The 54762-nt window shown below is 71.4% G+C and carries 51 protein-coding genes and 4 pseudogenes (1 of these 55 only partly in view); 28 read left to right on the top strand and 27 right to left on the bottom strand.

Annotated elements, in window-relative coordinates; translation table 11 throughout:
- The 4 genes from ACIRR8_RS31030 to ACIRR8_RS31015 form a co-directional block, all read right to left on the bottom strand.
- On the bottom strand, positions 1 to 256 hold the start of the coding sequence (locus ACIRR8_RS31030) for a radical SAM protein (protein ID WP_404071092.1). Its footprint begins 947 nt before the window's first position; only the first 256 of its 1203 coding nucleotides appear in the window; it begins with the start codon at positions 254 to 256; its stop codon lies beyond the left edge, outside the window.
- A 74-nt stretch (positions 257 to 330) separates the two neighbouring features.
- Positions 331 to 1284, bottom strand: a complete 954-nt coding sequence (locus tag ACIRR8_RS31025) for a DUF6895 family protein (RefSeq protein WP_404071090.1) — start codon at positions 1282 to 1284, stop codon at positions 331 to 333.
- Positions 1259 to 2461 carry a glycosyltransferase gene (locus ACIRR8_RS31020; RefSeq protein ID WP_404071089.1) on the bottom strand — a complete coding sequence of 401 codons (1203 nt, stop codon included), beginning with the start codon at positions 2459 to 2461 and terminating at the stop codon, positions 1259 to 1261. Before ACIRR8_RS31020 ends, ACIRR8_RS31025 begins: the two co-directional genes overlap by 26 nt.
- A 286-nt stretch (positions 2462 to 2747) precedes the next feature.
- The gene (locus ACIRR8_RS31015; RefSeq protein WP_404071087.1) at positions 2748 to 2870 is read right to left on the bottom strand and encodes a hypothetical protein; all 123 of its coding nucleotides are present in this window, start codon (positions 2868 to 2870) and stop codon (positions 2748 to 2750) included.
- Between the two features lie 230 nt (positions 2871 to 3100).
- On the opposite strand from ACIRR8_RS31015, the gene ACIRR8_RS31010 reads away from it, so the two are divergent.
- Positions 3101 to 3583: an ATP-binding protein gene (locus ACIRR8_RS31010; protein WP_404071085.1), complete on the top strand. Its 483-nt coding sequence runs from the start codon at positions 3101 to 3103 to the stop codon at positions 3581 to 3583.
- Between the two features lie 115 nt (positions 3584 to 3698).
- Here the strand turns inward: ACIRR8_RS31010 and ACIRR8_RS31005 are convergent, their stop codons facing one another.
- Entirely contained in the window at positions 3699 to 4559 is an 861-nt protein-coding gene (locus ACIRR8_RS31005) for a SigB/SigF/SigG family RNA polymerase sigma factor (protein WP_404071083.1), read from the bottom strand.
- A 188-nt stretch (positions 4560 to 4747) separates the two neighbouring features.
- Between ACIRR8_RS31005 and ACIRR8_RS31000 the strand changes: the two genes are divergently transcribed.
- The 4 genes from ACIRR8_RS31000 (at position 4748) to ACIRR8_RS30985 (ending at position 6922) form a co-directional block, all read left to right on the top strand.
- Complete coding sequence (locus tag ACIRR8_RS31000; protein ID WP_404071082.1) at positions 4748 to 5797, top strand: YihY/virulence factor BrkB family protein; 1050 nt, start codon at positions 4748 to 4750, stop codon at positions 5795 to 5797.
- 161 nt (positions 5798 to 5958) lie between these two features.
- Positions 5959 to 6129: a hypothetical protein gene (locus tag ACIRR8_RS30995; RefSeq protein WP_404071080.1), complete on the top strand. Its 171-nt coding sequence runs from the start codon at positions 5959 to 5961 to the stop codon at positions 6127 to 6129.
- Complete coding sequence (locus tag ACIRR8_RS30990) at positions 6126 to 6659, top strand: DUF3618 domain-containing protein (RefSeq protein ID WP_404071078.1); 534 nt, start codon at positions 6126 to 6128, stop codon at positions 6657 to 6659. The genes ACIRR8_RS30995 and ACIRR8_RS30990 overlap by 4 nt, the downstream gene beginning before the upstream one ends.
- A complete protein-coding gene (locus tag ACIRR8_RS30985) occupies positions 6656 to 6922 on the top strand; it encodes a DUF4235 domain-containing protein (protein WP_404071076.1) in 267 nt (88 codons plus the stop codon). The genes ACIRR8_RS30990 and ACIRR8_RS30985 overlap by 4 nt, the downstream gene beginning before the upstream one ends.
- Before the next feature lie 58 nt (positions 6923 to 6980).
- Here ACIRR8_RS30985 and ACIRR8_RS30980 read toward each other — a convergent pair whose 3' ends face one another.
- On the bottom strand, positions 6981 to 7649 hold the full coding sequence (locus ACIRR8_RS30980) for a DUF6518 family protein (RefSeq protein ID WP_404071074.1): 669 nt from the start codon (positions 7647 to 7649) through the stop codon (positions 6981 to 6983).
- A gap of 148 nt (positions 7650 to 7797) precedes the next feature.
- On the opposite strand from ACIRR8_RS30980, the gene ACIRR8_RS30975 reads away from it, so the two are divergent.
- Together ACIRR8_RS30975 and ACIRR8_RS30970 are read left to right on the top strand one after the other, a co-directional pair.
- Positions 7798 to 8301 carry a GNAT family N-acetyltransferase gene (locus ACIRR8_RS30975; protein ID WP_404071072.1) on the top strand — a complete coding sequence of 168 codons (504 nt, stop codon included), beginning with the start codon at positions 7798 to 7800 and terminating at the stop codon, positions 8299 to 8301.
- A gap of 98 nt (positions 8302 to 8399) precedes the next feature.
- Complete coding sequence (locus ACIRR8_RS30970) at positions 8400 to 9512, top strand: FAD-dependent oxidoreductase (protein WP_404071070.1); 1113 nt, start codon at positions 8400 to 8402, stop codon at positions 9510 to 9512.
- 118 nt (positions 9513 to 9630) lie between these two features.
- Here the strand turns inward: ACIRR8_RS30970 and ACIRR8_RS30965 are convergent, their stop codons facing one another.
- The 3 genes from ACIRR8_RS30965 to ACIRR8_RS30955 form a co-directional block, all read right to left on the bottom strand.
- Entirely contained in the window at positions 9631 to 9798 is a 168-nt protein-coding gene (locus ACIRR8_RS30965) for a hypothetical protein (RefSeq protein ID WP_404071068.1), read from the bottom strand.
- A 3-nt stretch (positions 9799 to 9801) separates the two neighbouring features.
- Positions 9802 to 12306 (bottom strand): ATP-dependent Clp protease ATP-binding subunit, encoded by a 2505-nt coding sequence (locus ACIRR8_RS30960; RefSeq protein ID WP_404071066.1) that lies wholly within the window; start codon positions 12304 to 12306, stop codon positions 9802 to 9804.
- Positions 12307 to 12543: 237 nt separating this feature from the next.
- Complete coding sequence (locus ACIRR8_RS30955; protein ID WP_404071236.1) at positions 12544 to 13500, bottom strand: oxygenase MpaB family protein; 957 nt, start codon at positions 13498 to 13500, stop codon at positions 12544 to 12546.
- A gap of 92 nt (positions 13501 to 13592) precedes the next feature.
- Between ACIRR8_RS30955 and ACIRR8_RS30950 the strand changes: the two genes are divergently transcribed.
- The 3 genes from ACIRR8_RS30950 (at position 13593) to ACIRR8_RS30940 (ending at position 15834) form a co-directional block, all read left to right on the top strand.
- Positions 13593 to 14195: a TetR/AcrR family transcriptional regulator gene (locus tag ACIRR8_RS30950; RefSeq protein ID WP_404071064.1), complete on the top strand. Its 603-nt coding sequence runs from the start codon at positions 13593 to 13595 to the stop codon at positions 14193 to 14195.
- A 180-nt stretch (positions 14196 to 14375) separates the two neighbouring features.
- A complete protein-coding gene (locus tag ACIRR8_RS30945) occupies positions 14376 to 15722 on the top strand; it encodes an OFA family MFS transporter (RefSeq protein WP_404071062.1) in 1347 nt (448 codons plus the stop codon).
- The gene (locus ACIRR8_RS30940; RefSeq protein WP_404071060.1) at positions 15691 to 15834 is read left to right on the top strand and encodes a hypothetical protein; all 144 of its coding nucleotides are present in this window, start codon (positions 15691 to 15693) and stop codon (positions 15832 to 15834) included. Before ACIRR8_RS30945 ends, ACIRR8_RS30940 begins: the two co-directional genes overlap by 32 nt.
- Before the next feature lie 48 nt (positions 15835 to 15882).
- Here the strand turns inward: ACIRR8_RS30940 and ACIRR8_RS30935 are convergent, their stop codons facing one another.
- From ACIRR8_RS30935 to ACIRR8_RS30915, 5 genes are all read right to left on the bottom strand, one after another.
- Positions 15883 to 17844: an acyl-CoA dehydrogenase gene (locus tag ACIRR8_RS30935; protein ID WP_404071058.1), complete on the bottom strand. Its 1962-nt coding sequence runs from the start codon at positions 17842 to 17844 to the stop codon at positions 15883 to 15885.
- Positions 17845 to 17884: 40 nt separating this feature from the next.
- Positions 17885 to 18754, bottom strand: a complete 870-nt coding sequence (locus tag ACIRR8_RS30930; protein ID WP_404071056.1) for an alpha/beta fold hydrolase — start codon at positions 18752 to 18754, stop codon at positions 17885 to 17887.
- Between the two features lie 50 nt (positions 18755 to 18804).
- Positions 18805 to 19434, bottom strand: coding sequence for a class I SAM-dependent methyltransferase (locus ACIRR8_RS30925; protein WP_404071054.1), 630 nt, complete (start codon positions 19432 to 19434; stop codon positions 18805 to 18807).
- A 1-nt stretch (position 19435) separates the two neighbouring features.
- Positions 19436 to 20755, bottom strand: coding sequence for a pyroglutamyl peptidase (locus tag ACIRR8_RS30920; protein WP_404071052.1), 1320 nt, complete (start codon positions 20753 to 20755; stop codon positions 19436 to 19438).
- A gap of 96 nt (positions 20756 to 20851) precedes the next feature.
- The gene (locus ACIRR8_RS30915; RefSeq protein WP_356751007.1) at positions 20852 to 21262 is read right to left on the bottom strand and encodes a Fur family transcriptional regulator; all 411 of its coding nucleotides are present in this window, start codon (positions 21260 to 21262) and stop codon (positions 20852 to 20854) included.
- A gap of 393 nt (positions 21263 to 21655) precedes the next feature.
- On the opposite strand from ACIRR8_RS30915, the gene katG reads away from it, so the two are divergent.
- Complete coding sequence (gene katG, locus ACIRR8_RS30910; protein WP_404071049.1) at positions 21656 to 23911, top strand: catalase/peroxidase HPI; 2256 nt, start codon at positions 21656 to 21658, stop codon at positions 23909 to 23911.
- Positions 23912 to 23982: 71 nt separating this feature from the next.
- On the opposite strand, the pseudogene ACIRR8_RS30905 reads toward katG, so the two are convergent.
- Together ACIRR8_RS30905 and ACIRR8_RS30900 are read right to left on the bottom strand one after the other, a co-directional pair.
- Positions 23983 to 24164 (bottom strand): annotated as a pseudogene (locus ACIRR8_RS30905) (hypothetical protein); the annotation flags it as partial.
- Between the two features lie 112 nt (positions 24165 to 24276).
- A complete protein-coding gene (locus ACIRR8_RS30900) occupies positions 24277 to 24681 on the bottom strand; it encodes an FKBP-type peptidyl-prolyl cis-trans isomerase (RefSeq protein WP_404071234.1) in 405 nt (134 codons plus the stop codon).
- A gap of 375 nt (positions 24682 to 25056) precedes the next feature.
- On the opposite strand from ACIRR8_RS30900, the gene ACIRR8_RS30895 reads away from it, so the two are divergent.
- From ACIRR8_RS30895 to ACIRR8_RS30880, 4 genes and pseudogenes are all read left to right on the top strand, one after another.
- The gene (locus tag ACIRR8_RS30895; protein WP_404071047.1) at positions 25057 to 25521 is read left to right on the top strand and encodes a hypothetical protein; all 465 of its coding nucleotides are present in this window, start codon (positions 25057 to 25059) and stop codon (positions 25519 to 25521) included.
- Between the two features lie 100 nt (positions 25522 to 25621).
- Entirely contained in the window at positions 25622 to 26491 is an 870-nt protein-coding gene (locus tag ACIRR8_RS30890; protein WP_404071045.1) for an alpha/beta fold hydrolase, read from the top strand.
- A 262-nt stretch (positions 26492 to 26753) separates the two neighbouring features.
- Positions 26754 to 27463: pseudogene (locus tag ACIRR8_RS30885) on the top strand (GNAT family N-acetyltransferase).
- A 161-nt stretch (positions 27464 to 27624) separates the two neighbouring features.
- Positions 27625 to 28563: a MerR family transcriptional regulator gene (locus ACIRR8_RS30880; RefSeq protein WP_404071043.1), complete on the top strand. Its 939-nt coding sequence runs from the start codon at positions 27625 to 27627 to the stop codon at positions 28561 to 28563.
- A 187-nt stretch (positions 28564 to 28750) separates the two neighbouring features.
- Here ACIRR8_RS30880 and ACIRR8_RS30875 read toward each other — a convergent pair whose 3' ends face one another.
- The 4 genes and pseudogenes from ACIRR8_RS30875 to ACIRR8_RS30860 form a co-directional block, all read right to left on the bottom strand.
- Positions 28751 to 29215 (bottom strand): NUDIX domain-containing protein, encoded by a 465-nt coding sequence (locus ACIRR8_RS30875; protein ID WP_404071232.1) that lies wholly within the window; start codon positions 29213 to 29215, stop codon positions 28751 to 28753.
- A gap of 64 nt (positions 29216 to 29279) precedes the next feature.
- Positions 29280 to 29609 (bottom strand): annotated as a pseudogene (locus ACIRR8_RS30870) (IS630 family transposase); the annotation flags it as partial.
- Positions 29606 to 29968: a winged helix-turn-helix domain-containing protein gene (locus ACIRR8_RS30865; RefSeq protein ID WP_404071041.1), complete on the bottom strand. Its 363-nt coding sequence runs from the start codon at positions 29966 to 29968 to the stop codon at positions 29606 to 29608. The pseudogene ACIRR8_RS30870 and the gene ACIRR8_RS30865, both read right to left, overlap by 4 nt.
- 67 nt (positions 29969 to 30035) lie before the next feature.
- Complete coding sequence (locus tag ACIRR8_RS30860) at positions 30036 to 30458, bottom strand: secondary thiamine-phosphate synthase enzyme YjbQ (protein ID WP_404071039.1); 423 nt, start codon at positions 30456 to 30458, stop codon at positions 30036 to 30038.
- Between the two features lie 74 nt (positions 30459 to 30532).
- Between ACIRR8_RS30860 and ACIRR8_RS30855 the strand changes: the two genes are divergently transcribed.
- From ACIRR8_RS30855 to ACIRR8_RS30830, 6 genes are all read left to right on the top strand, one after another.
- The gene (locus ACIRR8_RS30855; RefSeq protein ID WP_356899727.1) at positions 30533 to 30634 is read left to right on the top strand and encodes a putative leader peptide; all 102 of its coding nucleotides are present in this window, start codon (positions 30533 to 30535) and stop codon (positions 30632 to 30634) included.
- A 254-nt stretch (positions 30635 to 30888) separates the two neighbouring features.
- On the top strand, positions 30889 to 31779 hold the full coding sequence (locus ACIRR8_RS30850) for an ABC transporter permease (protein ID WP_404071037.1): 891 nt from the start codon (positions 30889 to 30891) through the stop codon (positions 31777 to 31779).
- Positions 31752 to 32567 carry an ABC transporter ATP-binding protein gene (locus tag ACIRR8_RS30845; protein ID WP_404071035.1) on the top strand — a complete coding sequence of 272 codons (816 nt, stop codon included), beginning with the start codon at positions 31752 to 31754 and terminating at the stop codon, positions 32565 to 32567. The genes ACIRR8_RS30850 and ACIRR8_RS30845 overlap by 28 nt, the downstream gene beginning before the upstream one ends.
- A 44-nt stretch (positions 32568 to 32611) precedes the next feature.
- Positions 32612 to 33643: an ABC transporter substrate-binding protein gene (locus ACIRR8_RS30840; protein ID WP_404071033.1), complete on the top strand. Its 1032-nt coding sequence runs from the start codon at positions 32612 to 32614 to the stop codon at positions 33641 to 33643.
- Positions 33640 to 34836, top strand: a complete 1197-nt coding sequence (locus tag ACIRR8_RS30835; protein ID WP_404071031.1) for an LLM class flavin-dependent oxidoreductase — start codon at positions 33640 to 33642, stop codon at positions 34834 to 34836. Before ACIRR8_RS30840 ends, ACIRR8_RS30835 begins: the two co-directional genes overlap by 4 nt.
- Positions 34837 to 34888: 52 nt before the next feature.
- Entirely contained in the window at positions 34889 to 36001 is a 1113-nt protein-coding gene (locus ACIRR8_RS30830) for an NAD(P)-binding domain-containing protein (protein WP_404071030.1), read from the top strand.
- Between the two features lie 40 nt (positions 36002 to 36041).
- On the opposite strand, the gene mltG is transcribed toward ACIRR8_RS30830, so the two are convergent.
- Together mltG and ACIRR8_RS30820 are read right to left on the bottom strand one after the other, a co-directional pair.
- On the bottom strand, positions 36042 to 36899 hold the full coding sequence (mltG, locus tag ACIRR8_RS30825) for an endolytic transglycosylase MltG (RefSeq protein WP_404071028.1): 858 nt from the start codon (positions 36897 to 36899) through the stop codon (positions 36042 to 36044).
- A 563-nt stretch (positions 36900 to 37462) separates the two neighbouring features.
- Positions 37463 to 39280, bottom strand: coding sequence for an ABC transporter ATP-binding protein (locus ACIRR8_RS30820; RefSeq protein ID WP_404071026.1), 1818 nt, complete (start codon positions 39278 to 39280; stop codon positions 37463 to 37465).
- A gap of 106 nt (positions 39281 to 39386) precedes the next feature.
- On the opposite strand from ACIRR8_RS30820, the gene ACIRR8_RS30815 reads away from it, so the two are divergent.
- The 5 genes from ACIRR8_RS30815 (at position 39387) to ACIRR8_RS30795 (ending at position 48395) form a co-directional block, all read left to right on the top strand.
- On the top strand, positions 39387 to 39896 hold the full coding sequence (locus tag ACIRR8_RS30815; protein WP_404071024.1) for a MarR family winged helix-turn-helix transcriptional regulator: 510 nt from the start codon (positions 39387 to 39389) through the stop codon (positions 39894 to 39896).
- Positions 39897 to 39908: 12 nt separating this feature from the next.
- Positions 39909 to 42857, top strand: coding sequence for an FAD-binding and (Fe-S)-binding domain-containing protein (locus ACIRR8_RS30810; protein WP_404071022.1), 2949 nt, complete (start codon positions 39909 to 39911; stop codon positions 42855 to 42857).
- Positions 42858 to 43100: 243 nt separating this feature from the next.
- Positions 43101 to 44627, top strand: coding sequence for a Gfo/Idh/MocA family oxidoreductase (locus tag ACIRR8_RS30805; protein WP_404071020.1), 1527 nt, complete (start codon positions 43101 to 43103; stop codon positions 44625 to 44627).
- A gap of 166 nt (positions 44628 to 44793) precedes the next feature.
- Entirely contained in the window at positions 44794 to 46617 is a 1824-nt protein-coding gene (locus ACIRR8_RS30800) for an ABC transporter transmembrane domain-containing protein (protein WP_404071018.1), read from the top strand.
- Positions 46614 to 48395, top strand: a complete 1782-nt coding sequence (locus tag ACIRR8_RS30795; protein WP_404071016.1) for an ABC transporter ATP-binding protein — start codon at positions 46614 to 46616, stop codon at positions 48393 to 48395. Before ACIRR8_RS30800 ends, ACIRR8_RS30795 begins: the two co-directional genes overlap by 4 nt.
- Positions 48396 to 48407: 12 nt before the next feature.
- Here the strand turns inward: ACIRR8_RS30795 and ACIRR8_RS30790 are convergent, their stop codons facing one another.
- A complete protein-coding gene (locus ACIRR8_RS30790; protein ID WP_404071230.1) occupies positions 48408 to 49892 on the bottom strand; it encodes a fused MFS/spermidine synthase in 1485 nt (494 codons plus the stop codon).
- A 213-nt stretch (positions 49893 to 50105) separates the two neighbouring features.
- On the opposite strand from ACIRR8_RS30790, the gene ACIRR8_RS30785 reads away from it, so the two are divergent.
- Positions 50106 to 51146: an NlpC/P60 family protein gene (locus ACIRR8_RS30785; protein ID WP_404071014.1), complete on the top strand. Its 1041-nt coding sequence runs from the start codon at positions 50106 to 50108 to the stop codon at positions 51144 to 51146.
- A 79-nt stretch (positions 51147 to 51225) separates the two neighbouring features.
- Here the strand turns inward: ACIRR8_RS30785 and ACIRR8_RS30780 are convergent, their stop codons facing one another.
- Positions 51226 to 51369 carry a hypothetical protein gene (locus tag ACIRR8_RS30780; protein WP_404071012.1) on the bottom strand — a complete coding sequence of 48 codons (144 nt, stop codon included), beginning with the start codon at positions 51367 to 51369 and terminating at the stop codon, positions 51226 to 51228.
- A gap of 141 nt (positions 51370 to 51510) precedes the next feature.
- Positions 51511 to 52362 (bottom strand): hypothetical protein, encoded by an 852-nt coding sequence (locus ACIRR8_RS30775; RefSeq protein ID WP_404071010.1) that lies wholly within the window; start codon positions 52360 to 52362, stop codon positions 51511 to 51513.
- Between ACIRR8_RS30775 and ACIRR8_RS30770 the strand changes: the two are divergent.
- A pseudogene (locus ACIRR8_RS30770) lies at positions 52324 to 53289 on the top strand (ArsR family transcriptional regulator); the annotation flags it as partial. The gene ACIRR8_RS30775 and the pseudogene ACIRR8_RS30770 overlap by 39 nt on opposite strands.
- A 27-nt stretch (positions 53290 to 53316) precedes the next feature.
- Here the strand turns inward: ACIRR8_RS30770 and ACIRR8_RS30765 are convergent.
- Both ACIRR8_RS30765 and ACIRR8_RS30760 read right to left on the bottom strand, forming a co-directional pair.
- Positions 53317 to 54219: a M56 family metallopeptidase gene (locus ACIRR8_RS30765; RefSeq protein ID WP_404071008.1), complete on the bottom strand. Its 903-nt coding sequence runs from the start codon at positions 54217 to 54219 to the stop codon at positions 53317 to 53319.
- Positions 54216 to 54584, bottom strand: coding sequence for a BlaI/MecI/CopY family transcriptional regulator (locus ACIRR8_RS30760; RefSeq protein WP_404071006.1), 369 nt, complete (start codon positions 54582 to 54584; stop codon positions 54216 to 54218). The genes ACIRR8_RS30765 and ACIRR8_RS30760 overlap by 4 nt, the downstream gene beginning before the upstream one ends.
- Between the last annotated feature and the right edge of the window lie 178 nt (positions 54585 to 54762).

Below are 54762 nucleotides of genomic sequence, written 5' to 3'. Positions count from 1 at the left end.
AGTAGCCGCAGCCGAGGTTGCAGTGGGTGCTGGTGAGGACGGTCAGCGCGTACGAACGGGGCGGCGCGGCGGAGAACATACCGCGCTCGCGCAGCAGTTGCTCCGATCCGGGCAGCAGCGTCCCTTCCGGTGTCACGTGCCGGCTCCCGAGGCGGACGACTCCGCCAGGCCCGAGGAACCACCAGTTCCGCTTGCCTTCGAGGAGGCGCTCTCCACCGGTGCGTTCGGTCGCCGGTGCCAGTTGTTCCAGACTCATCGTGTCCCCTTGGCCGCTGTGTTCCGCGCGCGCACGCGTACGCGCCGTGTCCGGTCGGTCGACCTGCTCGACGCTCATCGGATGCCTCTCGTCGCCGCCGCCGCGGCCTGCTCCGTCCGGCCGTTCGTGACGACGAGCATCGCCAGCGCGGTGCCGAGCGTCGCCTGGTAGGCCCGCCGGAAGAAGGCCACGGACGTCGTGTCCGCCGGAGCCCGCTCGGCGGCGGACTTGCCGGGTATCGCGCCCTCGGGTGTCATGGACCGCGCGAGCATCCGGACGGCCGCCGCACCCGAAGGCGTACGCAGCGGATCCAGCCCGAGGCAGTGCTGGGCGAGGACGAGCTTGGCGGTGAAGTCCCAGGCGCCTTCCCGCACGCAGTGGTCCGTGAGCCGTTCGACGGTACGGGCGATCCGCTCCAGCGCCTGGCCGGCCGGGCCGGGCCCACGGAAGCCGAAGTCGCTGACGTGGAAGAGGGTGTGGGTGACCTGGCAGACGTCCAGCCCGGCCGTCGGCAGCCCGTGGGCCCGGGCCGCCAGGCTGCTCGCGTACAGCTCCTCGTACGGCGCGAGGCGGTGCGCGAGACCGGCGAGGTCGGCGTGGTACCGGGTCTCCAGGTGCAGGTAGGGCGACTTGCCGCGCGGGGTGAGATAGCCGTCGGCCGTCAGCCGGTCCAGGGCGGCGCGGTGCGCGCCGGTGACCGTGCCGGACGGCGCCAGCGCCGCGTACATCAGCTGGAATTGCCGTGCGTAGCGCGGGTCGAGAGCGAGGAGGCGGGCGAACTCCGGCCGCTGCCAGGCCCTTTCCACCACAGCGGTTAGATCGTGGAGGCCGGGATCCGAGGGCGCGAGCCCGGCCCAGACGCGGCGGAGCAGGGCGAGTTGGAGGAGGGCCTTGACGCGCGGGGTCGCCGGGAGTCCGGCGCGGGCGGCCGGTGAGTCGAGGTAGCCGGCGTGGAGCGCTGTCCACCGGAGCGTGCCGGTCGACACCGCCGCCGCGGCCTCGTCAAGGCCGGCTGGTCGCGTACGCATGATCCTCCTTCCGTGGCGCGGATGTCCGGGCCGTCCGCTCGACGACGTCGGCCGCGAGGGCCGCGCTGTCGACGGCGGCGAGCCTGCGGCCGAGTGCCCGTGCGCGGTCCCGCAGTCCGTCGTCCCGCCATGCCGCGTCCAGCACCCGCGCCGGGCCGGCCGGATGTTCTCGTGAGGCGGACAGGTGCACCGCCACACCGGCGCGCAGGCAGGCTGCGGTCAGCAGCGGCTGCTCGGAGCCGTTGGGCGAGAGGGCGAGGGGCCGGCCGCGCAGCAGTGAGGCCAGGACCGGGGCCGAGGTGCCGCTGGCCAGCACCGGGCCCGCCAGGTCGATGAGGGGGCCCATCCAGGGTTTGCGTACGAGCAGGATGTCGGCGTGCGGGCCGGGCTGCGGGTCCGTGGAGCGGCCCTGCTCGACCACGGCCTGGAACGGACCCTCGGTGAAGGCCCTGTTGAGCGTGGGCCACAGACTGCCACCGCCGAAGTTGCGGCCGAGGTGGACGTAGACGACGGGTTTGCCGGACCGGTCCAGGTGGCGGGTGATCTCGTCCAGCTCGGCCGGATCGTGCGCGGGTTCCCAGACAAGTGGCCCCACATGCACTACCTGCTCCGGAAGTTGCGCACCCGGGTACTCCAACTCCGGAGCGCCGCGCAGGAGCAGTGCGTCGCCGAGCAGCGGGCTGCCGCGCCAGCGGGAGGTGCGGGCCGGCTGTCCGGCCCGCTCCCGTACGGAGGCGTAGAGCAGGTGGCCCTCCTGCGTCCGGTTCTCCCGGGTCCGGCCGTACTGCGGTTCCCCTTCGCCCCCGGTGCGGTAGTCCCACAGGTGGGCCGCGAGCCCGATCACGACGACGGGGAGGTCCAGCGTCTCGGCGGCGAGCAGGGTCCCGTTGCACAGGACCGAGGTGACCAGCAGGTCGGCGTCGGCCGCACGGGCGGCGCGCAGGGTCGCCCGGTACTGCGCCACGCCGGTCGCTCCCCAGCGGGCGGCGGAGAAGGCTCCGTCGCCGCCGAAGTCCTCGGCAGGCGCGAAGGCGAGTCCGGCCTCGGCGACGGCGGGCCCGGCGGTGGACCGGCCGAGCACGCTGATGTGGTGGCCCCGGCGCCGGAGTTCGCGTCCGGCGGCGAGGGCCGGGTAGAGGTAGCCGCCGTCGCTGAGCGGGCAGAGGAGGATTCTCACGACATCCGGACCTCGTGGTCGGGCCCCTGCCGGACCGTGCGGAGGTGCCGGGGCTGCGTCGGACGGGCGGCGGAGGTCACTCGGTGCTCCCCTCGGGGCGGGTGGCGGTCTTCCCTGGGCGGGCTGCGGTTCCTGCCGTACGGATTGCGGCTCTTCTCGTACGGGCCGCGGTTTTTCTCGTACGGGCCACGGTTTTTCTCGTTCAGGCTGCGCAGGGCTCCCCGGCTCTCGGCGCGGGGCCGGGAACCGGGGAAGCCGTGCGGTGCTCAGTGCCTGACGGGACGTGTCAGAGCTGGCTGGAGCCGTTGATGATGCAGCCGGCTTCGAGCTCCTGGTCCTCGCCGTGCGCGACGACCTCCATGTCCTCGGCCTCGATGTCAGCGGGCTCCGGGTTCGTGTTCTCGGACATCCTGTTCCTCCTTGGTGAGCGGCGTCCGCTGCGCCGACTGAGGAGAACGTACGAGCGGGAGGTATGGGAGCACCTGACCACCGGTTCGAAAGCGGTATGGGACCGGCTGCACCACGTCCGACCTGCGGAGATCCCACCGGATACGAGCCAAGGACTGAAACGTGTGGCAGCGGGTAGGCGGGTTGCGTTTGAGGGCTGCGTGGTGCGGCCGACGCGACGGGGGACACGACATGGAACTGCTGATGGCGGACCGAGCGACCGAACAGGACCCGCAGGCGCCGGGCACGGGCAGCGTGCTGGCCAGCGCCGCGTACGACATGGGTTCGGGAGAGATCGCCCGAGCCCGGGGCTTCGTCCGGGAGTTCCTGGCGGACGCGCAGTCGCTGCACGGTCTGGCCGTCTCCGCACGGGCGATGGATCTCGCGCAGCTGGTGGTGAGCGAGCTGGCCACCAACGTCTGCAAGTACGCTCCGGGCCCGTGCCTGCTCGACCTCGAAGCGGGCGACGGCCTGCTGGGCATCACGATGTGGGACAGCGGTTCGGTGCTGCCCACCAGCCGGCAGACCGATCCGACCCGCATGGGGCAGCACGGGCTGGAGATCGTTCTGGCGGTCTGCGAGAGCTTCGAAGTGCGCCGCGAACCGGTGGGCAAGCGCGTCCGCGTACGGATCTCGCTGCTCGACGGCCCCCAGGGCGGGTCGACGGCCTGGTAGGGCTTGTGGCTCGGCTCGCTCCTTCGGCCTGGCACGGCAGAACCCCCACAACGGACCGTTGTGGGGGTGCTTTTCGTGGGCCTGTACCGGCGGGCCCCGGTTCCGGGGCCCGGTGTCAGTTCTGGGTGAGCATGCCTTTCCTCAGCGTGGTGAGGAGGCGGGAGAGGAGCCGGGAGACATGCATCTGGGAGATGCCCAGATGTTCGCCGATCTCGGCCTGGGTCATCTCCTGGCCGAAGCGCATCCGGACGATCTCCCGGTCGCGCTCCTCCAGGGTCTCCAGCAGCGGGGCCAGGGCATGGAGGTTCTCGATCAGCTCCATGCCCGGGTCGTAGTCGCCGGTGATGTCGGCGTAGCTGGTGGTGCTGTCGGAGCCGCCTTGGTCGGTCCCTCCGATCGGCAGGTCGAGGGAGCCCGCCGTGTAGCCGTTGGCGGCGATGAGGCCGTCGATGACCTCCTCCTCGCTGATCGCCAGGTGCTCGGAGAGTTCGGCGACGCCGGGGTCGCGGCCCAGGGTGGAGGTGAGCTCCTCCTTGGCCTTGGCCAGGGCGACGCGCAGTTCCTGGAGGCGCCGGGGGACGTGCACGGACCAGGTGGAGTCGCGGAAGAAGCGCTTGATCTCGCCGACGATGTACGGGATCGCGAAGGAGGTGAACTCGACCTCGCGCGACAGCTCGAAGCGGTCGATCGCCTTGATCAGGCCGATGGTCCCGACCTGGATGATGTCTTCCATCTGGCCGTCGCCGCGATTGCGGTACCGCTTCGCGGCGAACTGCACCAGCGACAGGTTCATCTCGATGAGGGTGTTGCGCGCGTACTGGTACTCATGGGTGCCCTCTTCGAGCACCTGCAACTGTTCGAAGAAGAGCGCGCCCAGCGCCCGGGCGTCCTTCGGCGCGATCTTCTGCGGATCGTCGATCTGCGGGAGCGCCGCCGGTGCGACGACCCCGGTCGCGGCCTCCATGGATATCGACATTACGACCTTCCCTGTCCCAGACGCTGCCGCGGAAATCCGCCGGCATGTGGCTGCGGGTACCCGGGTTCCCGCGGAACACGCCTGCGGGAACGACGGCGTTGACGGATCCGCCGGGACCGCCCCGGCACGGTCGGCCGGGGCCGCAACCTCATGGACATGAGTACCACAGGCCGGGAAACCCGCTGGGTATGACAGACACAGCGAAGCCGGGCCCCGGCAAGGAAGACGGGCGCGGAAACGTCCGCCGCGAGGGTGGAGCGGGACCTGACGCGGAGGTGGCGGAGCGGGCCCCGGACCAGCCGTCCGAGCTGCCCCGGCGCTCCTGGACGGCGGTGCTGCGCGGCACCTTGAAGGAGTTCCAGGACGACGAACTCGCGGACCGCGCCGCCGCTCTGACGTACTACGGAGTGCTGTCGCTGTTCCCGGCCCTCCTGGTGCTGGTCTCGCTGCTGGGCATCGCGGGCGAGTCCGCCACCCGGGAGGTACTGGAGAATCTGCGGAAGCTGGCACCCGGTTCCGCCCGGGACATCATCAGCGATGCCGTGGAGCAGCTCCAGGGCAACGCCGGTGTCGGCTCGTTCATGGCGATCGTGGGTCTGGCCGTCGCCGTCTGGTCGGCCTCCGGTTACGTCGCCGGGTTCATCCGCACCTCGAACACCGTCTACGACATGCCGGAGGGCCGGCCGGTGTGGAAGATCCTGCCGCTGCGCCTGGCCCTGACCGTGACGCTGATGGTCCTCGCGTGTGCCAGCGCGCTGATCGTGGTCTTCTCCGGCGGCATCGCCCGGCAGGCCGGCGCCGCGCTGGGCATCGGGGATACTCCGCTGACCATCTGGTCGATAGCGAAGTGGCCGGTCCTGGTCCTGCTCGTCGTCGTCATGATCGCGTTGCTCTACTGGGCCGCGCCGAACGCCAAGGGCCGCGGCTTCAAGTGGGTGACGCCGGGCAGCTTCCTGGCGCTGGTGATCTGGCTGGCCGCGTCGGCCGGCTTCGCGTTCTACGTCGCGAACTTCGCCTCGTACAACAAGACCTACGGTGCCCTCGCCGGTGTGGTCGTCTTCCTGGTGTGGCTGTGGATCACCAACCTGGCGATCCTGCTGGGGCTGGAGTTCGACGCGGAGTTGGTCCGCCAGCGCGCGATCGTCGGCGGACACCCCGAGGACGAGGAGCCGTACGTGGAACCTCGCGACACCCGCGCCTGGAGCGACGACGTCCGCCGCCGCATGGAGCAGCCGTGAGCGGTGCCGGCTTCTTCGGCGAGGACGGGTGCGGCCGCGGTTGCTGGGTAGCCGGACGGTGACGGCGTACACATCCGGACGCCGGTGTTCCGCCGTGGCGGTCCACGCCGTGCCGAATCCCGACCGTTCGAGGAGAGCGAGGAGAGCAAGGTGACCTCATCATGAGCACAGCAGAGCGGCACGCCGACGGGTCCGGCGAGCAGGTGGGTGCGCTGGTCGCCCGTGCCTCGCAGCAGATCTCAGATCGCCCGGGCCGGCGCCCCGCCCCTGAACAGACCATCGACAGCGTCAAGGCCGATCTGGCCGAGGTCAAGGAGAAGGCTCACCGATGAACGACGAATCGCAGAACCAGATGGGTACCCCGACCCCCGAGGAGCTGCGCGAGCAGGTCGCGCGCACGCGCGCCGAACTCGGGCAGACCGCGGAGGCGCCGGCGGCCAAGGCCGACATCAAGGCTCAGGCGAAGGCGAAGACCGAGGCGGTCAAGGAACAGGCCGCGGAGAAGACCGCGGCGGTCAAGGAACAAGCCGCCGAGAAGACCGCGGCGGTCAAGGAACAAGCCGCCGAGAAGACCGCGGCGGCCTCCGCTCAGCTCCGTGAGAAGACGGAGCAGGCCGCTCAGACGGTGAAGGACAGGACGCCGGACGCGGTGCTGGAGAAGACCGCGCAGGCCGCGGCGCAGGTACGCGAGAGCGCGGCCCAGGCCAAGCGGTACGCGGCGGAGAAGACGCCCGACCCGCTGCTGGAGAAGGCGGACCGGGCCGCGACGGCCGCCCGCGCCAACCGCACCCCGCTCATCGCGGGCGGTGCGCTGCTGGTCGCCTTCCTGCTGATCCGCCGCAGCCGGGGGCGTAACCGATGAAGGCGTCCAAGATCGCCTACAAGCCGGTCGGTCTCGCCCTGGGCGCGGTCAGCGGCTTGATCGCGGGCGCCGCGTTCAAGCAGGCGTGGAAGCTCATCGAAGGCGAGGGCGACGCCCCCGACGCGCTGGACGAGGACCGTCCGTGGCGGCAGATACTCCTGGCCGCCGCCGTACAGGGCGCGATCTTCGCGGTGGTCAAGGCCACGGTCGAACGCTCCGGCGCCCAGGCGACCCGGCGCGTCACGGGCACCTGGCCGGCGTGACCCGCCGCGGTGCCGGCCCGCGCGGACGGGCCGGCACCGCCCGGGCAGGGGGCGGGGGTCAGGCGCTGACCATCTGGAGGGGCACCTCGACGACGCCGTACGCGACGAGTCCGCAGACCGCGGCCGCCCCCAGCGACAGCGCACGCTCCTTGTGGTCCCGGGCCATCAGCAGCGGGATCAGGACGAACAGCGCCAGGCAGGCGTACGCCTCCGGCAGGTAGCCGAGGTCCAGGGCGTACATCAGGCCCTCCATTCCCCAGAGACCGGCGAACGCGCCCAGGCTCACGACGCGGCGCCGCACGTACCGGCCCCTGCGCCACCACCAGCCCGCCGCACCGAACAAAGGGCCGGCGACGAGAGCCAGCCCGAGCCACACCAGCGGGAAGAAGAGGCTTCCCGCCCCGTCGCGCCCGAACTCGGCGCACCCGTAGTACCCGGCCACCAGTCCGGCCTCCGCGACCGCGCCGCCCAACACGGCCTGGACGAGCCGCTCGTGCCGGTACAGCACCGCGCCGACGACGAAGGCGGCGGCGGACCAGACCGCACCGGAGTTGGCGAGCTGCTGCCACGTGTCCGGCAGCCACCCCTGGGCCAGGTTGGTGAGCACACCGAGAAGCAGCCCGCCGCCGGCCGCCACCGCGGCTCGGCCGCCCCGGGCACGCGTGCCGCCGCTCGTCGGCATGGCGGTCGGGGCGCTCGAGCGGCCCGGGATGGTGCTGGTGGTCATCGTCGTCTCCATGCTCAGGGCTTCGGAGTTCGCGACTATACACCGGACGTATACACGGCATGTATAACCGCAGCGGATCCTGCGCCGCCCGACGCCTCCGTCCCTACCCCCACCGCGGCCGTGACGGTCCGTGCGGCAGAGTGGGTGCATGTCCCCGTACGAGACGATGTCGTTCCACCTGGAGACCGAGCGGCTGGTCCTGCGGCCGTGGGCCGAGTCGGACGCCGCCGACTTCAGCGCCCTCCTCTCCGAACGCGGCAACGGCACCCCCACCCTTGAGCGCGCCCGGACGTCCATCGGGGAGCTGCTCGCCGCGACGGCGAGGACGGGGATCGCTCTGCTGCCCGTCCAGCGGCGCGACGAAGGCGACTTCATCGGATACTGCGGGCTGATCATCGGCCGCTCCACCCTGGAAGAGCCCGAGATCGCGTACGAGTTGTGCCGGCGCGCGCACGGGCGCGGCTACGCCACCGAGGCGGCCGGCGCGGTGGTCGGCGCCGCCGTGGCGACCGGGCGGAAACGGCTCTGGTCGACCGTCGGCACGTGGAACACACCGTCGCTCCGCGTCCTGGAGAAGCTCGGGTTCGAGCGGGACCGCGTCTCCACGGAGGAGAGCGGCGAAGTGGCCTGCCTCACGCGCTCGTTGCCGTGACACGGAACCACTCCCCCGGGGCTTCGGACTCACCCGGGAACCGTCAGGGCCCGGCACGGCAACCGTCGGGGTCCGGTACGCGAAAGGAAGGCAAGGGCATGGCACTGCGCGTTCTCGTCGTCGGTGGCGGGCTGATGGGGGCGGCTGCCGCGTGGCGGCTGTCCGTACGCGGTCACCAGGTCACCGTGCTCGAACGGTTCGGGCCGGGACACGACCGCGGCAGCTCGTACGGCAGCTCCCGGATCTTCCGGCTGGCGTACGCGGAGCCCTCGTACACGGAACTGGCGCTCCGTGCGCTGCCTCTGTGGCGGCGGCTGGAGGAGGAGAGCGGGCAGCCGGTGCTGACGCTCACCGGGGCCGTCGACCACGGCCTGCCCGCCGCGGTGGACCGGCTGGCCGACGTGCTCGCCGGTGCGGGACGGGCCGCGCGGCGGATGTCCCCGGCGGAGGTGGCCGAGCGGTGGCCGGGGCTGCGGGCCGACACGGCCGCGCTCCACCACCCGGACGCCGGCCGGGTGCACGCCGACGACGCCGTGTCCGCGCTCCTGAAGGCGGCCGGGCAGCGGGGCGCGGAGGTGCGGCACGGGGTGCGCGTGACGGAGATCCGGCACACCACTCGCACCGGAGGCGGGGTCACCGTGGTCACGGACGCCGACGAGGCGCTGACGGCGGACGCGGTCGTGGTCGCCGTGGGCGGCTGGGCGCCCGGCTTCCTTCCCGGCCTGGTGAGCGGCCTGCCGCCGATGCGCGTCACCCAGGAGCAGCCGGTGCACTTCCCGGTCCCGGACGCGCTGGAGTGGCCGTCGTTCATCCACCACCCGGGGGCCGGCTGGCAGGTGCCGGGCGGACTGTACGGGCTCGGCAGCGCGGACGGCGTCAAGATCGGCCTGCACGGTGTCGGGCCCCTCGTGGACCCCGACCGCCGCGACCGTACGCCGGACACGGCGGCCGTCGAACGCCTCCGCGCCTACGCCGAGGAGTGGCTGCCCGGAGTCGCCGGCACCGAGCCGACCCCTCTCACCTGCCTGTACACCACGACTCCCGACGAGGACTTCGTCATCGACCGGCAGGGTCCGGTCACGGTGCTGGCAGGCTTCTCGGGGCACGGCTTCAAGTTCGGACCGGCCATCGGCGACCTCGCCGCCGACCTGGTCGCGGGCCGCCCGGCCATCGCCCGGTTCGCCCTCGGCCGGACGGCAACGGCGCGCTGAGACCGCACCGGCCCCGGCGCGCCAAGCCGGACGGCAACGGCGTGCTGAAGCCGGACGGTCGCGGTGCCCTGGGGCCGGTGGTCAGGCCCCAGGGCACCGAAGTCGCTGTCCGGGCCGGTCAGTCGGCCCGGGTGTCGTCCTCCGGAGGACGACGTACCTCCTCACGGTCCTTCTCCAGCCGCTCGTCGAGCTTCCTCTCGTCCGGGCGGCGGGGCATGCCACGGCTGTGGCCGGTGTCGGCGTCGCCCTCGACCTCTTCGTTCGACTTGTGGTGGTGGTGAGCCATCGGTCACTCCTTGTCGTCCGTGGGGTTGCTGTCCGTGCGGATCGTGCAGTGGAGGGAGTCGTCCTTCACATCGGCGACGATCGTGTCGCCGGGTTCGGCCTCGCCGCCGAGGAGCAGGGAGGCGACGCGGTTGTCGAGCTCCGTCTGGATCGTGCGGCGCAGCGGGCGGGCGCCGAACTCCGGCTGATAGCCGTGGGCGACGAGGAGCTTCTTCGCCGTCTCGGTGACCTCCAGCGTCAGGCCCTGCGCGTGGACGCGGTGCTTGCTGCGGTCCAGCAGGTGCTCGACGATCTCGGACAGGTCGTCCTCGGTGAGACTGTGGAAGACGATGATGTCGTCGATGCGGTTGAGGAACTCCGGCAGGAACCGCCCCCGCAGGTCCTCCATCAACTCGTCCTTGAGCTCGGCGGCGTCGCCCTGGTGGGCGAGGATGCGGTGGGCGCCGATGTTGGACGTCATGATGACGACGCAGTGGCGGAAGTCGACCGTGCGGCCCTGGCCGTCCGTGAGCCGGCCGTCGTCGAGGATCTGGAGCAGCGTGTTGAAGACGTCGGGGTGTGCCTTCTCCACCTCGTCGAAGAGCACCACGCTGTACGGGTTGCGCCGCACCTTCTCGGTGAGCTGGCCCGCCTCGTCGTAACCGACGTATCCGGGCGGCGCTCCGACGAGCCGGGCGACCGTGTGCTTCTCCTGGAACTCGCTCATGTCGAACCGGATCATGCGGTCGTCGGCGCCGAACAGCAGCTCGGCCAGCGTCTTGGCCAGCTCGGTCTTGCCGACGCCGGTGGGGCCGAGGAAGAGGAACGAGCCGACGGGCCGGTTCGGGTCGCCCATGCCGGCGCGGTTGCGGCGTACGGCTTCGGAGACCGCGGTGACGGCCTCCTCCTGGCCGACGATCCGGGCGTGCATCTCCTCCTCCAGCTTGAGGAGCCTCTCCTTCTCGCCGGCGGTGAGCTGGGAGACCGGGATCCCGGTGCGGCGGGAGACGATGTCGGCGATGTCGGAGGCCGTCACCGAGACGACGCCCTCGCGGCGCTCCTCGATGCCCGCCAGCTCGCCCTCGGTCTCGGCGATCTGCTCCTTGAGCTCCTTGGCCCGCTCGAACTCCTCCGCCGCCACCGCCTGGTCCTTCTCCCGGCGCAGCTTGGCGAGGCGGTCCTCCCGGCTGACGACCTCGGTGGAGCGGTTGGCGCTGCGCAGCCGTACACGGGCACCGGCCTGGTCCATCAGGTCGATGGCCTTGTCGGGCAGGAACCGGTCGGAGATGTAGCGGTCGGACAGTTCGGCGGCCGCCGTCAGGGCCCCGTCGGCGAAGCGGACCTGGTGGTGGGCCTCGTACGCGTCCCGCAGTCCTTCGAGGATCTGTACGGTCTCCTCGACGGTGGGCTCCGGGATCAGGACGGGCTGGAAACGGCGCTCCAGGGCGGCGTCCTTCTCGATGTGCTTGCGGTACTCGTCGATCGTTGTCGCGCCGACCACGTGGAGCTCGCCACGGGCCAGGGCCGGCTTGAGCATGTTGCCCGCGTCCATCGACCCCTCGCCGGTCGCGCCCGCTCCGACGACGGTGTGGAGTTCGTCGATGAAGAGGATGATCTCCCCCTCGGCCTCCTGCACATCCTCGATGACCTTCTTCAGCCGCTCCTCGAACTGGCCGCGGTACTGGGCTCCGGCCACCATGCCGGACAGGTCCAGCGAGACGACCCGCTTGTCCTTGAGGGTGTCGGGCACCTCGCCCGCGACGATGCTCTGGGCCAGCCCCTCCACGATGGCGGTCTTGCCGACGCCCGGTTCGCCGATGAGCACGGGGTTGTTCTTGGAGCGCCGCGACAGGATCTCGATGGTCTGCTCGATCTCCTCGGCCCGGCCGACCACGGGGTCGAGCCTGCCGGCCTTCGCCTCCTCGGTCAGGTCCCTGCCGAACTCGTCGAGGGTCTCGGACGGCTGCCTGCCACCGGCCGGAGCCCCGTTCCCACCGGACGCCCGGCCCGTAGCTCCGCGCAGCTCCGCGACGTCCAGGTCCTCGGAGCGCAGGAACCGGGAGGCGCCGGAGTCGGCGTCGGCGAGAAGCGCGCCGAGGATGTGCTCGGGGCCGATGTACGAGACCTCCGCCGCCTGCGACCTGGCATGGGCGAGGGCGAGGGTCCGCTTGGCAGCCGGGGTCAGGCCCGGCTCGGCGGACGGCTCCTGCGATTCGCGGGGCAGCACCTCGGCGATCCGGCCACCGAGCCGTTCGGGATCGACCCCGGCCTGGGCCAGCAGCCGCCGGGTGGGCTCGACCTGGGTGGCGGCCCACAGGAGGTGCTCCGTATCGAGGTCGGACGTACCGTCCTGGACCGCTCTACGGGCCGCGGCGTCCAGGAGTTCACGCGAGGGCTCCGAGAGGAGACGTCCGATGGGCACGCGCTGCACGGCCGGGGGCGACGAGGCCGGCGACATACCGAAGAATCGATTCAGCAGTTCGCTGAAGGGGTCCGGCGAACCGGAGGGAGAACCGAATGCCATCGACATGCCAGCTCCAGATGAGCGAATGGGGTCCCATCCACTCAAACCCGATGCCCTCGGGTCCGCAAACGGTACGGCCGGGCGGAGCCGGGCCTCCCTCGTGGACGGCGGACCCCGGGGAGCAGCCCCTCAGTACAGCCCTGACCCCCGCCGCGTAAGGCGCGAGGGGCCGCCCTCGGGCGGGCCGTCCGAAACACGGGCGCCCCTCGGCAGGACGCCGCCAGGCCGGACGCCCCCGGCCGGTCAGCCCCCCGGCACGTAATGCTGGGGAAGTCCCCGCCGCTCCTCCGGCGGCAGGTTGCGTGCGGGCGTCTCCACCGGGCCCGTCGCCGGCCGTCCCCGCTCGCGGTCCCAGCCCGCACGGGCGCGCGGGTGGAAGCGGTACCGCTCGGGAACGCACCGCCAGACGTGGTGCAGCAGCCGTCCGAGCCCGGCCAGCAGCCGTTCGTCGCGGGGCGTCCAGCGCAGCCCGAGGCGCTCCCGTACGGCCTGCGGATACAGACCGATCGTCATCCACAGCGTCAGCCGTACGAGCGGGATCCGGGCGACGGCCCACAGGGGCGACGGCAGCCACCGCAGGAGAGGCGGCCGGGCGAGGCGGCGCATGTTCAGGACGTCCCGGGTCGGCCGGTTGTCCTCCAGGACGTCGGCGCACATGTGGTCCCAGTACCGCTGGAACTCCTCCCAGCTGCCGGGGACGGGCCTCATGGACAGGCCGTACAGCGCGTACCAGCGGACGTGCTCCTCGTAGAGCGTGTGCCGCTGGGCCTCCGTGAGGCCGCCGCCGAAGCGCTCGGCCACCTGCACGGTGAGCATGAAGAACGTGGCGTGCGCCCAGTAGAACGTCGCCGGGTCGAGCGCGTGGTACGGACGGCCGCGCTCGTCGACCCCGCTGATCGACGCGTGGTAGCCGCGCACTTCACGGGCCGTACGGGCGGCGAGCGGGCCGTCGTACACGACTCCGCCGATCGGGTACAGCGAGCGGAAGAGGCGCTCCCACCGCTCCTCGAAGAAGCGCGAGTGCTCGGCGACGCCCGCGCCCAGTCCGGGGTGCATGTTCTGCATCGAACCGGCCCACGGAGCGAGGAGGAGACCTCTCCAGTCGCCGAACCAGCGCCAGGTGAGCGAGTCGGGGCCGAGAGGTTCGACGGTTCCCCGCCCGGCCGGGTCATGAGCTGATGGTTCCACGTGCGCCTCCATTCTGAGGACACCTGTCATCACATCGAAAGGTAGAATGTGAGGACGGCTGTCGTCAATGGGCCGGAAGGCAACAGAGCTGAGAGGAAGGCGAGTTGGCCGAGCGGAGCTGGGGCGGGACCAAGCTCGCCGATCGTCGCGCGGCCCGCCGGACGATCCTGCTGGACACCGCCGAGCGGCTGGCCGGCGAGGAGGGATGCGCGGCCGTCACGGTCCGGTCCGTCTGCCGGCAGGCGCGCCTCACGGACCGCTATTTCTACGAGAGCTTCGCCGGCCGCGACGACCTGCTCCTCGCCGCCTTCGAACGGGTCGCCGACGAGGCCAGGAGGGCTCTGGAGGAAGCCGTGGCGCTCAGCGACCCGCAGCCGGAGGTCCGGGCCCGGGCAGCCGTCGCCGCCTTCGTCGCCTTGGTCCTGGACGCCCCGCACAAGGGCCGCCTCCTGCTCCTGGAGCCTTTCGCCGACCCGGCTCTCGGCGCGCACAGCCACCGGTTGATGCCGGTCTTCACCGACCTCGTCGGCGGCCAGCTCGCCGGTACGGGAGACGGCATCGACCGCCGGATGGCCGCGCACGCGCTGGTCGGCGGCCTGGCGAGTCTCTTCGCGGGGTGGCTGCACGGCACGCTCGACGTACCACGTGAGCGGCTGGAGGCGCACTGCGTGGAGCTGGTGCTCGCGGCGACATCGGCCCGGACCTGAGGCGTGTCCGGCGGATCTCGACCTGGCCCACGACGCCCGGCACGGCCTGTCCGGCCCTGATCCGCCGGACACACCCCGGGCCAGCGGCACGGGCTCCTCACCGTCACACAGAACGAACACAGTGAAAGAACGTTCAACAACCTTCTCAACCGCTTTCTCCCTCCGTACGGTTGGGGACCCATGAGTCCCCCCATCGCACCTGTGGGCTGGAGCCGCTGGCTGGTTCCGCCCGCCGCTCTCTCGATCCACCTCTCCATCGGCCAGGCCTACGCCTGGTCCGTGTTCAAACCCCCACTGGAGGACGCGCTCGGCCTGAGCGGCACACAGAGCGCGCTCCCCTTCCAACTCGGCATCGTCATGCTCGGCCTCTCCGCGGCCTTCGGCGGCACGCTCGTCGAGCGCCGCGGGCCGCGCTGGGCCATGACGGTCGCCCTCGTCTGCTTCTCCTCCGGCTTCCTGCTCTCCGCGCTGGGCGCCGCGACCGGGCAGTTCTGGCTGATCGTGTTCGGCTACGGCTTCGTCGGCGGCATCGGCCTCGGCATCGGATACATCTCGCCGGTCTCGACGCTCATCAAGTGGTTCCCCGACCGGCCCGGCATGGCCACCGGCATCGCCATCATGGGCTTCGGCGGTGGCGCCCTGATCGCCTCACCCTGGTCGGCGCAGATGCTGGAGTCCTTCGGCAGCGACACCTCCGGCATCGCGCTGGCCTTCCTCGTCCACGGACTGAGTTACGCCGTATTCATGCTGCTCGGCGTCCTGCTGGTCCGCGTGCCGCGCCCGCGCACCGAGGAGCGGCAGACCGGCCACACCACGGCCGCGGGCGGCCCCCGGGTCTCCGCGCGCCAGGCGCTGCGTACTCCGCAGTTCTGGCTGTTGTGGGTGGTGCTCTGCACGAACGTGACGGCCGGTATCGGCATCCTGGAGAAGGCCGCGCCGATGATCTCGGACTTCTTCGCGGACACCTCGGCCCCGGTATCGGCCACCGCCGCCGCCGGTTTCGTCGCTCTGCTCTCCGCTGCCAACATGGCCGGGCGCATCGGCTGGTCCTCCACCTCCGACCTGATCGGGCGGAAGAACATCTACCGCGTCTACCTCGGCGCGGGCGTGCTCATGTACGCGCTCATCGCGCTGGTGGGCAGCTCCTCCAAGCCACTGTTCGTCCTGTGCGCGCTGGTCATCCTCTCCTTCTACGGCGGCGGCTTCGCCACGATCCCGGCCTACCTGAAGGACCTGTTCGGCACGTATCAGGTCGGGGCGATCCACGGACGGCTGCTCACCGCCTGGTCCACCGCGGGTGTTCTGGGACCGCTGATCGTGAACTGGATCGCCGACCGGCAGGAGGAGGCCGGGAAGCACGGCGCGGAGCTGTACGGCACGTCGCTGCTCATCATGATGGCCCTGCTCGCGGTCGGCTTCGTGGCCAACGAACTGGTCCGGCCGGTCCACCCGTCCCACCACCTCGACGCCGTACCGGCGCAGAAGGGAGCCTCCGATGTCCGGCAGCAGCAGTCCGAATCCGCCTGAGGTGAGGAACCGGCGGCCGCTGATCGTCCTCACCTGGCTGTGGGTGGGCGCACCGCTCGCGTACGGCCTGTACGAGCTGTTCCGTAAGGCCACCCAGCTGTTCACCGGCTGACCCCGAGACGCCCGCCCCCTGGCTCAGAGGGCGGGCGTCGTGGCCGGATCAGCCCACCAGGTCCGGGGCGCGCAACATCGCCGACGGGATGCCCCAGGCGTCGACGAACTCGCCGGCGAGGGGCCGGACCTTGCGGCAGAGGTCGTTGACCTCGCGGCTGATCGCCTTGGAACGCTGGGTGGTCAGCCGGCCGTGCTCCATGAACCAGGCCCGGTCCGCCTCGATCGTGGAGAGGGCGAACAGGTCGCACAGCAGCCCGAGCGCCACCTTGTTGCCGCCTTCGGGCAGCGTACGCATCTTCTCGATGAACGCCTCCAGCACCAGCCGCTCCATGTGCGCGTGGGCGACGGCGATGACGTGGTCCTGGACCTGGGAGAAGACGGCGCCGGGATCTCGCTTCTGGTCGATGCCGCGCTTGAGCCTGCGGGCCACACCGGCGAGCATGTGCTCCTCGCGGTAGCGGAGCATGGCGAGCTGGTACTCGGAGTCGAGCAGCCCGGCCTCCTGGTCCCACTCGTCGCCGCCCGGCAGCAGATCCCGTACGCGTTCGAGCAGCTTGTGGGCCGAGGTCTTCTCGATGACCGTCTCGACGGCGAGGCCGGTGACGTACCGGACCATGCCGAGCTGGTCCAGGTCCTCGAACTCGCTGGCGTAGTCGGTGAGCAGGCCCTTGGCGACGAGCTGGAGCAGGACGTGGTTGTCGCCCTCGAACGTCGTGAAGATGTCGCTGTCGGCCTTGAGCGCGGCGAACCGGTTGACGGCGAGATAGCCGGCGCCGCCGCACGCCTCGCGGCACTCCTGGATCGTGCGGGTGGCGTGCCAGGTGCCGAGCGCCTTGGTCCCGGCGGCCCGCGCCTCCAGCCGCCGGCGGGCCTGCGGGTCGTCCTCCAGGCCGGAGAAGACGTTGTGCAGTTGCGTCCGCAGGACGTCCTGGGCGAAGTGCAGCGCGTACGTACGGGCGATGAGCGGGAGCAGCCGGCGCTGGTGGAGGCCGTAGTCCAGGAGCAGCTGCTCCTCCCCCTCGGCCCCCGCCGCGAACTGCCGGCGCCGCAGCGCGTACTTGGTGGCGACGGCGAGCGCGACCTTGGCTGTGTTGACCCCGGCGCCACCGACGCTGACCCGGCCCTGGACCAGGGTGCCGAGCATGGTGAAGAAGCGGCGGTCGGGGTTGTCGATGGTGCTCTCGTAGACGCCTTCCGGAGTGACGTCGGCGAAGCGGTTGAGCAGCGCCTCACGCGGCACCCGCACGCCGTCGAACCGGATGCGTCCGTTGTCCACGCCGTTGAGGCCCATCTTGCGGCCGTCGTCCTCGATGTGGACGCCGGGCGCCGCCTCACCGCCGGTCCGGATCGGTACGACGAAGGCGTGCACGCCCTCGGACTCCCCGCCGACCTCCAGCTGCGCGAAGACGACGGCGAGCTCGCCGTGGCGGGCCGCGTTGCCGATGTAGTCCTTGCGTGCCTGGTCGCCCTCGGTGGTGATGACGAATTCCTGGGCGTCCGCGTCGTACCGCGCGACCGTGCCGAGCGCCTGCACGTTGGAGCCGTGCCCGGTCTCGGTCATCGCGAAGCAGCCCATCAGCTTCCCGGTGATGAGGTCGGGCAGATAGGCGTCGTGGTGACGCTCGGTGCCCAGGTGCAGGATCGCACCGCCGAAGAGCCCGAACTGAACGCCGACCTTCACCAGCACCGACAGATCGCCGAAGGCGAGCGTCTCGAAGGCGGCGATCGATGCCCCGACATCACCGCCCCCGCCGTACTGCTTCGGAAAGCCCATGCCGGTCTGCCCCGTCGCGGCCATCTCGACCACGAGCTCGCGCACCCGCTCGCGGAACGCGTCGATGGGGAGCTCGTCGGCCTCCTCCAGGACGGAGGCGTACGTCACCAGGTTGGTGCGGACCAGGTCACGGATCCCGGCGTACTCGCCGTCCAGGACCTCGGTGAGGGCCCGGACGTCGAGTTCAGGCTGCACGTATCCGACGGGAGCGGTGAGTGTTCTGTCAGTGCTCATAGCCTTTCGCTACCCCGACCGGCAGCGATCACGCGGTACCTCACGCCGCGCCGTCGAGGACCTCACGCAGACGGCGGGCGAACTCGTCCGGCTTTCCGGGATAGCCGAATTCTCCGTCGAGGAATCCGCCGTGATGGCTCGGGAACACGGTCACCCGCTGTCCGAGCAGTTCGGCGGTCGCGTCGGAGGTACGCCCGGTCTGCACGGCCCGCGACTCCTCGCCCACGGCGATCACCACGCGGGTCGCGGCACGGCCGATCGCGTCGGCGTCCGGCCGGTGGTCGCTGATCGCCCAGGACCGGTCGGAGAGCAGCGGGTCCTCACGCGATCCGTCGTCCTCCGTGGGCATCCCGAACGCGGCCGGATCGGCCTCCGGCTGAGCGAAGTACGCCTCGGTGAACTCGCCCTCCCAGGAGGTCATGGCCACGAAAGCGGCCATTCCGGCCCCCCAGCCCCGCTTCTCGTACGTGTCCCGGAGGGCGGCACGGGCCCGTACGGCGGCGGGCCCGTCCGGCGTGAGGGTGATCAGCGGCGGCTCGTGGGCGACCAGGACGGTCACATCGCCGGGGTGCCGGGCCACGAGCGCGAGCGCGGTGACCGCGCCGCCGCTGCTGGCGAACATCTCGACCGGGCCCGCGCCGAGCGCCTCGATCAGGGCGTGCAGGTCGTCGGCCTGGGTCTCGGGGGTGTGGTCGGTCCGTCCGTCCTTGCGGGTGCTGCGGCCGAGCCCGCGCGGATCGTAGGTGACCAGGGTGCGCTCCGGGAAGCGGGCCGCGAGCGCGGCGAATCCGGAGGCGTCCATGGGCTGCCCGATCATGAGCAGCGGCGGGCGCCCGTCGGCGGCGGGCAGCGGCCCGCGTACGTCGTACACGAGGTCGGCGCCGGGGGTGCTGAGCGTGTGAGTCTTCATACCCGGGCAGACCGCCGCCGCCGCCGGAACTCATCGGTTCGGAGCGGAATTCACCGGCCGCCCGGGCGGGCGTGCACGCTGACGGCGTAGCCGCACTCCGGTACGTACGGCTCACCGCTCCACGTCGCGTGCCGCTGCCGCAGGACCAGCCCGGCCCGCTCGCACCACGCGTCGAACTCCGCGAGTCCGAACGGCGCCTCGGGCAGCGGCAGGTGCGCCGCGTCCAGGCCCATGCCCGTGACCAGCAGACCACCGGGCCGCAGCACGGCGGCCAGCTGTCCGATGACGGCGGCCTCGGTGCCCGCGGCCAGGAGCGGGACGACGTTGCCGGCGGCGAGCACCAGGTCGTAGCCGGGTTCCAGGCCGAGCGTGTCCGTACGGGCGAGGTCGCCGAGGAGCCACTCCTGCTCGGGTGCGTCGCGGCGGGCGACGGCGAGCATCGAGGCGTCGATGTCGACGCCGGTGCAGCGGTATCCCAGCTCGGCGAGGCGGACCGCGATCCGCCCGGTGCCGCAGCCGGCGTCGAGGACCCGGGCGCCGGGCTCGGCGAGCGCGGCGCAGAACGCCGCCTCGCCGTGGACGTCGTGGCCCGATGCGGCGAGGTCCGCGAACCGCCGGGCGTACCGCTCTCCGGCCTGCCCGCCGGTCAGTTCCGCCCAGCGGTCCCGGTTCCCGGTCATGTCAGCGTGTCCTCCGGTCGGCCCGGTTCGCGGTGGCGCTCACCGCCGTCTTCACCAGGGCCCGCACCTGCCGCACGATATCCGAGCGGTTGCGCTCGAAGCCGGGGTCGGTGACCGCGCCGGTCGCCGGGTTCTCGTTGCCCGGACCGAACTGCAGGACCGGCGTGTGCAGATGGCCGCCCGGCAGCTTCGGGAGACCCAGCCGGTCGCGCAGGAGCGTGGCCCGGTAGGCGGTCTCGTTGGAGAGGTAGTCGCCGCCGCCCCCGGCCCGCGCGGCCGAGCCCGGCGTGGGCCCGTCCGGCCTGGTCACCGGCTGGGTGGCGCCCGCCGGGATCTCGGTGACCTCGGTGTTGTCGTACACCGGGAAGCGGCCGGTGTCGGCTTCGGTGAGCTGGCGGTACGGGAGGGTCGTGGAGGTCCACTGCGGCTGCGAGGCGGGATCGGTGACGGGGACGAGGCCCGTACGGGACAGGTTCTCGTTGTCGGCGAAGCCACCGCGCCAGGCGCCGTTGGTGCGCTCCACGTCGAAGCGGCCCTGGCGGCCCTGGCTGATGGTGGTGAACACGTCCAGGTGCGGCAGATGCCGGGCGAGCGCCCGCTCGACGGCCCCTTCGGCGAAGTCCGTCCACCGCACCGGGAAGACGACGGCCTCGATCCGGGCCGGCCCGTCGGCGGTGTGCACGAGGGTGCCGTCCAGGGCGAGTGCGCTCGCGCCGGAGGGGTTGCCGATGCGGACGTCCCGGTCCAGCGTGAACGGGTCGAAGCCGGTGACGAGGACCCGCTTCACCTGAGGGCCGGCGTCCTTCCCGCGCGGGTGACGGCCTGGAAGGCGGACGTCGTCCTGGCCGCGCGAGGAGGTCTCCAGGGCGGTGTGCAGGGCCTTGCGCCGCTGGTCGCCGAGGTCGAACCGGGGTGTCCACGCGCGCAGTTCGCGGCTGAGCGCGAGCCGCGCCCAGTACAGCGGCCGGTCGTCGCCGCGGCTCAGGTCGCCCGTGGCGGGTCCGCGCCCTTGAGCACGGTCCACGGCCCGCTGCCACAGCGCCGAGCCGTGCCGGGTCACCGTGCGTTCCGCCTGCGCGTAGCTGCGCGATCCCTCCAGGGCGCGGGCGAAGCCCGGAGCGAGGACGTCGAATCCGCTGCGCCGCAGGATCTCCTGCGGCACTGCCCGCTCCAGGCGCTGCTCCTCGACGGTGGGCTGCGCGGTGGCACGGGCGGCGTCGGGCGGGGACGCGGTGGCGGGCAGCGCGGAGCCCGCGAGGACGAGCAGAAGAGTTACGCCACCGATGCCGAGCCGGGTGGTGGCGGGGAAGTGGTGCGTCACGTGGGCCCTTCCGACGGAAACGGTTGGCCCGCAGTATCGCGGCCCCGCGGGAGGCAGCGCCATGGGGCCGGTCCTTCGGAGAGGGCCGCGAAACGTTCAGGTACAGGCTGGGCAGAGGCCGCGGTAGGTGATCTCCACCGCGCCGACGGTGAAGCCGAACCGCTCGGCCTCGGGCAGGTCGCCGAGCGCGTCGCCGTCCGGGTGGACGTCGCGGACCGTGCCGCAGCCGGAGCAGACCAGGTGCTGGTGGGGGTTGCGCGCGTTCGGGTCGTAGCGCTTGGCACGGCCGACGGTGGAGACCTCCAGCACCTCGCCTAGCGCGACGAGCTCGCCCAGCGTGTTGTAGACCGTCGCCCGGGAGATCTCGGGCAGCCGTGCGGCGGCCCGCACATGCACCTCGTCCGCCGTGAGGTGCACATGGTCGCCGTCGAGGACCTCCGCGACGACACGCCGCTGCGAGGTCAGTCGCCAGCCACGGCCCCGCAGCCGCTGAAGGAGGTCGCTCATCTCGTCTCACCTGCTCCGGTTCGCGGAGGGACGGACAGTCCCCTGAAGAGTTCCCGTGGTGCCATGCCCCGGGTCGGTACGTTTTTAGTGTGCTTCTTGACTTGGACGAAGTCCATCGTAGGATCGATACCGGCGACATCCAAGAGACAGGAAGACTCCGGCTACGGCAGCAGAGACACACGACAGGACACCGCCGCCTCCATCGCGCGGCACCGCCCGTCGGCCGGGCACCGCCCTCGTCGTATCGCCCGGGACCGTACGGCCCGGTGATCCGCGAGGCGTACGTACGGCCCACGGCGAGGTCCTGGCTCACAGCGTGCCCCTCCTGCACGGCTCGAATCCTCCTCCCCCGTTCAGCGCCCCCACCACCCTCCGGGGCCGGAAGGATCACCCATGACCGAGAACAACGAGTCACACGTCTTCGACCCCGTCGTCCCGGATTCGCCCGAGACGGCCGTCCCGGAGGTGCCCGAGGCGCAGGCGAGCGGCTGCCCCGTGGCCCACGGCCGCGCCCCGCACCCGACCCAGGGCGGCGGGAACCGCCAGTGGTGGCCGGACCGCCTCAACCTGAAGATCCTCGCCAAGAACCCCGCCGTGGCGAACCCGCTCGGTGAGGAGTTCGACTACGCGTCCGCGTTCCAGGCGCTCGACCTGCCCGCGGTGAAACGGGACATCGCCGAGGTGCTCACCACCTCTCAGGACTGGTGGCCGGCCGACTTCGGCAACTACGGGCCGCTGATGATCCGGATGGCCTGGCACAGCGCCGGCACGTACCGCATCAGCGACGGCCGCGGCGGCGCGGGCGCCGGTCAGCAGCGGTTCGCCCCGCTGAACAGCTGGCCGGACAACGGCAACCTGGACAAGGCCCGCCGTCTGCTGTGGCCGGTCAAGAAGAAGTACGGCCAGGCGCTGTCCTGGGCCGACCTGCTGATCCTCACCGGCAACGTCGCCCTGGAGACCATGGGCTTCGAGACCTTCGGCTTCGCCGGCGGCCGCGAGGACGTCTGGGAGTCGGAGGAGGACGTCTACTGGGGCCCGGAGACCACTTGGCTGGACGACGAGCGCTACACGGGCGACCGTGAGCTGGAGAGCCCGCTCGGCGCGGTCCAGATGGGCCTGATCTACGTCAACCCCGAGGGCCCCAACGGCAACCCGGACCCGATCGCGGCCGCCCGCGACATCCGCGAGACCTTCCGCCGGATGGCGATGAACGACGAGGAGACCGTCGCCCTCATCGCCGGCGGCCACACCTTCGGCAAGACCCACGGCGCGGGTCCGGCCGAAAGCGTCGGCGCGGACCCCGAGGGCGCCCCGCTGGAGGAGCAGGGCCTCGGCTGGCGCAGCTCGTACAAGTCGGGCAAGGGCGGCGACGCCATCACCAGCGGTCTGGAGGTGACCTGGACCAGCACGCCGACGCAGTGGGGCAACGAGTTCTTCCACAACCTCTTCGCGTACGAGTACGAGCTGACCGAGTCCCCGGCCGGCGCGAAGCAGTGGGTCGCCAAGGACGCCGAGGCGACCATCCCGCACGCGCACGACGCGTCGAAGAAGCAGAAGCCGCAGATGCTCACCACCGACCTGTCGCTGCGCTTCGACCCGGCGTACGAGCAGATCTCGCGCCGCTTCCACGAGAACCCGGAGGAGTTCGCGGACGCCTTCGCCCGTGCCTGGTACAAGCTGACGCACCGCGACATGGGCCCGATCCAGCGCTACCTGGGCCCGGAGGTGCCCGCCGAGGTGCTGCTGTGGCAGGACCCGCTGCCCGCGCGCACCGAGGAGCCGCTGGACGCCGCGGAGATCGCCGCGCTCAAGGAGCAGGTGCTCGCCACGGACCTGACGGTGGCGCAGCTGGTCTCGGCCGCCTGGGCCTCGGCCGCGTCCTTCCGCGGCAGCGACAAGCGCGGCGGCGCCAACGGCGCCCGGATCCGCCTGGAGCCGCAGCGCGGCTGGGAGGCGAACGACCCGGACGAGCTGGCCCAGGTCCTGCGCACCCTGGAAGGCATCCAGCAGTCCTTCGACGCCAAGGGCGGCAAGAAGGTCTCGCTGGCCGACCTGATCGTCCTCGCGGGCAACGCGGCCGTCGAGCAGGCGGCCAAGGACGCCGGCGTCGCGGTGGAGGTGCCCTTCACCGGCGGCCGGGTCGATGCCACGCAGGAGCAGACGGACATCGAGTCCTTCGCCGCGCTGGAGCCCGCGTACGACGGCTTCCGCAACTACGTCGGCAAGGCCGCCCGCCTGCCCGCCGAGTACCTGCTCCTCGACCGCGCCAACCTGCTGACGCTGAGCGCCCCGGAGACCACCGTCCTGGTCGGCGGCCTGCGCGTGCTGGGCGCCAACACCGGCGGCTCGACCCACGGCGTCCTCACCGACCGCCCGGGCACGCTGACCAACGACTTCTTCGTGAACCTGCTCGACCTGGGCATCACCTGGAAGTCGACGTCGTCGGCACAGGACGAGTTCGAGGCCCGCGACGCGAACGGCCAGGTCAAGTGGACCGGCACCCGCGCCGACCTGGTCTTCGGCTCCAACTCCGAACTCCGCGCCCTCGCCGAGGTCTACGCGAGCGACGACGCCCGCCAGAAGTTCGTGACGGACTTCGTCGCCGCCTGGACCAAGGTGATGGACCTGGACCGCTTCGACCTGGTCTGATCACAGCGACCGCGGGGGCCGGTGCGTACGCGCACCGGCCCCCGCGGCCCGTTGCCGGGGCGTTCGAGCGGCTACGCCGGTACCGCCGGGAACACGACCAGCGAGCCGTCCCGGTCATGAGCCATCTCGATCGCCACGTCAGTGGGGCGATCCCCGACTCCAGTTCGTCGAGGCGCTGTTGGTCCCGCTTGAGAGCACGGGTGAAGCTCTCGGACAGATTGTCCGGGCCGCTCTGAGCATGCTCGATGGCCTGCTGGCGCCTCTGGTCGGCATGCGAGGAGGACAGCCGATTCCCGCTCTTGCGGGCCGGACCGCAGCGCCCGGGCAATCGAAGATCCGTCAGGCCAGGCGCTCGTCCCGCCCCTTCAGACCGAACCTCGCTCCGGAGGGCCCCCCACCACCGTGAGCAGGTCCACGACGAAGATCAGCGTCGAGCCCGCCGGGATCAGCGCAGAGGGTGACTGCTTGCCGTAGCCGAGCCGCGGGGGAACGATGATCTCCCGTCGGCCGCCGGCCTTCATGCCCCTCACTCCCCGGTCCCAGCCCTTGATGGCCCTGCCGCCGCCCACGGCGAACTTGAACGGCCGGTCCTGCTCCCAGGAGGAGTCGAACTCCTTCCCTGAGGCGAACGTCACCCCTACGTAGTGGACCTGGACGACCCTGCCCGGCCGCGCCTCGGGCCCGTCCCCCACCACCAGGTCCCGGATCGTCAGTTCGGCGGGCGCATCCCCCTCCGGAACCTCGATCACGGGTTTCGTCAGTTCGCTCATCACGGCCCCATCGCTCACCACCGGCCTCCCTCGTACGAGGCCGACCGGCCCCATGGACCTTCCATGCGGCAGATGGTCACGCTACGCGGAAGTCTCCGTTCACCGTTCCGCCCGGTGTCCCGCCAACCCAGAAAGCTCAACCGCACCTGCCGCTCCGGATTGCCCTTGTTCGTATCCACCAGCCTCCGTCAGGAAAAGAGTCCCGAGGCGATCGGCAGGGTCATGGGAAGTATCCGTCCCCCTCGGAAAGACCGATCTTGCAAGGCGGGACACAACCCGGCACAGCATTGACGCGCTCCTCAGCACGGTCGGTACTGCGGCGAAGGCGTGGGCGTCTTCACAGCTGGGCACTATTCACAGCGACGAGGGGGTGCCGTGATCGAGAGCACAAGCGAGCACGAGAAGACTGTCGAGCTCATCGGTCTTCGGATGAAGGAGTACGAGTCCTTACGGTCCGAGGTGGTCCAGAGGATCGGGGCCCGACAACAACTGGCCGGATACGCCGGTGCGGCCACAGCCATCGCGGCAACGCTCGGCAGTGGTCTCGGGATCTGGCGCATCCTTGTGGTCGGTCTCGTGATCCTGATCGCCTACCTGTATCTGCGGGACAGCAACGACGGAATTCAGAGGCTGGGGAAACACCTGCGGCTCATCGAGAACGACGTGAACGAATTGGCTCGCAGCGTCTACGGGCGCGACATCCTCGCCTGGGAGTCCAGAAGGCAGACCGAGCGGAACGGCGAGAAGAGGTTCTGGAAGGCCCTCGGGCGCTTCGGTGGCTGGCACCGAGATGAACCACAGGAAGGGGTGCCTGAACCACGCGGAGAATCCGAAGGGTAGAGCGGCCCTCGAACTGCGCCTCGAAGCAGGCAGGTTGTGTGTTCGCCCCGCTCTGAACAGTGGTTCCATCAGCTCAGCGGCCGTGCCTATCATGCTGCCCATGAGCCAGTTGCTGAACCTCGAAACACCGGATCACGCACGCTCGGTGCGGCTGCGAACGGAACGAGGTGTCTTTGCCGCCCTGGATGTCCCACCCGCTGGACACGCCCCCGTGCGGGAAACGGCTCTGCTCGTACCCGGCTTCATGGGCAGCAAAGAGGATTTCCTTCCCATGCTGTCCGCACTGAGCGCCGACGGCGTCCGTGTAGTAGCTCTGGACTGCCGAGGTCAGTACGAGACGGGTGACGCCTCTCCGGCGCCCTCGTACTCCCGAGAAGACCTGGCCGGCGATCTGGTGGCCGTCACCCGTTCCCTGGGCGTCGGCCCGGTGCATCTGCTGGGACATTCGTACGGCGGAAGTCTCGTCCGCGCGGCGGTCATCGCGACCCAAGGGGACCCCTCTCTCTGGGCATCGGTCACTCTGATGAACTTCGGCCCCGGTCCGGTCTCTTCCTGGCAGCGGGAACGCCTGCACCTGCTGCTCTCCGTCGTGGAATCGATGCCCCCGGCCGAGATCTGGCCATTCGTACGGAATAAGGACGAGTCCGTGCCCGAGGACGTCGCACGCTTCCTGGAGAATCGGTGGCTGCGCAACAGGCCGAGCCAGTTGGCGGCCGTCGCGCAGCACATGCTGGACGAGACGGACACCACGGCTGAGCTGGCCCGAATGGCGGTTCCCATGTCAGTGATCTCCGGCACCCCCGACGAGACGTGGGATCCCGACGGAGTTGAGCAAATGGCCCGTCAACTGGGAGCCATTTTCGTCCGGATCGATGGCGGCGGACACTCCCCCAATGTTCACACCCCCGATGAAGTGGCTTCCGCCCTCCTTGCTTTCTGGCTCACGCGGCACGGCGCGGCAGCCGTCTGACATCGCGTGGTGACGGATCGCAGCCTCATCTGCCCGGCACCCCACCCGCCGCTCGGCATCTGCAGCCAGGAAAGTCGGCGGCCGACGACCATGCGACTGTGGAGTCCTTGAGCCCTTTCCAACCTCACGCTGACGCGTGGTGAAGGACAAGAACAGCCTGGATAATCGCGGTGATGCGGTTGGTGCTGCAGCGGAGTTTCCGTACGAGGCGCCAGGCTTCTCCGCCGATCGTCCTCGTGGGGCGCGCGATGGGTTCCCCGCCATGATCGGACCTGGAACCTTCACCTGGCCGACGACTCCGATACCGACCGAACGGCTCGTGCTCCGCGCGTCCGAGGCCCGCGACCGTACGGCCTTCGTCGAACTGTTCGCCTCGCCCGAGGTGGGCACCTACATCGGCGGCGCCCGGACTCGCGACGAACTTGAACGCGCGATGCCCGAAGTGCCCGGCCGACGCCCCGGCTGTTTCGTGGTCGAACTCGACGGAACGATGATCGGCATGATCACGCTCGACCCCCGCGGCACCGAACGCCGGGGACACGTCCGCCCAGAGGCCGGAGAGACCGAACTCGGGCACCTGTTCCTGCCCGAGGCGTGGGGACACGGGTACGCCTTCAAGGCGTGCGCGGCGGCACTCAACTGGTTCACCGGCGCACGGCCCGGCGAACCCGTGGTGCTCTCCACCCGGAGCACCAACCACCGAGCGATGCGCCTCGCGGCGAGACTGGCTTCACCGAGGTCGAAGGGTTCGAGGAGTACGGCGCCGAGCAGTGGATCGGCGTGCGCGCCTCGGACATCAGCGAGGAAGCCCGCGCCAACCGGAAACTGCTGGGCACCGTGCTCACGGCCGCAGGGCTGGTGAACTACCCCACAAAGTGGTGGCACCGGTCCTTCGGGGACCGCTACTGGGCCTTGCTCACGGGAAAGCCCGCGGCCCTCTACTGTCCCAAGGAGCTCGACTCGCGCAACTGACCGACCAGACGTCCTGTTCCGGCCCGGGCAGCGTACCGACGGCGAGCCGTCCGCCCTGGCCCGGCAAGAGGAATTGTCACGACTTGTGGATGAAGAGTGGTTACCTGCCCGCAGGCGAAGGGACTTGAGTCTCCCGTAGGGGGAGACACGAAGGTGGGGACATGAACGGCGACACGCTCTACTCGATCGGTGAACTTGCTCGACGGACCGGTCTCACGGTCAAGACCATTCGGTTCTACTCCGATCGCGGAATCGTGGCGCCGACCGACCGCAGCCCGGCTGGCTACCGCCTCTACAGCATCGACGCCGTCGCACGCCTGGACCTCGTGCGCACCCTGCGCGAGCTGGGACTGGACCTTCCCACGATCCGAAAGGCAGTGGACCGTGAGCTCTCGCTTCCGGAGGTCGCCGCAGCGCATACCGAAGCACTGACGGTGCAGATCCGCGTCCTGCGCCTGCGGCGCGCGGTGCTGACGGCGGTGGCCGAGCGCGGGTCCACACCTGAGGAGACGGAACGCATGCACCAGCTGGCCCGGCTTTCCGAGGACGAACGCAGCCGTCTGACGGGCGATTTCCTCGACGCCGTCTTCGGCGGTCTTGACGCCGCCCCCACCTTTGCGGGGGTCATGCGCTCGATCACCCCCGAGTTGCCCCGTAACCCGAAGACAGAGCAGGTCCAGGCGTGGGTGGAGCTGGCCGAAATGTCCCTGGACCCGGGTTTCCGCGCCGTCGTGCGGCGGATGGCCGAGGACCAGGCGGCCGAGCAGGCCCGAAGCGGCGCGACGGTCCCGCGCCGCGACATCACCGCAGCCGTCCGTGACCAGGCCGGCCCGGCCGTGACCGCCGGCATCGACCCGGACTCGCCCCAGGCTCATCCGATCGTCGCGCAGTTCACGGCGCACTACGCGCACCTCCTCGGCCGCCCCGACGACGTCGAGCTTCGCCGCCGGCTGGCGACTCGGCTGGAGAGAGTGAACGAACCGCGCTGGCGGCGGTACCTCCAGCTGCTCGCGGTGGTCAACGGCTGGCCGGCCCCGGAGAGCCTGGCTCCGGTGTTCGACTGGTCCGTCCAGGCTCTGCGCGCCCGGACACGGCGATGACGGGGCGGTCACAAGGCGGCATGGGGCGGATGCGGCCGGTGTCGGGGGAAAACGCCGCCCCATATCATCGGCTGATGAGTGCCCCGGTCGTACTTCAGGTGGCCGCGTCACCGGTCTACAAGCTCATGTTCTGGAGCGCCGCCAACATCACCTTGGCAGTGATGATTGGCGCAGCCTTCCTTTGGCGTCACCAACGCTCTCGATCGTGACCGCCCCCACACTGGCCGCCATGTCCTCGAGCGTCCTCTCGTGGCCGGTCCGTCGGAGTCTGACCCGAACCCACGCATGACTGGGTTCGGGGGCGGATAGCGAGGTAGCGTTCGAATGCCTCGCGGGCGTCGGGGACGAACGCATCGTGCCGAACCAACTCTTCGAGCTCGTGTTCCGTCAGCCAGTCGTACCAGGCAATCTCTTCGGGGTCCGGCTTGATCGGTTCGTCCACAACGACTTCGTGCAGCCCAAGCCAGTACGGGCTGATGGCGCCGGTGCACCGGAACTTGAACACGAACCTTGGACAGGTCCGGATCCCTATTTCCCCCTCCAACTCCCTTTTAGCGGCCTGTTCATAGGTCTCGGCAACCTCCACTGCACCGCCAAGCATCCAATTGAAGTGGCCCGGAAATCGCGATGTGCCCTCAGTACGGCGATGCACAAGCGTGCGCCCTTCGGGGTCACGGCACACGATCGTGGCAACGCGGTGCAACCATCCCTCCCCGGTAGAGAATGGTCAGCCAGTCGCGGGATGCGGCGAACTCCCGGAGCCCGGCGGCTTTGTGGACGTTGAGGTTGTCCCAGATGAGGACGATCGGACCGCCGAGCTGTTGGTGGGCTGCGATCAGAAGATCCCGGTAGTCGCGCCAGGAGAAGCTCTTGCGCCCGTCACGTCGGCCGTCGTCCCGTCGCGGCCAGTAGATCAGCCGGGATCGGTGGCCGGGTTTGTAGCAGGTCAGCGTGGCGATCGATATCCGTCTGCGAGAGCGGGCGCGGACCCGCACCACCGAGGTCCGGCCGCGCTGGGACCAGGTCTTGGCATGCGGCGGCGTCACGGAGAAGCCGGCTTCGTCCTCGAAGACCAGCCAGGCTCCACGAGCCGCCGCTGGTCTTCCGCGCGGGGCCACACCTCCTTGACCCACCCGGCCACCGCGTCGTCATCGTGCTCCGTGGCACGACGGGCGGGAACCTGGCAGGACCATCCGTTACGCACCAACAACTTGCGTACGCCCTGGATCGTGTAAGTGAGGTGGAGGCGCCGTCCGATCACCGTCTTCACACGGCTCAGAGTCCAGCGCTGGCCCTCCCAGCCGTGCGCGGCCGGCCCCTTGGCCAGCTCCGACTCCAGCTGAGCGAACTGCTTGCCGCTCAGTCGCGGCAGCGATGCGGGCGTGTTGAGGTCCGTACCGCGCATTTCCTCTCTCCGTTCGAGCGCGCATCGTACGGAGAATCGGCGACCACGCCCCGCTGAACGATCTTGGTCAGCTGAGGAAGCTCAGGCGAACCTGACGGTTGGCGTTAGAAACGTTCGTGTCCACCAGACACACCGACTGCCAGGTCCCCAGCTCCAGCGCTCCCCCGATCACCGGCAACGTGGCGTGCGGCGGGACGAGCGCCGGGAGTACGTGGTCTCGGCCGTGGCCCGGGGTGCCGTGGCGGTGTTGCCAGCGGTCGTCGGCCGGGAGCAGGTGGTGGAGGGCGGCCAGGAGGTCGTCGTCGCTGCCCGCGCCCGTCTCCATGATGGCGATGCCCGCCGTGGCGTGGGGTACGAAGATGTTGAGCAGGCCGTCGCGGCCGGACGCCGAGCGGGTGAGGAACTCCTCGCACTCCCGCGTCAGGTCCATGACGGTCTCCGCCGTGCCGGTGGTGAGGTGCAGGACCGTGGTGGTGAAGGAATCGGACATGCCTCCATCTTCCCTTCCGGGGGGCGAGATCACACGTCCACGCTCCGAGACGCCATTGACCGTGTCCTGACCGGATGACTACGTTCATCGCCATGTTCCGATCAGCTCTGCTCACCTCGCGCGGTCACATCGACCTGCTGCGGGTGGCATCCGCCGCGTGTCGCCGCGGCTGCTGACGTTCTCTCAGCGCCCTTCGCGCCCCTGCTGACCGGGCCCGCCGCCCGCTCCGCCTCCTCTCCCGCACCCCTCGCCTCGCGCGCCGCCGTGGGCCGCCGCGTCCTGCCGGTCCTCTGACCGCTTCGGATGGCCGTGGCTCCTGCCTGCCGGGCTGCCGAGCGGGGGTTCTTCCGGCACAGCCGTCGCCGCGGGAGGGGCGGGCGGGGTGGCGCGCGCCCGACTCCCCCTCCGTACGACCTCCTGTGGAGCCGCCATGACCGTCAGCCACGCACCGCCCGATCCATCCCCGATCGCGGAGAGAGTCCCGGCATCCGGTACCGGCCGTACGCCCCCCGATCTGGAGCCGGTCGTCCCGGCGTCCGCGCGCCGGGCGCGACTGCGGTCCGTGCCGCGGTGGTTGCGGCGGACCGTGGGGCCGTTGCTGCTGCTCGCGTTGTGGCAGGTGTTCAGCGCCACGGGCGTCCTGCATCCGGACGTGCTCGCCTCGCCGGGGACCATCGGCCGTGCGGGAGCGGATCTGATCGCCGACGGGACGCTGCCGGCCGCCATGGGGGTGTCGCTCCAGCGGGTGGCCGTCGGGCTGGTGCTCGGCGGGGTCGTGGGGACGGCGCTCGCGCTGGTCTCGGGGCTCTCGCGGCTCGGCGAGGACCTCGTCGACGCGACCGTACAGATGCTGCGCACGGTCCCCTGGGTGGGTCTGATCCCGTTGTTCATCATCTGGCTCGGGATCGGCGAGGCGCCGAAGGTGGCGCTCATCGCGCTCGGGGTCGCCTTCCATCTCTACCTGAACGTGTATGCGGGGATTCGCGGTGTGGACGCCCAACTCATGGAGGCCGGTGAGTCGTTGGGGCTCAGCCGATGGGGTCTCGTACGCCATGTGGTGCTGCCGGGCGCGTTGCCCGGGGCCATGACCGGGTTGCGCTACTCGCTCGCCACCGCCTGGCTCGCGCTCGTCTTCGGTGAGTCCATCAACGCCGATGCCGGGATCGGGTTCCTGATGAACCAGGCGCGGGAGTTCTTCCGGACCGACGTGATCGTCGTCTGCCTCGTCGTGTACGCCTTCCTCGGCCTGACCGCCGATGTCATCGTCCGGACCCTCGAAAGGCTGCTGCTGCAATGGCGACCGACCTTCACCGGCCAGTGACCGCGCCGGCCCCCTCCCCCGCCGGAGAGCCGGAAACCGCCGTACGGGTCGAAGGGCTCACCCGGGCCTTCGACGGGCGCGCGGTGATCGACGACCTCGATCTCACCCTCGAAGGAGGGGAGTTCACGGCGCTGCTCGGGCGCAGTGGTTGCGGCAAGTCGACCCTGTTGCGTGTGCTGGCGGGGCTCGACCGCGAGATAGCCGGGACCGTCCTGGTGGCCCGCCGCCGCGCCGTGGCCTTCCAGGCGCCGCGGCTGATGCCCTGGAAGCGGGTCTGGCGCAACGTGCTGCTGGGGTTGCCGGGCAAGCCGGAACGGGCCCTGGCCGAGACGGCGTTGGCGGAGGTCGGGCTGACCGACCGGGCCGGCGCCTGGCCCAAGACGCTCTCCGGTGGCGAGGCCCAACGCGCTTCCCTGGCACGCGCGTTGGTGCGAGAGCCCGATCTGCTGCTGCTCGACGAGCCGTTCGGCGCGCTCGACGCCCTGACCCGGATCAAGGCGCAGCAGCTGGTGGCCGAGCTCTGGCAGCGGCGCGGCTGCGCGGTCCTGCTGGTCACCCATGACGTGGACGAGGCCCTGCTGCTGGCCGACCGGGTACTGGTGATGCGGGACGGCCGGATCGCGTACGACACACCCGTCGGCCTGGACCGCCCGCGCGGTGTCGGCGCCCCCGGCTTCACCGGCCTGCGTTCGCGGCTGCTCAGCGAGCTGGGCGTCGAGGACGGTACCGCCGAGGCCGGAGCGGAGCGGCAGCGGGAAGCGGCCACCGGCGCCGGCTCGGACGCATGACCCCTCATCTCCCTTTCCTGGCGACACACCTACGGAGAACCACCATGAAACGCCGCACCCTGCCGACCCTGCTCCTTCCGCTCACCCTGCTCCTCGCCGCCTGCGGTGGCGGCGCCTCGTCCGCGGAGTCGGGCGGCAGCACCGACGGCAAGGGCAGTGTCACGCTCGACATCGGTGACCAGAAAGGAGGTTACGAGGCCATCCTGCGGGCCTCCGGAGAGCTCGACGACCTGGACTACCGCATCAGATGGTCCACCTTCACCTCCGGTCCACCGCTTCTGGAGGCCGTGAGCGCCGGGGCCGTGGACATCGGCGGAGTGGGCAACACACCGCCCGTCTTCGCCGCCGGCTCCGACTCGAACATCACCGTCGTCGGCGCCACTCACGGTTCGCCGGCCGGTGAGGTCATCGTCGTATCCGAGGACTCGCCGCTCAGGAGTCCCGAGCAGCTCAAGGGGAAGTCCGTCGCCGTGGCGCAGGGCAGTTCGGCCCACTTCCAACTGGTCGCCTCGCTCAGGAAGGCCGGCCTCTCCATCAAGGACGTCAAGCTCAACTATCTCCAGCCCGCTGACGCCTTGGCCGCCTTCAGCCGGGGCAAGGTGGACGCCTGGGCGATCTGGGATCCGTACACCTCGCAGATCCTGCGGGCCGGGAACGCCCGCGTGCTGACGACCGGCGAAGGTGTCGTCAACGGCCTCGGTTTCCAGGTCGCTTCCCCCTCCTCGCTCAAGGATCCGAAGAAGTCGAAGGCCATCGGCGATCTGCTCGTCCGGCTGGAGCGGGCGCAGAGCTGGGTCTTCCAGCACCCGGAGGAGTGGGCGAAGGTCTGGGCGAAGGAGACCGGGCTGCCCTTCGAGGTGGCGCTGGACGCGGTGAAGCGCAGCTACGGCACCCGGGTCCCGGTGGCCATCGACGACGACGCCATCGCCTCCGAGCAGGAGATCGCCGACACCTTCGCCGAACTCAAGCTGATCCCGAGGCGGTTCGCCTTCGAGGACTACGTCGACACCCGCTTCAACCGTGACCTCCCGCCCTCCACCACCGAACCGCGCTCGTACGGAAAGGCCTCCTCATGAACGTACATCTCCACTGGTTCCTGCCCACCGGCGGTGACGGCCGGACGCTCGTGGACCGGCACGCGTACACCGACGGCGGAATCAAACGCGACCGCATCACCCCGGTGAGCGGTGTGCGCGCGCCGGACATCGAGTATCTGGCACAGATCGCCAAGGCCGCCGAACAGCTCGGCTTCGAGGCAGTGTTGACGCCGACCGGTACATGGTGCGAGGACGCCTGGCTGACCACGGTTGCGCTCGCGCAGCACACCGAGCGGCTGAAGTTCCTGGTCGCCTTCCGGCCCGGCGTCATCTCGCCCGTGCTGGCCGCCCAGATGGCCGCCACCTACCAGCGGATCACCCGGGGACGACTGCTGCTCAACGTGGTGACGGGTGGCGATTCGACCGAACAGCGCCGGTTCGGAGACCACTTGGACCACGACCGGCGGTACGCGCGGACCGCGGAGTTCCTGTCCGTGGTGCGGGGTGCGTGGAGCGGGCAGCCGTACGACTTCGACGGCGAGCACTACCAGGTGGAGGGCGGGCTGACCGCGCTGCCGCCGGACCCGCTGCCGGAGATCTTCTTCGGCGGGTCATCGGCGGCCGCGGGTCCGGTGGCCGCCGCGCATGCCGATGTCTATCTGACCTGGGGTGAGCCGCCGGCGGCGGTGAAGGAGAAGATCGACTGGATCCGTGGGCTGGCCGAGGAGCAGGGGCGCAGGGTCCGGTTCGGGATCCGGCTGCACACCATTTCCCGGGATTCCGCGCGAGAGGCGTGGGCCACCGCCGACCGGCTGCTGGGCGACCTCGATCCGGACACGATCGCGGCGGCGCAGCAGGCGCTGGGAAAGAGCGAGTCGGTCGGGCAGCAGCGGATGCTGGCGCTGCACGGCGGTTCGCGGGACAAGCTGGAGATCGCGCCGAACCTGTGGGCGGGTGTCGGTCTGGTGCGCGGCGGGGCCGGGACGGCGCTGGTGGGCAGCCACGCGGAGGTCGCCGACCGGATCGAGGAGTACCACGCGCTGGGTGTGGAGCACTTCGTGCTCTCGGGCTATCCGCACCTGGAGGAGGCGTACTGGTTCGGTGAGGGCGTGACCCCGGAGCTGGCCCGGCGCGGGCTGCTGTCGACCGTACCGGCGTCCCCGCTGCTGGGGGCGCCCGGCGCGGAACCACGTACGGCCGGAGCGCCGTTGCTGGTGGCGGGCGGGCGCTGAACCCGGTGGGGCGCCCGGGAAGATCCCGGGCGCCCCACGAGTTAGTAGAAACGTGAACATTACTGGGGTGCGCGAGCTGGACGTGGTCGTGATCGGCGCCGGGCAGGCGGGGCTCTCCGCAGCCCACCACCTGCGCCGCGCCGGGCTCGCGCCCGACCGCGACTTCGTCGTCCTGGACCATGCGCCCCGGCCGGGCGGGGCGTGGCAGTTCCGCTGGCCCTCGCTGACGTACGGCAAGGTCCACGGGATGCACGCGCTGCCGGGCATGGAGCTGACCGGCGCCGACCCGGACCGGCCCTCCTCCGAGGTGATCGGCGCGTACTTCACGGCATACGAGGACCGCTTCGACCTGCGGGTCCACCGGCCCGTCGAGGTGAGTGCCGTACGTGAGGGAAGCGGCGGGCGGCTGCTCGTGGAGACGTCCGAGGGGACGTACGCCCCGCGCGCGCTGATCAACGCGACCGGCACCTGGGACCGGCCGTTCTGGCCGCGCTATCCGGGACAGGAGACCTTCCGGGGGCGCCAGCTGCACACGGCGGACTACCCGGGGCCCGAGGAGTTCGCGGGGCGGCGCGTCGTCGTGGTCGGCGGTGGCGCCTCCGGTACGCAGCACCTGATGGAGATCGCCCCGTACGCCGCCGAGACCTTCTGGGTGACCCGGCGCGAGCCGGTCTTCCGCGACGAGCCGTTCACCGAGGAGTGGGGGCGGGCGGCCGTGGCGATGGTGGAGGAGCGGGTGCGGGCCGGGCTGCCGCCGCAGAGCGTGGTGTCCGTGACCGGGCTGCCGGTCACCGACGCCGTGCGGCGCGCCCGGGAGCAGGGGGTGCTGGACCGGCTGCCGATGTTCGACCGGATCACCCCGGCCGGCGTGGCCTGGGACGACGGCCGGAGCGTCGAGGCGGACGTGATCCTCTGGGCCACCGGCTTCCGGCCCGCCGTCGATCATCTGGCCCCGCTGAAGCTGCGCGAGCCGGGTGGCGGCATCCGGGCGGAGGACACGCGTGCCGTACGCGACGGACGCGTCCACCTCGTCGGGTACGGGCCGTCCGCCAGCACCATCGGCGCCAACCGGGCGGGGCGCACCGCTGTGCGGTCGGTACTGCGGCTGCTGGAGAGGACCGGCGGCCGGTCGAGCGTGGAGGCGAAGGCCGGGGTGGCGGGCTGAGGGCCGGTGGCCTCGGCCCGTGGCCCTCAGCTTGTGGCCCTCAGCCCGTGGCCTCGCGGCGGTTGCGGTTGAACTCCTCGACGTTCTTCTGCTGTTCGTCGTAGCTGTCGGTGAACCGGGTGTCCCCGGGCGCGACCGTGACGAAGTAGAGCCACGGGCCGGGCGTGGGGCTGATGGCGGCGCTCAGCGCCTCCTCCCCCGGGTTGCCGATGGGCGTCGGCGGCAGGCCCTTGCGTACGTAACTGTTGTACGGGCTGTCCAGCTGGGTGTCGGCGTTCGTCGTGTCCAGGGTGGAGCGCTTGAGGGCGTAGTTGATGGTGGAGTCCATCTGCAGCGGCATGTCCTTGAGGAGCCGGTTGTAGACGACCCGGGCGACCTTGCCCATGTCGGAGGCGGTGTCGGCCTCGGCCTGGACGATGCTGGCGATCGTGGCGGTCTCGTAGACCGTGACGTTGTTGCGCTGCGCCCCGGCGGTGATGTGGTCCGCCCCGAACCGTTTGCGGGCGGTGTCCGCCATGTAGCGCAGCAGGCCGGCCGGCTTGGTCGCGGAGTCGATCGGATACGTGGCCGGGAAGAGGTACCCCTCGGGGTTGCCCTCGGCCTGGTCGGGCAGGTCCAGATCCACCGTCTCCACGGTCTTCTCCGTGGACCCGGGCTTGAGTCCGAGCTCCCGGTCGACGGCGCCGTACACCTGCGAGGCGCGCCAGCCCTCCGGGATCACCAGCGTGCTCTGCGGCCGCTTCTCCTTTTCCTTCTCCTCGTCCGAGCCGAGCAGGGAGAGCGGGATCAGCACGGCGGCCGACGCCACGAGCAGCGCGGCGACGGCCAGCACGATCTTTCCGCGGCGGGTCGGGCGGAGTCTGCGACGGGGACGGGCGTCCGGGGACTCGTTCACCATGCGGGCACGTTAACCCGGTCCACTCCCCCGGGCCGGTAGCCCGGCTGCGGCGTCGGCTCCGGCGACACGAACGCCGTACCGTGCGACCAGAACACACGAACAAGGGATCGGGTGTTCGCTGGAACGCGTGATCGTATCGGGATTCGTTGCTGATCTCTCCCGGCGGGCGTGATGATTGCAGAGCGCAGTCGACGGGCTGCAGACCGCTACCGCGCACGTCCCACACATGCACCACGCACAAGGAGAACCACCAGATGAACTTCCTGACCAACCTGCTGGCCGGCATCGTCCACTTCGTGGGTTGGCTCGTCTGACCATCACTCCGCCCGGCGCCGTCGCTCCCCGTCCCACGGGAGCGGCGGCGCCGTCGCGTGTACGGAGTCGGGTCGGCGAGCGCCTTCAGTCTCATGCCGCCGCCACCTGCCCGGCGAAAGGCGGCAGCGCGGTGAAGGCGGAACCGAGCGGCCGGGGAGTTCGACCCCGAGGAGAGCCCTCCTGCGCGGGGATGTGCCGTACGGACGGTGGGCGGGCGGTACCGGGGTGCGGCTGCCCACCGTGGGTCGTCAGGAGGCCGGGACCGGGGCCTGGTGGGAGTCGCGGCGGATCAGGGCGGCATAGCGGCCGTCCCGGTCGAGCAGTTCCTCGTGCGTGCCGCGCTCGGCTATGCGGCCGCCGTCCAGGACGACGATCTGGTCCGCGTCGCGGACGGTGGAGAGACGGTGCGCGATGGTGAGAGTGGTGCGGCCCTCGGAGAGTGCGTCGATCGCTTCCTGCACGGCGTGTTCCGTACGGGTGTCGAGTGCGCTGGTCGCCTCGTCGAGGATCAGCACCGGCGGATCACGGAGAATCGTGCGGGCGATGGCCAGGCGCTGCTTCTCGCCGCCCGAGAAGCGGTAGCCGCGCTCGCCGACCAGCGTGTCGTACCCGTCGGGCAGGGAAGCGATGTGGTCGTGGATCTGCGCGGCGCGGGCCGCGGCCTCGATCTCCTCGTCGGTGGCGTCCGGCTTGGCGAAGCGCAGGTTGTCGGCGACGGACGCGTGGAAGAGGTAGGTCTCCTGGGAGACCACGCCGACCGCCCGGGCCAGCGTGTCGAAGTCGAGGTCACGGACGTCGACCCCGTCGAGCGTGACCCGGCCGCCGGTGACGTCGTAGAGGCGGGGCACGAGATAGCTGAGCGTGGACTTGCCGGAGCCGGTGGGGCCGACGACCGCCAAGCTGCTGCCGGCGGGGACGGTCACGTCGATGGCGCTGAGCGTGGGGCCGCTCGTGGTGTCGTAGCTGAAGTCCACGTTCTCGAAGGCGATCTCGCCGCGGATCTTCGCCGGACGGACGGGCTTGTCCGGTTCGGTGATGTCCACCGTGAGGTCCAGGTACTCGAAGATCCGCTGGAAGAGGGCGAGTGAGGCCTGCATCTGGACGCCGGTGGAGAGCAGGCTGACCGCCGGACGGAACAGGCCCTGCTGGAGGGTGACGAAGGCCACGAGCGTGCCGATGGAGACGGCGGTGCCCCCGGGCTGGATGGTGAGGCCGGCCACCCAGTAGATGACGGCGGGCATGGCGGCCATCACGATGCCGATGATGGACATCCGCCAGCGGCCGGCCATGCTGGAGCGCACTTCCAGGTCGACCAGGCGCTCGGACTCCTCGGCGAACCCCTTGGTGAGCGAGTCGGAGCGGCCCATCGTGCGGCCGAGGAGGATGCCGCTGACCGAGAGGGACTCGGTCACCGTGGCGGCCATGGCGGCCATCTGCTTCTGGCGCTGGGTGGTGATCCGCTTGCGCTCCCGGCCGACGCGGCGGCTGATCGCGACGAACACCGGCAGCAGGAGCAGCGAGACGACGGTGAGGCGCCAGTCGAGCGCGAGCATCGCGACGACGGTGGCGATGACCCCGGTGAGGTTGGAGACGAGCGAGGTCGCGGTGGAGGTGACCGTCGCCTGCATACCGCCGATGTCGTTGGCGATGCGGGACTGGACCTCGCCCGTGCGGGTCCGGGTGAAGAAGGCGAGCGGCATCCGCTGGAGCTGGGTGTACACGGCGGTGCGCAGATCATGCATGACGCGCTGGCCGACGGTCGTCGAGATCAGGGTCTGCAGGACGCCGAAGACGCTGTTCATCACGGCGGTCAGGATCATGCCGAGGGCCAGCAGCGTGAGCAGGCCTGTGCGGCCCTGCGGGATCGCGGTGTCCAGGATCTCGCGCAACAGGAACGGAGAGGCGACCGACACCAGGGAGGAGGCGCCGACCAGCAGGCCGACCACGGCGAGGCGGCCGCGGTAGGGATGGAAGAGGCGGAGGATGCGGCGCACCTCGCCCGGTGGCCGGTCGGAGGCGGCGCGGGCATCGGGTGGGGGCGTCCAGGTGAGTTCGTCCGGCTTCATGGGCTCCTTCGTGGGGCGTGCGGAACGGTCGGAGGCGTCCGACGTTCAGAGCTTAGCTCATTGTTACCTGTACTCACAATGAATGGGGTCCTGATATTGTTCCCGTATGGACGCCTCAGATTCGCCCGACGCCGATGCCGTGGATGCGGCGGCCTCCGCCGAGCGGTCCCACGATCGTGACCGCGACTCCGACGGCATGCTCGCCGAGCAGCTGCTGCGGCTGACGCGCCGGCTGCACCGCATCCAGAGCCGCCAGCTGGAGCCGATCGGCATCACCCCGGCCCAGTTCCGGCTGCTGCGGACGGTCGCGAGCTACGACGCGGCGCCCCGGATGGCCGATCTCGCCCAGCGCCTGGACGTCGTCCCGCGCGCCGTGACGACGCTGGTCGACGCGCTGGAGGCGAGCGGGCGGGTCCGCCGCGCACCGGATCCGGACAGCCGCCGGGTGGTGCGCATCGAGATCACCGGCGAAGGCCGCGCCACGCTGCGCTCCCTGCGCAACGCGCGCCGGGCGGCCGCGGAGGAGATCCTGGCTCCACTGACCGCCGGCCAGCGCGAGGTGCTGGGTGAGCTGCTCTCCGCTCTGGTCGACGGAATGCCGGAGCGCCACTGCTGAGGGGACGCCGATATGCCACTGCTGGAGCCCGACCGGGAGGCCCTCCGCCCCGGTACGGCGCGTGAGCCCGCCATCGACCGGGTCACCGACCGGAGCGCCGGCGGCACACCCGAGCCCCTGCGCTCCGAGCTGATCGCCCTGCTCGGCGCGGACAAGGTGCTCTGGAAGATCTCCGACCTCGTGCGGTACGCCTCCGACGCCAGCCCCTACCGCTTCCTCCCCCGGGTCGTGCTGGTCCCCGAGGATCTCGACGACGTCTCCGCGATCCTGTCGTACGCCCACGGCAAGGGCCGCGAGGTGGTCTTCCGGGCCGCCGGCACCAGCCTCAACGGCCAGGCGCAGGGCGAGGACATCCTGGTCGACGTACGCCGTCACTGGACCGGTGTCGAGGTGCTGGACGACGGCGCGCGGGCCCGTATCCGACCCGGCACCACCGTCCTGCGGGCCAACACCACGCTCGCCCGGTACGGCAGGCTGCTCGGCCCCGATCCGGCGAGCGCCATCGCCTGCACGGTCGGCGGGGTCGTTGCCAACAACGCGTCGGGCATGACGGCCGGCACCACCCGCAACTCCTACCGCACGCTCGCCTCCCTCACCTTCGTCCTGCCGAGCGGCACCGTCGTCGACACCGCCGACCCCGCCGCCGACGAGGAGCTGGCCCGCGCGGAGCCGGAGCTGTGCGCCGATCTGCTGGCGCTCAAGGCGGAGATCGAGGCGGACGAAGAGCTGACGGCCCGGATCCGCGCCAAGTACGCGATCAAGAACACCAACGGCTACCGCCTCGACGCCTTCCTCGACGGCGCGACGCCCGTCCAGATCCTGCGCGGGCTCATGGTGGGCTCCGAGGGCACGTTCGGCTTCATCGCGGAGACCGTCTTCGACACCTTGGCGCTGGACCGCCGGGTCACCAGCGCGCTGCTCTTCTTCCCGTCCCTCACCGCCGCCGCGGCCGCCGTGCCCCGGTTCAACGAGGCCGGTGCCATCGCGGTGGAGCTGATGGACGGCAACACCCTGCGCGCCTCGGTCAGCGTGAAAGGCGTCCCGGCGGACTGGGCGGCGCTGCCTCGGGAGACAGCCGCGCTGCTGGTCGAGTTCCGCGCTCCGGACGAGGCGGGCCAGGAGGCGTACGAGGCGGCGGCGGCCGAGGTGATGCGCGGGCTGGACCTGGTCGTTCCGGCCACCTCCGTCACCAACGCGTTCACCCGCGACGCCGGAACGATCGCCGGGTACTGGAAGGCGCGGAAGGCGTTCGTGACGGCGGTCGGCGGCTCCCGCCCGTCCGGTACGACGCTGATCACGGAGGACTTCGCGGTGCCGCCGGACCGGCTGGCCGACGCCTGCGAGGCGCTGCTGGAGCTCCAGTCGCGCCACGGGTTCGACGCGGCCGTCGCCGGGCACGCGGCCCACGGCAACCTGCACTTCCTGCTCGCCTTCGACGCGGCACGGGCCGCCGACGTGGAGCGGTACGACGCGTTCATGCAGGAGTTCTGCGCGCTGGTCGTGGACCGGTTCGACGGCTCGCTCAAGGCGGAGCACGCCACCGGCCGTAACATCGCGCCGTTCCTGGAGCGCGAGTGGGGCCCGCGGGCGACGGAGCTGATGTGGCGGACCAAGCAGGTCATCGACCCCCACGGCGTGCTCGCGCCGCGCATCGTCCTCGACCGGGATCCGCGAGCCCATCTGCGCGGGCTGAAGACCATTCCGAAGGTGGAGGCGGTCGCCGACCCGTGCATCGAGTGCGGTTTCTGCGAACCCACCTGTCCCAGCGAGGACCTGACGACCACGCCGCGCCAGCGGATCGTGCTGCGCCGCGAGATGATGCGCCAGGCCGACGGCTCCCCGGTGGAGGCCGGGCTGCTCGACGCCTACGGGTACGACGCGGTGGACACCTGCGCCGGTGACTCCACCTGCAAGCTCGCCTGCCCGGTCGGCATCGACACCGGCGCGATGATGAAGGGCTTCCGGCACCGCAGGCACACCGCGCGCGAGGAGCGGATCGCCGCGCTCACCGCGAAGAACTTCCGCGTGGTGGAGGCCTCGGCGCGGCTCGCGGTGGCGGCGGGCGACGCCATCGGCGAGCGCGGCGGCGACCGGCTGCTGGAGTCGGTGACCCGGCTCGCGCGCAAGGCCGTACGCCCTGATCTGGTACCGGAATGGCTGCCGCAGCTGCCCGGTGCCGCCGCTCGGCAGCTGCCCCGCACCACGCGGGTCGGCGCGAGCGCGGTCTACTACCCGGCCTGCGTGAACCGCATCTTCGCGGGACCGGAGGCAGGACCGGCCGACATCTCTCTGGCCGAGGCTCTCGTGGCCCTCTCCGAGCGGGCCGGAAAGCCGGTCCGGATCCCCGACGACGTGGCCGGGACGTGCTGCGCGACGATCTGGCACTCCAAGGGGTACGACGCGGGCAACCGGATCATGGCCAACCGCATCGTCGAGGCGGCCTGGGGCTGGACGGCGGGCGGGGCCCTGCCGCTCGTCGTCGACGCGTCCTCCTGCACGCTGGGCATCGCCGAGGAGGTCGTGCCCTACCTCACCGAGGAGAACCGGGCGCTTCACCAGGAACTGACCGTCGTGGACTCGCTGGTGTGGGCGGCCGACGAGCTGCTGCCGCAGCTGACGGTGTTCGAGCGGGTGGGCTCGGCCGTCGTCCATCCGACCTGCTCGATGGAACACCTGGGTGACGTCGGGCAGTTGCGTGCACTGGCCCGAGCATGCGCCGAGGAGGTCGTGGTCCCCGACGACGCCGGATGCTGCGCGTTCGCGGGTGACCGGGGCATGCTGCACAAGGAGTTGACCGATTCCGCCACGGCGAAGGAGGCGGCCGAGGTCAATTCCCGTACGTACGACGCCTATCTCTCGGCCAACCGCATGTGCGAGATCGGCATGGAGCGGGCCACCGGACACCCCTACCGCTCGGCCCTGATCGAGCTGGAGCGCGCCACCCGGCCACCGGGTCGCTGAACGGATCGCGCGGCGCGGCCGAGCGCAGGTCAGACGCCCCAACTGGTTGAACCAGTTGGGGCGTTCGCGTGCCCGGAAGAAAAGTCCATGGTTTGAGGACGAGAGTCCAATTGGCTCCCTTGCGCACCATCAACCTCACCGTTCAGGGTCCTTACCGAGGCCCGTTCCGAGGTCGCTCACGCCCCTTCGGGACCGGCCCCGCTCGCGCACGTCCAGAACCCCCACACCCCACCTGGAGGCTCGATGAACGACGACGCCCGGCCCGGACAGGCACCGCAGGACCTCCCCCCGCAGAACACCGGCAACACGCAGAGCACGGGCAACCCGCAGAGCACCGGCAGCCCGCAGGACACCGGCAACCACACCGACCGGCAGGACCCCAGCCGCCGTTCGGTGCTGTGGACCACCGCCGGCGTGGCCGGCGCCGGACTCGGCCTGAGCGCCCTCACCGGAGGCACCGCCTCGGCCGCCGGAGCCACGATCCCGGAAGCCGTGGCGGCCGCCGCGGCCGCCCCCGCCCGCCAGGGCCGCACCATGACCGACGTTCCCTTCGAGCGGCGCTCGACCGTGCGCGTCGGCATCGTGGGACTCGGCAACCGCGGCGACAGCATGATCGACCTCTTCCTCGCCGTCCCCGGCGTCCGGGTCGTGGCGGTCTGCGACCCGGTGCGGGAGAAGACGGTGAAGGCCGCCGCCAAGGTGACGGCCGCCGGACAGCCCGCGCCCGCCGTCTACGCCAAGGGCGAGGACGACTACGTCAACCTCTGCCGGCGCGGGGACATCGACTTCGTCTATGTGGCCACCCCTTGGGAGACGCACTTCCCGATGGCCAAGGCGGCGATGCTGAACGGCAAACACGTCGGCGTGGAGTGCCCGATCGCGATGCGGCTGGACGAGCTCTGGCAGCTCGTCGACCTCTCCGAGCGCACCCGGCGCCACTGCATGCAGCTGGAGAACTGTTGTTACGGCAAGAACGAGATGCGGGTGCTCCGGATGGCGCACGCGGGCCTCTTCGGGGACCTGCTGCACGGCGCGGGGGCGTACAACCACGATCTGCGTGAGCTGATGTTCGACCCGGACTACTACGAGGGCCCGTGGCGGCGGCTCTGGCACACCCGGCTGCGCGGCGACCTCTACCCGAACCACGGTTTCGGGCCGGTCGCCAACTACATGGACGTCAACCGGGGCGATCGGGCCGTCTCCATCACCAGCGTCGGCACCCCGGCCCTCGGCCTCGCCGCGTACCGGAAGGAGCACATGCCGGCGGGCGACCCGAGCTGGAAGGAGTCGTACATCGGCGCCGACCGGACGATCAGCCTCGTCCAGACCGCCAAGGGCCGGGTGATCCGGCTGGAGCACGATGTGTCGTCGCCGCATCCGTACTCGCGTATCAACAGCCTCGGCGGTACGCGGGGCGTCTTCGAGGACTATCCGGAGCGGATCTATCTGGAGCCCACGAACACGGACCACCAGTGGGACGACTTCGAGAAGTACGCCGAGTGGGACCACTGGCTGTGGAAGGAGCACGCCAACCCGCCGGGCGGCCACGGCGGGATGGACTACATCATGATCTTCCGGCTGATGCAGTGCATGCGGCTCGGACTGGTCCCGGACTTCGACGTGTACGACGCGGCCGTCTGGACGGCCCCGGTGCCGCTCAGCCACCTCTCCATCAAGGCCAAGGGCGCGCCGCTGCCGATACCGGACTTCACCCGGGGCGCATGGAAGAAGGCCAGGGCCGGGATGGACTCGGAGAAGCCGGCGGCCTGACTGCGGCGGGGTCCCGCGCGGCTCGGCACGGGACCCCGCGCGGCCTCCCGGCAGCGAATAAAACCGGTTGCCCCAAAGGGGTACGGGAAGCGAACCTTGCACGGTTTGGTCACCCCGTTCTCCGAGGTCCGCACGGACCTCGCGCATACCGAGCCCCTGGGACGTCATGCAGATTCGCGATCTTCCGTATTCGGATCCCGGCGACCCCGATGTAAGGTCGGGCCCCCGCTTCCTGTACTGGCTCGGGCGCCATCAGCTCGGCGGACAGCTCAAGGCGCTCGGCTGGGGACTGCTCCACCAGCTGAGCATCGCCGGACTCCCGGTCACCGTCGGCGTCGCCGTCCAGGCCGTCATCGAACGCTCCGGCGCACGCCTGGCGCTGGCCGGCGGTCTGATCCTGGCCCTCGGCGTCCTCATCGCGCTGGGCGACACCATGCTCCACCGCACCGCCGTGACCAACTGGATCACCGCCGCCGCCCGGTTGCAGCAGCTCCTGGCGCGCAGGACCGCAGAGCTGGGGTCCGCCCTGACCCGGCGGGTCGCGGCCGGTGAAGTCGTGGCCGTGTCGACCGGTGACGTGGAGAAGATCGGCTGGTTCGTCGAGGCGCTCTCGCGCTTCCTGGCCGCCGCCATCGCGCTCGTCGTGGTCTGCGTCGGGCTGGTCGTCTACCTCCCTACCCTCGGCGTGCTGGTGGCCGTCGCCATGCCGGTGCTGGCCCTCGCCGTCCTGCCGCTGCTCCCCCGCGCCACCCGGCGCGCCGACGAGCAGCGTGAGAAGGCGGGCAAGGCCACCGAGCTGGCCTCGGACACCGTGGCCGGGCTGCGGGTGCTGCGCGGTATCGGCGGCGAGGAGCTGTTCCTCGGCCGCTACCGCCGCGCCTCCCAGGAGGTCCGCCGGGCGGCCGTGCGCAGCGCGCGGATGTGGGCGCTGATCTCGGCGGTGCAGGTGCTGCTGCCGGGCATCCTGCTGATCTCGCTGGTCTGGTACGGGGCGACGCTGGCGCGGGAGGGCCGCATCGACGTGGGCCAGCTGGTCACGGTCTACAGCGCGGCCACCCTGATGCTGTTCCCGCTCCGCCATTTCGAGGAGATCGCGATGGCCTACTCCTTCTCGCGGCCGTCCGCACAGCGCGCCGTACGGGTGCTGTCGCTCCGCCGCAGCGACCGGACGGCCACCGAGGCGGGCGTTCCGTCGGGCGATCTGTACGACCCGGCCACCGGGCTGATGGCCCACCAGGGCCAGTTCACCGCGGTCGTCTGCGGCGATCCGGACGAGGCGGGGCGGCTGGCCGAACGCCTCGGCGGCCATGCGCAGACCGGGGACCAGGACGCAGAGGAGCAGCAGGAGACCCCCTCCGCCCTGCTCGGCGCCGTCGCGCTGGACGAACTCCCGCTGGACACCGCCCGTACCGCCGTCCTCGTCCAGGACAAGGACCCGGTGCTGCTCTCCGGCACGCTCCAGGAGCTGCTGGACGTCCCGTCCTCCGGCCTGGTCACCGCCGAGCAGGCGCTGGAGGCCGCACAGTGCGGCGATGTGCTCGCAGCGCTGGCCCAGGCCTCACCGGACGACGACGGTGACCCGATGCGGACCCGGATCACCGAGCGCGGCAGGTCGCTCTCCGGCGGTCAGCGCCAGCGCCTCGCGCTGGCCCGGTCGCTGATCACCGACCCGGAGGCGCTGGTCCTGGACGAACCGACCTCCGCCGTCGACTCGCACACAGAGGCGCGCGTCGCCGCCGGGGTCGCGGGGCTGCGCCGAGGCCGTACGACGGTCGCGTTCGCCTCCTCGCCGCTGCTGCTGGACGTGGCCGACCGGGTCGTCCTCGTCCACGAGGGCAGCGTGGTCGCCGCGGGCACGCACCGCGAGCTGCTGCGCACCGAACCGCGCTACCGGGCCGTCGTCACCCGCGAGACCGACGAGGAAGCGGCGGGCGACGTCACGGTCCCCGCCATGGACCACAGCACCCAGGAAATCGAGGAGAGGGCATGATCGGCGTCGCACCACCGGCGTTCGACCCGGCCGCCCCGGAGTCGGCCACCACCCTGCCCGTGGGCACCCCCACGACCGTACGGAGGTACGTACGGGGCCTCCTGCGGCGCCACCGCACGGCCTTCGCACTCCTGATCGGCGCCAACGCGGTGGCGGTCATCGCGTCGATCGCCGGACCGTATCTGCTGGGCGGGCTGGTCGAGGACCTCTCGAACGGGGTCACCGACCTCCATCTGGAGCGCACGGCGGCCGTCTTCGCCGTCGCGCTGGTGATCCAGACGGTGTTCACCCGGTCCATGCGGCTGCGCGGGGCCATGCTCGGTGAGGAGATGCTCGCCGATCTGCGCGAGGACTTCCTCGTACGGTCGGTGGGGCTGCCGCCGGGCGTCCTGGAGCGGGCCGGGACCGGCGATCTGCTCTCCCGGATCACCACGGACGTCGACCGGCTGGCCAACGCGATGCGCGAGGCCGTGCCGCAGCTGGCGATCGGCGTCGTCTGGGCCGGGCTGCTGCTCGGTGCGCTCACCGTGACCGCGCCGCCGCTGGCGCTGGCCGTGCTCATCGCGCTGCCGGTGCTGATCACCGGCTGCCGCTGGTACTTCCGGCGCGCGCCCTCGGCGTACCGCGCGGAGGCCGCCGGTTACGCGGCCGTCGCCGCGATGCTCGCCGAGACCGTGGACGCCGGGCGGACCGTGGAGGCGCACCGCCTCGGCGCCCGCCGGGTGACGCTGTCGGACCGGCGGATCACCGAGTGGGCGGCGTGGGAGCGGTACACGCTTTTCCTGCGCTCGGTGCTCTTCCCGGTCATCAACGCGACGTACGTCACGATCCTCGGCGCGGTCCTGCTGATCGGCGGCTGGTTCGTGCTGGAGGGCTGGCTGACGGTCGGCCAGCTGACCACGGGCGCGCTGCTGGCCCAGATGATGGTCGACCCGATCGGCCTCATCCTGCGCTGGTACGACGAACTCCAGGTGGCGCAGGTGTCGTTGGCGCGGCTGGTCGGCGTACGGGAGATCGAGCCGGACGCCGGTGACACGGAGGTCGGGCCGGACGGCCGGGACATGCGGGCGGACGAGGTGCGGTTCGGGTACCGGGAGGGCGTCGACGTGCTGCACCGGGTGTCGCTGGACGTGGCTCCGGGGACGCGGCTGGCGCTGGTCGGGCCTTCGGGCGCGGGCAAGTCGACGCTGGGGCGGCTGCTGGCCGGGATCTACGCTCCGCGCACCGGCGAAGTGACGCTCGGCGGGGCCGAGTTGTCGCGGATGACGGCGGAGCGGGTGCGGGAGCATGTGGCGCTGGTCAACCAGGAGCACCATGTCTTCGTCGGTTCGCTGCGGGACAACCTGCTGCTGGCGCGGGACGGCGCGAAGGACGCGGAGCTGTGGGTCTCGCTGGCGGCGGTGGACGCGGACGGCTGGGCGAAGGGTCTGGAGAACGGGCTGGACACGGAGGTGGGTTCGGGCGGGTTCGCGCTGACTCCGGCGCAGGCGCAGCAGATCGCGCTGGCCCGGCTGGTGCTGGCCGACCCGCACACGCTGGTCCTGGACGAGGCGACCTCGCTGCTCGATCCGCGGGCCGCCCGCCACCTGGAGCGTTCTCTGGCCCGGGTGCTGGAGGGCCGTACGGTGGTGGCCATCGCCCACCGGCTGCACACGGCCCACGACGCGGACGTGATCGCGGTGGTGGAGGACGGCCGGATCAGCGAACTCGGCAGCCATGACGAGCTGGTGGCGGCGGACGGGGCGTACGCGGCGCTGTGGCGGTCCTGGCACGGATAGGACCGCCTGGCGTCATCGTACGGTTCGCGTGGGGTGCGGCTGGAGGAGCTGGTCGACGGGTGCGTGGTCGTCGGTGAGGACCGGGGCGTCGCCGGTCCAGGCGGTGACGGTGTCCCCGGTGGCGATCCTCCAGTCGGTCTCCCGCGTGTCCAGGGCTTCCTGGATCGCGGGTGCGTCGAACGGCCGGTCGGAGGCGAGCAGCACCATGTTGCCGCCCAGCGGGGTCGCGGCCGGGTCGAGGCCGATGTCCACGGAGGCGCCGATGACGGCGACATGCTCGAAGACCTCGGCGAGCGTGGCGACCTGGGCGCGGGCGAAGGCGAGGCGGCCGTGGTCGATGACGTTGGCCGCGTACAGCCCGTCCTTCTTGAGCGCGCGGTGGACGTCCTCCAGCGCCTGCGTGGTGGTGAGGTGCCACGGCACGCTGACACCTCCGAACGCGTCGCCGACGACGAGGTCCCGGCTGCCGGTCTCCAGCCGCTTCAGGCCGAGCCGGGCGTCCTCCACGCGGACGTCGATGCCGCCGGAGGCCTCCAGGTTGAGCTGTTCGCGGTCGATGCGGACGACGCCGCCGTCGATCTCGGAGACGAGGCTGCGGGTTCCGGGGCGTGCGGCGGCGAGGTAGCGGGGGAAGGTGAGGCCGCCGCCTCCGATGTGGTGGGCGGCGAGGGCGTCGCCTGCGGGGAACGCGGTGTCGACGACGGACGCGAAGGCGCGTACGTAACCGAACCGGAGGTACGTCGGGTCCTCGACGTCCACGTACGAGTGGCGCAGGCCGTCCAGGACCAGGGTGCGGCCGGTGGCCCGCTCGGGGTCCTCGACGATCCGGGCGCAGTGGTAGCGGGTCTCCGCGTCACAGCCGCCCGGGGCGAACGCGGTGGCGAGGGAGCCCACGACGACGGTGGCCAGCGCCACGGCGGAGGCCCGGCGCCAGCGGCGGGCCCGCCATCCGACCAGCAAGGAGCCGATCACCAGCAGGGCGCCCAGGCCGATCAGGATGGAGCTGACCGGCAGCCGCGAGATCAGGACGAAGCCGGTGAGGACCGTGCCGACGATGGCGCCGAAGGTGCCCACGCCGGAGAGCCGCCCCACCACCGTCCCGGTCTCCGCGAGGCTGGTGAGCCGCAGTTTGGTGACGAGCGGGGTCACCGCCGAGAGCAGGGCGCCGGGCACGAGCAGGGTCCCCGCCGCGACCAGCAGCAGAGCGGGGGCCGCCCACTCGGCGGTGGTGCGGAGCAGGAGCGGGGTGAGCGCGACGACCACGCCCGAGACCCCGAGGGCGGGGGCGATGAGGCGGTGCGGGTCGGTCCGGTCGGCGACCCGCCCGCCGAGCCAGGAGCCCAGGGCGATCGCGGTGAGGGCGATGCCGATGACCAGGGTGCTGGTTTCGAGGGTGAGGCCGAGGTACGGGGCCAGCAGCCGCAGGGCGACGATCTCGACGACCAGGACAGCGGCCGAGGAGCCGAACACGAGGACCGCCGCGACGCGTTGGCCCATACCCCGGTCGCGGGGCGGCCCGTCGGGGGCGGGGGAGTCATCGGCCACGGGCGGTGAGGACGGTGTGGTCACCCCAGCATCCTCGCATGCGGGCGCGCGAACTCCGGGCGGCCGGAGGGCGCTTGGATCCCGGTCACTAAGTTGATTAGTATGCGTGGCCCAGCCTCCGCACGGCCCCTCGGTCGGCGGCCGAGGAAGAAGGAGCCCTCCCCCGTGGCCTCCCACCGTCGTCCCAAGGAGTCCTCCAGCCAGGGCTATGCGTCCGTCCTCACGGCGACCGCCGCGGTGAGCGTCGCGCTCTCCGCCTCTCCGGCGTCCGCCGACCCCCTGCCCGATCCGAACAAGAAGGGCGTGCAGGCGCAGATAGACCGCCTCCACGAGGATGCGACCCAGGCCACGGAGAAGTACAACGGGGCGAAGGAGAACGCGGAGAAGCTGCGGAAGGAGGCCGACAACCTCCAGGAGGCCGTGGCCCGCAAGCAGGACGACCTCAACGAGCTGCGGCGCGGCCTCGGTTCGGCGGCCGCCGCGCAGTACCGCAGCGGCGGGATCGACCCGTCGGTGCGGCTGCTGCTCTCCTCGGACCCGGACGCGTATCTGGACGAGGCGGCGGTCCTGGACCGGCTGAGCGCACGCCAGTCGCAGGCCCTCCACCGCTTCCTCTCCGAGCAGCGCGCCCTCCAGCAGCAGCGCACCCAGGCCGGTGGCAAGCTCGCCGACCTCCAGGACACCCGCAAGGAACTGGGCGACCGGAAGAAGGAGATCCAGGGCAAGCTGGCCGAGGCGCAGCGGCTCCTCAACACGCTGACGGCCAAGGAGCGTGCCGAGATCGCCGCCAAGGAGGAGCGCGCCAACCGCTCCAGCACGCGGGTGGAGCTCGGCAACGAGGCCAGCGCGTCGGGGATCACCGCGGCGGCCTTCGCGGCGGCCAAGACCCGGGCCGGCATGCCGTACGTCTGGGGGGCCACGGGCCCGGGGTCGTTCGACTGCTCGGGGCTGACCTCCTGGGCGTTCCGGCAGGCAGGCGTCAACCTGCCGCGCACCTCTCAGGCCCAGGCCAACGCCGGGACCCGGATCAACTCCATCGGCGCGCTCAAGCCCGGCGACCTCGTCATCATGCGCACCGACCTCAGCCATGTCGGCTTCTACGCCGGGAACGGCCAGATCCTCCACTCGCCGAAGCCGGGTGCCGTGGTGCGGTACGAGTCGATGGCGCGCAGCGGGATGCCGTTCATGTGGGGCGTACGGATCTGAGACCGCGGCCCCTGCCCATGGCCGGAAGAACGCGAGGCCATGGGCAGGGGCGAGGGCAGAACGTCAGGGCGTCAGGGCGTCAGGAGTCCAGGAAGACGCCGCAGCCGCTCCAGACCCAGCGGTGCGAGCTGATCCGGTTGTTCACCGCGACACCGCTGGTGAAGTACTGGTTGGCGAGGCTCGCGAGGCCTGTCGTCGTGGCCAGGGCCAGGATCTTGCGCATGGTGGATCACTCCTTCCGTGTGGGTGTGGTCGTGCCTTCTGTGGGGCTCTGGTCGTGCGGATCTTCCACGGCGGTGTGGCGCGGCGGAGGTCGGGGAGGGCGGTGAAACCCAGGTGTGCCGGGGCCGGCGGTACGGGCGGATCAGGCCGTGGAGCCGGTGATCCGCCCGGCCCGGGCGAGGGCGTCGAGACGCCGTTGCCGGTACGCGGCGATCTCGCCGGAGTACCGGGCGAGCCGCTTCTCCCGGTACTCGGTGTCGAGGGCGCGGGCCGTCCGCGCGAGGGGCGTCGTCGTGGCGCACCTGGCCTCGGTGACCGCCAACCCGACCTCGACGGCGTACGCTTCCGGCTCCTCCAGGCCGCGGGTGAGTTCGGGGAGCTTCTCGCGCGCCGCCGGCGGGGTGGCGTGGTCGTGGCCGGCCGCGCGCATGCACGCCGACCAGGCCGCGACCGCCCGGGTGAAGCGCGGATCCTTCATGAGGTCCGGCACGTACAGGGAGGTCAGGTTGGTGGCCGTCTTCTCGGCGCGGAACCAGGCCGCGTGGTCCCCGTACAACCGGCCCTTCGCCGTGGCCCGGCAGCCGGTCCTCGGGGTCTCGACGGTTCCGCCCATGGGGAGTCGGGCCGTCAGCGTCCCCTGGGACGGTGCTCCCATGAGGGCGCCGGAGTAGCGGATGCCCTCCTTCTGCGGCAGCGTCCTCGTGCAGGTGCTGTTCCGGTCGTCGCGCTGGGTGTTCCGGGCCTTCCGCCGGAGCCTGCTGCCGTAGCCGTGGCGCTCGGCCCAACCGATGTCGGCCTGGACATACCCACCGCCCTTCAGGTCGTCGGGGGTCGGCAGGGTGTCCGCCCAGTAGGGGAACCCGGCCTTCTCCATGCACTCCTTGACGAGCAGCTGCTCGGCCCGCCGTACGAGGATGTCCTCGGCGGCGGTCAGTTCACGGCCCCCGCCCTCGGGTCCCCCGCTCCGGTGGGAGCGTTTGCCGTGAGCCTGCACCGCCTCCAGTCCCGCAAGGGCCGCTGGGCGTACGCCGGTTGGTATCGGGCGGCGCGGCGGCAGCTGAGGGAGAAGGGGCTGGAGCGCTCCCTGCGCGGGGTGCTGCTGCCGCTGTATCCGAGAGCCGCGTACTTCCCGGACTTCCTGACGCCCGCCGACGCGGTGGGCGACCTGGACGCGGGCCTGGAGTCGATCCTGGCCACGCCGCCGCAGCGGGTGCTGGGCGAGCTGGCCATCCTCGACCGGACCGTGGGGGCGCCCGCGTGGGCCGGGCAGTTGGCCGGTCAGGCGGCCCGCACGGAGTTCACGGGCATCCTGCGCGCCTACCACGACGCGGTGATCGCCCCGTACGAAGAGCACGTACAGGCCCTGGTCGAGGCGGAGCGGGCGATGCGTTGCCGGGGGCTGCTGGACGGCGGGACCGAGGGCATGCTCGGCGGCCTCGGCCCCATGCTGCGCCGGCGGCCGCCCGTTCTGGAGGTCGCCTACCCCCAGCAGGCGGACGACCGGGACCCGTATCTCGACGGGCGTGGGCTGACGCTCGTTCCGTCGTACTTCAACTGGGGCGAACCGGTCGCCTTCGCCGATCCCCGGCTGCCGCCCGTGCTCTGGTACTCCCTGCTCCACGAACCGGGCCCGCCCGGGGGGCCGCACCGCGCCGACGCCCCCCACCGGTCCCTGGCCAACCAGCTGGGGCGGGCCAGGGCCGTCGCGCTGCGCGCCGCCGCCACCGGGGCCACGACCGGCGAGATCGCCCGGGCCGCCGGGGTCTCGGCCTCCTCCGCCAGCCGGCACGCCACGGCCCTGCGGGACGCGGGGCTCGTCACGACCGTCCGCGACGGGCCGAGCGTGCTGCACACCCTCACCCCGGCGGGGGCCGCGCTGCTCCGGGCGGGCACACGCAAGGCCCCGGGCCGACCAGCGGCCTCGGCCTCGATGCAGGTGTCGGGACCGTCACCCGAGTCCGGCGTGGCAGGTCAGCAGGACGGGCAGCAGCGGGGCCATGAGAGCGCCGGTGCCGACCGTGCAGCGCAGGGCGGGATGCGCGCTGCGCGGCGGCACCAGAACACGCTTGAGGCGGATCAGCACCGTCTCGCCGCCGACCGCCAGCGCCCCGCGCGGCGCCCGGCCGGAGGCCAGCGTGAACATCGCTGTGGCCAGCGCGTTCTGCGGGCTGCGGCGCAGGGCCCGGTCGTCGGCGGCCATCTCCAGCAGCAGCGGGATCTGCTCCCGCAGGTGGCGGGCCAGCGGCAGCGCCGGGAAGATCCAGGCGAAGGCGTGGGCCGCCGCGAGGACGAGGTGGTGGCGGCCGTGGATGTGGGCCCGCTCGTGTTCGACGACGGCGCCGAGCTCGTCGTGCGAGAGGGCGTCGACGGCACCGCTGCTGAGGACGACCCGCGGGCGGCGGCCCGGCAGGCAGTAGGCGGCGGGCTCTGCGTGCTCCACCACCGTGGCCCGCAGCAGCGCCGAGGGCCGCCCCACCTTGTCCAGGACGTCGCGGTGCCGGGCGCGGGCGGCGTACGCCCGTACGGCGTGGAAGGCGAAGCCGGAAAGGTGCGCGGCGAGCAGGACGACGAGCGCCGCGAGGCCCCAGGACGGGCCCGTACCTCCGTCGGGTTCGCCGCCGAGACCCAGGGCCGCGCGACAGGAGTAGAGGATGCCGTGCAGATGAGCACCTGGTGTGGTGAGGTGCGCGGCGGCCAGCTGGACGCAGAGCGAGAAGGACGCCGCGAGCGCGAACCAGACGGCGACCGCCAGCAGCGGGGAGCGCTGCGGCCAACCGCTGCGGAGCAGCAGGCGCGGGGCCAGTACGCCGACGGCGGCCGCGTAACCGAGGAAGGCGGGGGCGGCGTTCACAGCTCGCCGCCCCGGCCCGTCGCCCGCAGCGCCTCACGCAACGCGGCGACCTCCTCGTCGGTCATCCGCTCCACGAAGTGGACGAGGGCGGCCGAGCGGTCCCGGCTCGCTCCCAAGGCGTCCTCCATGAGGGCCGCCGCGTACGCCTCACGGCTGCGCACCGGCGTGTAGAGCCAGGCCTGCCCCTGCTTCCGCCGGGTCAGCCAGCCCTTGTTGTAGAGGATCGTGGCCACGGTCATCACCGTCGTATAGGCGGCGGGGCGGCGGAGGTTGATGTCGTCCACGACCTCGCGGACCGTAGCCGGCCGGTCCCAGGTCCACAGGCGGTCCATGATCTCGGCCTCAAGCTCTCCGAGCCGTCGCATGCCCTGTCCCTCTTCCGTTCCGCGCCCTCTTCATGCGCCCGCGTTCCCATACTAGGTTCGCGCGGCGGGGGGGGGGGGGGGCGCCCGGGGGGGGGGGGGGGGGGCCGCCCCCCCCCCCCGGGGGGGGGGGGGCGCAGAGAGGGCCGGACGAGGCGCAGAGCGGCCGGGGGTGGGGGCG

Source organism: Streptomyces sp. NPDC101178 (assembly GCF_044767965.1).
In the GTDB taxonomy this organism is placed as follows: domain Bacteria; phylum Actinomycetota; class Actinomycetes; order Streptomycetales; family Streptomycetaceae; genus Streptomyces.
This window is presented reverse-complemented; position numbering and strand designations above follow the sequence as displayed.

What these genes read in the sequence shown, in the direction of transcription:
- ACIRR8_RS31025 (WP_404071090.1), bottom strand. Translation starts at nt 1,284, where the DNA reads ATGCGTACGCGACCAGCCGGCCTTGACGAGGCCGCGGCGGCGGTGTCG.
- ACIRR8_RS31015 (WP_404071087.1), bottom strand. Translation starts at nt 2,870, where the DNA reads ATGTCCGAGAACACGAACCCGGAGCCCGCTGACATCGAGGCCGAGGAC.
- ACIRR8_RS31010 (WP_404071085.1), top strand. Translation starts at nt 3,101, where the DNA reads ATGGAACTGCTGATGGCGGACCGAGCGACCGAACAGGACCCGCAGGCG.
- ACIRR8_RS31005 (WP_404071083.1), bottom strand. Translation starts at nt 4,559, where the DNA reads ATGTCGATATCCATGGAGGCCGCGACCGGGGTCGTCGCACCGGCGGCG.
- ACIRR8_RS31000 (WP_404071082.1), top strand. Translation starts at nt 4,748, where the DNA reads ATGACAGACACAGCGAAGCCGGGCCCCGGCAAGGAAGACGGGCGCGGA.
- ACIRR8_RS30995 (WP_404071080.1), top strand. Translation starts at nt 5,959, where the DNA reads ATGAGCACAGCAGAGCGGCACGCCGACGGGTCCGGCGAGCAGGTGGGT.
- ACIRR8_RS30990 (WP_404071078.1), top strand. Translation starts at nt 6,126, where the DNA reads ATGAACGACGAATCGCAGAACCAGATGGGTACCCCGACCCCCGAGGAG.
- ACIRR8_RS30985 (WP_404071076.1), top strand. Translation starts at nt 6,656, where the DNA reads ATGAAGGCGTCCAAGATCGCCTACAAGCCGGTCGGTCTCGCCCTGGGC.
- ACIRR8_RS30980 (WP_404071074.1), bottom strand. Translation starts at nt 7,649, where the DNA reads ATGACCACCAGCACCATCCCGGGCCGCTCGAGCGCCCCGACCGCCATG.
- ACIRR8_RS30975 (WP_404071072.1), top strand. Translation starts at nt 7,798, where the DNA reads ATGTCCCCGTACGAGACGATGTCGTTCCACCTGGAGACCGAGCGGCTG.
- ACIRR8_RS30970 (WP_404071070.1), top strand. Translation starts at nt 8,400, where the DNA reads ATGGCACTGCGCGTTCTCGTCGTCGGTGGCGGGCTGATGGGGGCGGCT.
- ACIRR8_RS30965 (WP_404071068.1), bottom strand. Translation starts at nt 9,798, where the DNA reads ATGGCTCACCACCACCACAAGTCGAACGAAGAGGTCGAGGGCGACGCC.
- ACIRR8_RS30960 (WP_404071066.1), bottom strand. Translation starts at nt 12,306, where the DNA reads ATGTCGATGGCATTCGGTTCTCCCTCCGGTTCGCCGGACCCCTTCAGC.
- ACIRR8_RS30955 (WP_404071236.1), bottom strand. Translation starts at nt 13,500, where the DNA reads ATGGAGGCGCACGTGGAACCATCAGCTCATGACCCGGCCGGGCGGGGA.
- ACIRR8_RS30945 (WP_404071062.1), top strand. Translation starts at nt 14,376, where the DNA reads ATGAGTCCCCCCATCGCACCTGTGGGCTGGAGCCGCTGGCTGGTTCCG.
- ACIRR8_RS30940 (WP_404071060.1), top strand. Translation starts at nt 15,691, where the DNA reads ATGTCCGGCAGCAGCAGTCCGAATCCGCCTGAGGTGAGGAACCGGCGG.
- ACIRR8_RS30935 (WP_404071058.1), bottom strand. Translation starts at nt 17,844, where the DNA reads ATGAGCACTGACAGAACACTCACCGCTCCCGTCGGATACGTGCAGCCT.
- ACIRR8_RS30930 (WP_404071056.1), bottom strand. Translation starts at nt 18,754, where the DNA reads ATGAAGACTCACACGCTCAGCACCCCCGGCGCCGACCTCGTGTACGAC.
- ACIRR8_RS30925 (WP_404071054.1), bottom strand. Translation starts at nt 19,434, where the DNA reads ATGACCGGGAACCGGGACCGCTGGGCGGAACTGACCGGCGGGCAGGCC.
- ACIRR8_RS30915 (WP_356751007.1), bottom strand. Translation starts at nt 21,262, where the DNA reads ATGAGCGACCTCCTTCAGCGGCTGCGGGGCCGTGGCTGGCGACTGACC.
- katG (WP_404071049.1), top strand. Translation starts at nt 21,656, where the DNA reads ATGACCGAGAACAACGAGTCACACGTCTTCGACCCCGTCGTCCCGGAT.
- ACIRR8_RS30900 (WP_404071234.1), bottom strand. Translation starts at nt 24,681, where the DNA reads ATGAGCGAACTGACGAAACCCGTGATCGAGGTTCCGGAGGGGGATGCG.
- ACIRR8_RS30890 (WP_404071045.1), top strand. Translation starts at nt 25,622, where the DNA reads ATGAGCCAGTTGCTGAACCTCGAAACACCGGATCACGCACGCTCGGTG.
- ACIRR8_RS30880 (WP_404071043.1), top strand. Translation starts at nt 27,625, where the DNA reads ATGAACGGCGACACGCTCTACTCGATCGGTGAACTTGCTCGACGGACC.
- ACIRR8_RS30865 (WP_404071041.1), bottom strand. Translation starts at nt 29,968, where the DNA reads ATGCGCGGTACGGACCTCAACACGCCCGCATCGCTGCCGCGACTGAGC.
- ACIRR8_RS30860 (WP_404071039.1), bottom strand. Translation starts at nt 30,458, where the DNA reads ATGTCCGATTCCTTCACCACCACGGTCCTGCACCTCACCACCGGCACG.
- ACIRR8_RS30855 (WP_356899727.1), top strand. Translation starts at nt 30,533, where the DNA reads ATGACTACGTTCATCGCCATGTTCCGATCAGCTCTGCTCACCTCGCGC.
- ACIRR8_RS30850 (WP_404071037.1), top strand. Translation starts at nt 30,889, where the DNA reads ATGACCGTCAGCCACGCACCGCCCGATCCATCCCCGATCGCGGAGAGA.
- ACIRR8_RS30845 (WP_404071035.1), top strand. Translation starts at nt 31,752, where the DNA reads ATGGCGACCGACCTTCACCGGCCAGTGACCGCGCCGGCCCCCTCCCCC.
- ACIRR8_RS30840 (WP_404071033.1), top strand. Translation starts at nt 32,612, where the DNA reads ATGAAACGCCGCACCCTGCCGACCCTGCTCCTTCCGCTCACCCTGCTC.
- ACIRR8_RS30835 (WP_404071031.1), top strand. Translation starts at nt 33,640, where the DNA reads ATGAACGTACATCTCCACTGGTTCCTGCCCACCGGCGGTGACGGCCGG.
- mltG (WP_404071028.1), bottom strand. Translation starts at nt 36,899, where the DNA reads ATGGTGAACGAGTCCCCGGACGCCCGTCCCCGTCGCAGACTCCGCCCG.
- ACIRR8_RS30820 (WP_404071026.1), bottom strand. Translation starts at nt 39,280, where the DNA reads ATGAAGCCGGACGAACTCACCTGGACGCCCCCACCCGATGCCCGCGCC.
- ACIRR8_RS30815 (WP_404071024.1), top strand. Translation starts at nt 39,387, where the DNA reads ATGGACGCCTCAGATTCGCCCGACGCCGATGCCGTGGATGCGGCGGCC.
- ACIRR8_RS30810 (WP_404071022.1), top strand. Translation starts at nt 39,909, where the DNA reads ATGCCACTGCTGGAGCCCGACCGGGAGGCCCTCCGCCCCGGTACGGCG.
- ACIRR8_RS30805 (WP_404071020.1), top strand. Translation starts at nt 43,101, where the DNA reads ATGAACGACGACGCCCGGCCCGGACAGGCACCGCAGGACCTCCCCCCG.
- ACIRR8_RS30800 (WP_404071018.1), top strand. Translation starts at nt 44,794, where the DNA reads ATGCAGATTCGCGATCTTCCGTATTCGGATCCCGGCGACCCCGATGTA.
- ACIRR8_RS30795 (WP_404071016.1), top strand. Translation starts at nt 46,614, where the DNA reads ATGATCGGCGTCGCACCACCGGCGTTCGACCCGGCCGCCCCGGAGTCG.
- ACIRR8_RS30790 (WP_404071230.1), bottom strand. Translation starts at nt 49,892, where the DNA reads ATGGGCCAACGCGTCGCGGCGGTCCTCGTGTTCGGCTCCTCGGCCGCT.
- ACIRR8_RS30780 (WP_404071012.1), bottom strand. Translation starts at nt 51,369, where the DNA reads ATGCGCAAGATCCTGGCCCTGGCCACGACGACAGGCCTCGCGAGCCTC.
- ACIRR8_RS30760 (WP_404071006.1), bottom strand. Translation starts at nt 54,584, where the DNA reads ATGCGACGGCTCGGAGAGCTTGAGGCCGAGATCATGGACCGCCTGTGG.